The sequence below is a fragment of the Candidatus Hydrogenedentota bacterium genome (assembly GCA_016791475.1).
In the GTDB taxonomy this organism is placed as follows: domain Bacteria; phylum Hydrogenedentota; class Hydrogenedentia; order Hydrogenedentales; family JAEUWI01; genus JAEUWI01.
In genome coordinates, this window is the sequence record JAEUWI010000007.1 from 115,344 (window position 1) to 173,014 (window position 57,671).

At 61.4% G+C, this 57,671-nt stretch carries 47 protein-coding genes (2 of these 47 cut by a window edge); 23 read left to right on the top strand and 24 right to left on the bottom strand.

What is annotated here, in order from left to right; translation table 11 throughout:
* The 4 genes from JNK74_05585 to JNK74_05600 form a co-directional block, all read right to left on the bottom strand.
* On the bottom strand, nucleotides 1-667 hold the 5' portion of the coding sequence (locus tag JNK74_05585; protein MBL7645647.1) for an acyl-CoA dehydrogenase family protein. 482 nt of this gene lie to the left of the window's left edge; the window shows 667 of its 1,149 coding nt (coding positions 1-667); the start codon lies at nucleotides 665-667; its stop codon lies beyond the left edge, outside the window.
* Between the two features lie 265 nt (nucleotides 668-932).
* Nucleotides 933-2,480: an amino acid adenylation domain-containing protein gene (locus tag JNK74_05590; GenBank protein MBL7645648.1), complete on the bottom strand. Its 1,548-nt coding sequence runs from the start codon at nucleotides 2,478-2,480 to the stop codon at nucleotides 933-935.
* Nucleotides 2,480-2,746: an acyl carrier protein gene (locus JNK74_05595; protein ID MBL7645649.1), complete on the bottom strand. Its 267-nt coding sequence runs from the start codon at nucleotides 2,744-2,746 to the stop codon at nucleotides 2,480-2,482. Before JNK74_05595 ends, JNK74_05590 begins: the two co-directional genes overlap by 1 nt.
* Nucleotides 2,747-2,773: 27 nt before the next feature.
* Nucleotides 2,774-5,353 carry a hypothetical protein gene (locus JNK74_05600; protein ID MBL7645650.1) on the bottom strand — a complete coding sequence of 860 codons (2,580 nt, stop codon included), beginning with the start codon at nucleotides 5,351-5,353 and terminating at the stop codon, nucleotides 2,774-2,776.
* 492 nt (nucleotides 5,354-5,845) lie between these two features.
* Here JNK74_05600 and JNK74_05605 point away from each other — a divergent pair, with 492 nt between their 5' ends.
* Together JNK74_05605 and JNK74_05610 are read left to right on the top strand one after the other, a co-directional pair.
* Complete coding sequence (locus tag JNK74_05605; protein MBL7645651.1) at nucleotides 5,846-7,567, top strand: DUF4091 domain-containing protein; 1,722 nt, start codon at nucleotides 5,846-5,848, stop codon at nucleotides 7,565-7,567.
* 201 nt (nucleotides 7,568-7,768) lie between these two features.
* The gene (locus tag JNK74_05610; GenBank protein ID MBL7645652.1) at nucleotides 7,769-9,088 is read left to right on the top strand and encodes a Gfo/Idh/MocA family oxidoreductase; all 1,320 of its coding nucleotides are present in this window, start codon (nucleotides 7,769-7,771) and stop codon (nucleotides 9,086-9,088) included.
* Nucleotides 9,089-9,174: 86 nt separating this feature from the next.
* Here the strand turns inward: JNK74_05610 and JNK74_05615 are convergent, their stop codons facing one another.
* Entirely contained in the window at nucleotides 9,175-10,125 is a 951-nt protein-coding gene (locus JNK74_05615; GenBank protein MBL7645653.1) for a hypothetical protein, read from the bottom strand.
* A gap of 96 nt (nucleotides 10,126-10,221) precedes the next feature.
* A complete protein-coding gene (locus JNK74_05620; protein ID MBL7645654.1) occupies nucleotides 10,222-10,395 on the bottom strand; it encodes a hypothetical protein in 174 nt (57 codons plus the stop codon).
* Nucleotides 10,396-10,682: 287 nt separating this feature from the next.
* Between JNK74_05620 and JNK74_05625 the strand changes: the two genes are divergently transcribed.
* The gene (locus JNK74_05625) at nucleotides 10,683-11,192 is read left to right on the top strand and encodes a hypothetical protein (protein ID MBL7645655.1); all 510 of its coding nucleotides are present in this window, start codon (nucleotides 10,683-10,685) and stop codon (nucleotides 11,190-11,192) included.
* 82 nt (nucleotides 11,193-11,274) lie between these two features.
* On the opposite strand, the gene JNK74_05630 is transcribed toward JNK74_05625, so the two are convergent.
* Nucleotides 11,275-12,735, bottom strand: a complete 1,461-nt coding sequence (locus JNK74_05630; GenBank protein ID MBL7645656.1) for a Gfo/Idh/MocA family oxidoreductase — start codon at nucleotides 12,733-12,735, stop codon at nucleotides 11,275-11,277.
* 264 nt (nucleotides 12,736-12,999) lie between these two features.
* On the opposite strand from JNK74_05630, the gene JNK74_05635 reads away from it, so the two are divergent.
* The 5 genes from JNK74_05635 to JNK74_05655 all read left to right on the top strand — a co-directional run bounded on the left by JNK74_05635 (nucleotide 13,000) and on the right by JNK74_05655 (nucleotide 16,752).
* Nucleotides 13,000-13,245, top strand: a complete 246-nt coding sequence (locus JNK74_05635; GenBank protein MBL7645657.1) for a type II toxin-antitoxin system prevent-host-death family antitoxin — start codon at nucleotides 13,000-13,002, stop codon at nucleotides 13,243-13,245.
* Nucleotides 13,235-13,612, top strand: a complete 378-nt coding sequence (locus tag JNK74_05640; GenBank protein ID MBL7645658.1) for a type II toxin-antitoxin system VapC family toxin — start codon at nucleotides 13,235-13,237, stop codon at nucleotides 13,610-13,612. Before JNK74_05635 ends, JNK74_05640 begins: the two co-directional genes overlap by 11 nt.
* Before the next feature lie 166 nt (nucleotides 13,613-13,778).
* Nucleotides 13,779-15,137 carry a hypothetical protein gene (locus JNK74_05645; GenBank protein ID MBL7645659.1) on the top strand — a complete coding sequence of 453 codons (1,359 nt, stop codon included), beginning with the start codon at nucleotides 13,779-13,781 and terminating at the stop codon, nucleotides 15,135-15,137.
* Between the two features lie 89 nt (nucleotides 15,138-15,226).
* Nucleotides 15,227-15,847 (top strand): type IV toxin-antitoxin system AbiEi family antitoxin domain-containing protein, encoded by a 621-nt coding sequence (locus tag JNK74_05650; protein ID MBL7645660.1) that lies wholly within the window; start codon nucleotides 15,227-15,229, stop codon nucleotides 15,845-15,847.
* Nucleotides 15,844-16,752 (top strand): nucleotidyl transferase AbiEii/AbiGii toxin family protein, encoded by a 909-nt coding sequence (locus JNK74_05655; GenBank protein ID MBL7645661.1) that lies wholly within the window; start codon nucleotides 15,844-15,846, stop codon nucleotides 16,750-16,752. Before JNK74_05650 ends, JNK74_05655 begins: the two co-directional genes overlap by 4 nt.
* 4 nt (nucleotides 16,753-16,756) lie before the next feature.
* Here JNK74_05655 and JNK74_05660 read toward each other — a convergent pair whose 3' ends face one another.
* From JNK74_05660 to JNK74_05675, 4 genes are all read right to left on the bottom strand, one after another.
* Nucleotides 16,757-17,098 carry a hypothetical protein gene (locus JNK74_05660; GenBank protein MBL7645662.1) on the bottom strand — a complete coding sequence of 114 codons (342 nt, stop codon included), beginning with the start codon at nucleotides 17,096-17,098 and terminating at the stop codon, nucleotides 16,757-16,759.
* Between the two features lie 37 nt (nucleotides 17,099-17,135).
* Complete coding sequence (locus JNK74_05665) at nucleotides 17,136-18,209, bottom strand: DUF1080 domain-containing protein (protein MBL7645663.1); 1,074 nt, start codon at nucleotides 18,207-18,209, stop codon at nucleotides 17,136-17,138.
* Between the two features lie 100 nt (nucleotides 18,210-18,309).
* Nucleotides 18,310-19,752: a hypothetical protein gene (locus JNK74_05670; protein MBL7645664.1), complete on the bottom strand. Its 1,443-nt coding sequence runs from the start codon at nucleotides 19,750-19,752 to the stop codon at nucleotides 18,310-18,312.
* A 375-nt stretch (nucleotides 19,753-20,127) separates the two neighbouring features.
* Nucleotides 20,128-23,202, bottom strand: a complete 3,075-nt coding sequence (locus JNK74_05675; protein ID MBL7645665.1) for a c-type cytochrome — start codon at nucleotides 23,200-23,202, stop codon at nucleotides 20,128-20,130.
* A gap of 179 nt (nucleotides 23,203-23,381) precedes the next feature.
* Between JNK74_05675 and JNK74_05680 the strand changes: the two genes are divergently transcribed.
* Both JNK74_05680 and JNK74_05685 read left to right on the top strand, forming a co-directional pair.
* Entirely contained in the window at nucleotides 23,382-24,923 is a 1,542-nt protein-coding gene (locus JNK74_05680; GenBank protein MBL7645666.1) for a hypothetical protein, read from the top strand.
* Between the two features lie 137 nt (nucleotides 24,924-25,060).
* Nucleotides 25,061-27,532, top strand: coding sequence for a hypothetical protein (locus JNK74_05685; GenBank protein MBL7645667.1), 2,472 nt, complete (start codon nucleotides 25,061-25,063; stop codon nucleotides 27,530-27,532).
* A 111-nt stretch (nucleotides 27,533-27,643) separates the two neighbouring features.
* Here the strand turns inward: JNK74_05685 and JNK74_05690 are convergent, their stop codons facing one another.
* The 4 genes from JNK74_05690 to JNK74_05705 form a co-directional block, all read right to left on the bottom strand.
* Nucleotides 27,644-28,477, bottom strand: a complete 834-nt coding sequence (locus JNK74_05690; protein ID MBL7645668.1) for a metal ABC transporter permease — start codon at nucleotides 28,475-28,477, stop codon at nucleotides 27,644-27,646.
* Nucleotides 28,478-28,483: 6 nt separating this feature from the next.
* Entirely contained in the window at nucleotides 28,484-29,386 is a 903-nt protein-coding gene (locus JNK74_05695) for a zinc ABC transporter substrate-binding protein (GenBank protein MBL7645669.1), read from the bottom strand.
* A gap of 17 nt (nucleotides 29,387-29,403) precedes the next feature.
* Nucleotides 29,404-30,693, bottom strand: a complete 1,290-nt coding sequence (locus tag JNK74_05700) for a hypothetical protein (protein MBL7645670.1) — start codon at nucleotides 30,691-30,693, stop codon at nucleotides 29,404-29,406.
* Between the two features lie 91 nt (nucleotides 30,694-30,784).
* Nucleotides 30,785-31,078, bottom strand: coding sequence for a hypothetical protein (locus tag JNK74_05705; protein ID MBL7645671.1), 294 nt, complete (start codon nucleotides 31,076-31,078; stop codon nucleotides 30,785-30,787).
* Nucleotides 31,079-31,285: 207 nt separating this feature from the next.
* Between JNK74_05705 and JNK74_05710 the strand changes: the two genes are divergently transcribed.
* Nucleotides 31,286-32,200 (top strand): alpha/beta hydrolase, encoded by a 915-nt coding sequence (locus tag JNK74_05710; GenBank protein MBL7645672.1) that lies wholly within the window; start codon nucleotides 31,286-31,288, stop codon nucleotides 32,198-32,200.
* On the opposite strand, the gene JNK74_05715 is transcribed toward JNK74_05710, so the two are convergent.
* Together JNK74_05715 and JNK74_05720 are read right to left on the bottom strand one after the other, a co-directional pair.
* A complete protein-coding gene (locus JNK74_05715) occupies nucleotides 32,169-33,911 on the bottom strand; it encodes an alpha/beta hydrolase (GenBank protein ID MBL7645673.1) in 1,743 nt (580 codons plus the stop codon). The genes JNK74_05710 and JNK74_05715 overlap by 32 nt on opposite strands.
* A gap of 70 nt (nucleotides 33,912-33,981) precedes the next feature.
* Nucleotides 33,982-34,866 (bottom strand): alpha/beta hydrolase, encoded by an 885-nt coding sequence (locus tag JNK74_05720; protein ID MBL7645674.1) that lies wholly within the window; start codon nucleotides 34,864-34,866, stop codon nucleotides 33,982-33,984.
* A gap of 162 nt (nucleotides 34,867-35,028) precedes the next feature.
* Between JNK74_05720 and JNK74_05725 the strand changes: the two genes are divergently transcribed.
* Complete coding sequence (locus JNK74_05725; GenBank protein ID MBL7645675.1) at nucleotides 35,029-37,548, top strand: heparinase II/III family protein; 2,520 nt, start codon at nucleotides 35,029-35,031, stop codon at nucleotides 37,546-37,548.
* Nucleotides 37,549-37,650: 102 nt separating this feature from the next.
* On the opposite strand, the gene JNK74_05730 is transcribed toward JNK74_05725, so the two are convergent.
* From JNK74_05730 to JNK74_05740, 3 genes are all read right to left on the bottom strand, one after another.
* Complete coding sequence (locus tag JNK74_05730; protein MBL7645676.1) at nucleotides 37,651-37,890, bottom strand: DUF2007 domain-containing protein; 240 nt, start codon at nucleotides 37,888-37,890, stop codon at nucleotides 37,651-37,653.
* A 40-nt stretch (nucleotides 37,891-37,930) separates the two neighbouring features.
* Nucleotides 37,931-38,167: a hypothetical protein gene (locus JNK74_05735; protein ID MBL7645677.1), complete on the bottom strand. Its 237-nt coding sequence runs from the start codon at nucleotides 38,165-38,167 to the stop codon at nucleotides 37,931-37,933.
* A 110-nt stretch (nucleotides 38,168-38,277) separates the two neighbouring features.
* Entirely contained in the window at nucleotides 38,278-41,811 is a 3,534-nt protein-coding gene (locus JNK74_05740; GenBank protein MBL7645678.1) for a protein kinase, read from the bottom strand.
* A 325-nt stretch (nucleotides 41,812-42,136) separates the two neighbouring features.
* On the opposite strand from JNK74_05740, the gene JNK74_05745 reads away from it, so the two are divergent.
* From JNK74_05745 to JNK74_05775, 7 genes are all read left to right on the top strand, one after another.
* Nucleotides 42,137-43,150, top strand: a complete 1,014-nt coding sequence (locus JNK74_05745; protein MBL7645679.1) for an N-acetyl-gamma-glutamyl-phosphate reductase — start codon at nucleotides 42,137-42,139, stop codon at nucleotides 43,148-43,150.
* Nucleotides 43,147-44,355, top strand: a complete 1,209-nt coding sequence (gene argJ, locus JNK74_05750; GenBank protein MBL7645680.1) for a bifunctional glutamate N-acetyltransferase/amino-acid acetyltransferase ArgJ — start codon at nucleotides 43,147-43,149, stop codon at nucleotides 44,353-44,355. The genes JNK74_05745 and argJ overlap by 4 nt, the downstream gene beginning before the upstream one ends.
* A gap of 75 nt (nucleotides 44,356-44,430) precedes the next feature.
* Complete coding sequence (gene argB, locus JNK74_05755; protein ID MBL7645681.1) at nucleotides 44,431-45,297, top strand: acetylglutamate kinase; 867 nt, start codon at nucleotides 44,431-44,433, stop codon at nucleotides 45,295-45,297.
* Nucleotides 45,298-45,435: 138 nt separating this feature from the next.
* Complete coding sequence (locus JNK74_05760) at nucleotides 45,436-46,080, top strand: MotA/TolQ/ExbB proton channel family protein (protein MBL7645682.1); 645 nt, start codon at nucleotides 45,436-45,438, stop codon at nucleotides 46,078-46,080.
* A 3-nt stretch (nucleotides 46,081-46,083) separates the two neighbouring features.
* A complete protein-coding gene (locus JNK74_05765; GenBank protein ID MBL7645683.1) occupies nucleotides 46,084-46,539 on the top strand; it encodes a biopolymer transporter ExbD in 456 nt (151 codons plus the stop codon).
* A 5-nt stretch (nucleotides 46,540-46,544) separates the two neighbouring features.
* Nucleotides 46,545-47,399 (top strand): hypothetical protein, encoded by an 855-nt coding sequence (locus JNK74_05770; GenBank protein MBL7645684.1) that lies wholly within the window; start codon nucleotides 46,545-46,547, stop codon nucleotides 47,397-47,399.
* Nucleotides 47,396-47,764: a hypothetical protein gene (locus JNK74_05775; protein MBL7645685.1), complete on the top strand. Its 369-nt coding sequence runs from the start codon at nucleotides 47,396-47,398 to the stop codon at nucleotides 47,762-47,764. The genes JNK74_05770 and JNK74_05775 overlap by 4 nt, the downstream gene beginning before the upstream one ends.
* Before the next feature lie 260 nt (nucleotides 47,765-48,024).
* On the opposite strand, the gene JNK74_05780 is transcribed toward JNK74_05775, so the two are convergent.
* The 3 genes from JNK74_05780 to JNK74_05790 form a co-directional block, all read right to left on the bottom strand.
* Nucleotides 48,025-48,933 carry a Stp1/IreP family PP2C-type Ser/Thr phosphatase gene (locus JNK74_05780; GenBank protein MBL7645686.1) on the bottom strand — a complete coding sequence of 303 codons (909 nt, stop codon included), beginning with the start codon at nucleotides 48,931-48,933 and terminating at the stop codon, nucleotides 48,025-48,027.
* Nucleotides 48,934-49,235: 302 nt separating this feature from the next.
* A complete protein-coding gene (ilvC, locus tag JNK74_05785; GenBank protein MBL7645687.1) occupies nucleotides 49,236-50,333 on the bottom strand; it encodes a ketol-acid reductoisomerase in 1,098 nt (365 codons plus the stop codon).
* Nucleotides 50,334-50,638: 305 nt separating this feature from the next.
* The gene (locus JNK74_05790; GenBank protein MBL7645688.1) at nucleotides 50,639-51,526 is read right to left on the bottom strand and encodes an SMP-30/gluconolactonase/LRE family protein; all 888 of its coding nucleotides are present in this window, start codon (nucleotides 51,524-51,526) and stop codon (nucleotides 50,639-50,641) included.
* A gap of 217 nt (nucleotides 51,527-51,743) precedes the next feature.
* Between JNK74_05790 and JNK74_05795 the strand changes: the two genes are divergently transcribed.
* A complete protein-coding gene (locus JNK74_05795; GenBank protein ID MBL7645689.1) occupies nucleotides 51,744-54,464 on the top strand; it encodes a nitrate- and nitrite sensing domain-containing protein in 2,721 nt (906 codons plus the stop codon).
* Here JNK74_05795 and JNK74_05800 read toward each other — a convergent pair.
* On the bottom strand, nucleotides 54,461-54,904 hold the full coding sequence (locus tag JNK74_05800; protein ID MBL7645690.1) for an OsmC family protein: 444 nt from the start codon (nucleotides 54,902-54,904) through the stop codon (nucleotides 54,461-54,463). The genes JNK74_05795 and JNK74_05800 overlap by 4 nt on opposite strands.
* Nucleotides 54,905-55,167: 263 nt before the next feature.
* Here JNK74_05800 and JNK74_05805 point away from each other — a divergent pair, with 263 nt between their 5' ends.
* The 3 genes from JNK74_05805 to JNK74_05815 all read left to right on the top strand — a co-directional run.
* The gene (locus tag JNK74_05805; GenBank protein MBL7645691.1) at nucleotides 55,168-56,061 is read left to right on the top strand and encodes a histidinol-phosphatase; all 894 of its coding nucleotides are present in this window, start codon (nucleotides 55,168-55,170) and stop codon (nucleotides 56,059-56,061) included.
* Between the two features lie 163 nt (nucleotides 56,062-56,224).
* Entirely contained in the window at nucleotides 56,225-56,986 is a 762-nt protein-coding gene (locus JNK74_05810; protein MBL7645692.1) for an HAD family hydrolase, read from the top strand.
* 231 nt (nucleotides 56,987-57,217) lie between these two features.
* Nucleotides 57,218-57,671, top strand: partial view of a gamma-glutamyl-gamma-aminobutyrate hydrolase family protein gene (locus JNK74_05815; GenBank protein MBL7645693.1) — the 5' portion only. The gene runs 389 nt beyond the window's last position; 454 of the gene's 843 nt are visible here — the first part of the coding sequence; it begins with the start codon at nucleotides 57,218-57,220; the stop codon falls past the right edge of the window.

The following is a 57,671-nucleotide window of genomic DNA, read 5'->3' on the forward strand; positions in this document are numbered from 1 at the left end:
CCACGTAGACGTTGTCGAAGACGAGTTCGCCGAGCATGGCGGTGCGCAGGCCCATTTTCTCGAACTTCTGGCTGGGGGTGAAGCCGGGTGTGCCCTTCTCGACGACGAAACCTGTAATGCCGCCGTGGGCGCCCTTGGTCTCGTCGGTCACGGCATAGACCACGGCCACATCGGCCACGGGGCCGTTGGAGCTGAAGATCTTCACGCCGGTGATTCGATAGCCATCACCGTCCTTCACGGCGCGCGTGGCCATGTTGAAGGCGTCTGAGCCGGAGGTCACTTCGGTCATGCCGTTTACGGCGATAAGGCTGCCGTCGCACAGGCCGGGCAGGATCTTTTCCTTCATCTCCGGGGTGGCGTGGCGCGAGATGGGGATGACGCAGGCGAGAAGATGGGCGCAGACGGAGAAGACGAGACCGCCGTCGCGGCAGCCATAGCCGAAGGCTTCCAGCGCCACGGCCACGCTTAGAGGATCCAGTTCGCTGCCGCCGTAATCGCCCGACACCGGCAAGCCCTGGAGGCCCATCTCGCCGCACTTCAGCCAGAGATCGTGGGGGAAGATCTGCTCCCGATCGCGCTCGGTGATGTTCTCGTTCAATTCATTCTGGGCGAAGCGGATGATCTGCTCGCGGAGCAGTTTCTGGTCTTCGTTCAGGGAGAAATCCATTGTGGGTCCTTTTAGAGTTTTGTGAGCGTCCGTCGGGTGCAAACTCGATTGACCGGTGCGGAACACAGCTAAAGCGCAAACTCGTTACCACGGTCCTCCGTGGTAATGCCTACCGTGCCGCTCCAGCGGCACAACCGCTTGCAAAGTGGCGGTGACACTACGGGGTTACTCTCGCAACACTGTTCACGCTGGAGCGTAAACCTATGCATTACCACGGAGGACCGTGGTAACGAGCGCATACGAAAACCCTCGTCTGCACCGCTATCTATTCCATCGTCAACAGTTTCTGATAGTCCACCTTGGCCGTGGAAGTCTTGGGAAGGCCGTCCACCGCAATGAACTTGTCGGGGATCATGTAAAGCGGTACTTTCTTTGAGCAGAACTGCTTCATGGCGATGAGTGAGGGTGGCTTGTCGCCGGTCCAGTTGAGGTAGGCGCGGATGAGCACGCCATTCTCCGGATCGGGCGTGGCCACCACGGCCGCCTCGGTCACGTTCTCGTGGCTGTAGAGGGCCGCTTCGATTTCTCCCAGCTCCACGCGATAGCCGCGGCGCTTCACCATGCGATCACGACGTCCGATATACTCGTAGTCGCCGTTCTCGTCGATTTTCACCACGTCTCCGGTCTTGTACCACTTGCCGCCATCGGCGTCGACATAGAAAGCTTCGGCGTTGCGCTGGGGCAGGTTCCAGTAACCCACCATGACGGAGCCGCCCTTGACATAGAGTTCGCCCTCTTCGCCACGGGGTACTTCCTTATCCAGAGCATCCACCACCATGCCCACGTCGCCGGAGCAGTCGATCCCAATGGGGAAGGGTTCGGTCCGCTCCTCGGGGATTTGGCCCACGACTTCGTAATAGGTGCATACGTTGGTTTCGGTGGGGCCATAGAGATTGAAATAGCGCGGCTGGGGCCACATGGTCATCACCGCCCGCAGATGCTTCACGGGGAAGACCTCGCCCGCAAAGAAGATAATGCGGAGGGCGGAGTGGTCGTGGGGCGCGTCTTGCCCGAATTCCACGAGCAGGCGCAGAATTGAAGGGGTGGAATACCAGATGGTGATCTTTTCCGAAGCGATGACCGCCGCCAGTTTGCTCGCCTGCTTGCCCAGCGTCTCGCCGAGCAGCACCAGCTTTCCGCCATGCTTGAGGCAGACGTAGATGTCCAGGATCGACAGGTCGAAGTGGAAAGGCGCATGGGAGGAGAAAACATCCTCGCAGGTGGGCTCGAAGGCCTCGCTGCACCAGTCGATGAAAGCCAGGCCGGTAGCATGGGTGTGCATCACGCCCTTGGGCTTTCCGGTCGAGCCGGAGGTATAGAGGATGTAGGCCAGATTGGTGGTGTCCACATTCTCGAAGGTCTGGGCCGGGTCCGGCGCGGCGGCCAGGAGCACCATGGGCACGCCGAAAGGATCGAGGAAATCGAGGGCGCCTCCATGGGTGATGCGCTCGGGACCGAATTCCGCGATGAGACCCTCGGCCAGCTTTTCCGCCACAACGATGGCGCGCACCGCGCAGTCGGAAAAGATGTAGGCATTGCGCTCGGCGGGCGCGGTGGAATCCACGGGCACATACGCCGCGCCCGCGCGAAGGGCGCCGAAGACGCCGGTGAGACTACCGATGGACTTGGGCATGCAGATGCCCACGCGATCACCCGAGGCGACGCCTGCGGCGCGCAGGCGCTGCTCCATGGTCTCGGCCAACTTCTGGAACTGCTCGTAGTTGACGGAGACCTCGCGTTCGGGATCCACGACGGCGCACCGACCGGGGTGTGCCCCGGCGGAACGCTCGAGAAGCTGGTGGAGCTGGTTCATTACTTTCCGGCGCTCTTCGTGTTGACCGTGTTGGCGATCAGGGTGAGGGTCTCGAGATTGTCCGAGCCGATTTCATGGGCCTGAAACTCGATACCGTATTTTTCTTCCAGAAAGGTCACCAGCTTTACCGTGGAGATCGAATCCAGGATGCCGCCGGAGATCAGGGGGGTTTCCAAGTCGAGGGAATCGGGATCCTCGCCGGGGAGAAAGGTATCGAGAATGTAGGCCTTTACGTCGGCCTGGATGGATTCAATGCTGTTGCTCATGGGGGCTTTCCTCTTTCCTGTAACTGCTTACCGGGTTGCGGTTGCCGCGTCGGGCTGGCCCTGCGCCACTGCGCCGCCGGCAAGTTCCGCGTCATGCTTCTTGATGGTCTCATACAGGTGCTCCGCCAGGAGGCGGTGCGCCAGGGCATTCGGATGATCGTCGAAATCCGACACCTGGATTTCCTTGTCCGGGTAGCCCTTGTAGGCCCCGGAATAATCCTCGATGATGTCGAAGCCCGCCTTCCTCGCAAAGTCGAAGAGCTCCTTGATGTCGTTGTCGGAGAAAGACACGCGACCTTTCTCGGGCATGTAGATGAAGGCCGTCTTCACGCCTTTGGCGCGGCAGGATTCGGCGAATTTGGTCAGCGACCATTCGAGGAGCTCCGATCCATAGGCGCTCAGCCGGATCTTCAGCACGGCGTTGTCCATGTCGGGCGTCACACCGGCTTTCTTCACGATCTCCTCCACGAAGGGGTCGGGCAGCGCCTTGCCGCCCTTCACGCGCTGCACCAGGTGATCGATGATCCATGTCTTCTCAATGCGGTGGCAGAAGATGTACACCGCGTCGAGATCGAAGTTCAGCATGGTCGAATCGAGAACGATCGCCTTCTGGATCGGGTCGTAGCCGTTTACCGAGAAGTTGAGCAGCTCGTAAGGCATGCCCTCGGCGTTGAGGCGGTCTTCCGCCAGCACATCGCACACTTCCGCATCGCCGATGCCCCAGCCCATCGTGTGGGAGGAGCCGATCAGGCCGATCCGCTTCACGCCGGCGGGCTTTTCCTTCGTGTAGGGCTTGTCGCGCATGCCCCATTCGTTCGTCGTGTAGACCTTTCCCTCGTAGGTCATGTTGGTCGAGGGCGTCATGGCCACGCCGAGATAGTCGTCGCGCTTCGTGTTCATGGTCTTGCGCCACTCGTCGAAGTAATTCTTCGGCTGCTTGTTGAACATGGCCTGAAGCTCGGGGTTGAAGCGGTCCACCTGGATCAGATCTTCGTAGTAGCCCCGCTGCATTTCCGCCGCGTCCGCGGCGTTGAGCGAGGGATTCTCGATCGCGTCCAGAACGGCCACCAGCGTGGGGTTCATGTGGCTCTGCACTTCGGAGAGGGCCATGATCATGACGAAGAGACCCGTAAGGCTATTGAGCACGGCGTTGCGCCAGAAGTTGTAGGGCTTCAGGTTGGCCGCGCGCTGTTTCGCGGCGCCACCCACCTGCCATTGGTCACGGCCCACGATGATGGCCGTGGCCGCGAGCAGCAGCAGCACGCCCCCGATCTTGAGCACCGCCTCCAGATCCCAGTTGCGCAATTGCAGTAGCGTCGCGCGCCATTCGCCGATGGAGTCCGAAGTCCAGAGCGACCACAGGAAGGTGATCGTCAGGAAGGTCAGCAGCGTCTTGCCCGCCAGGATGGCCGCGAGTTTCGCGCTGTCCGCCGGAGTCTTGGGCACGAGCTTCTTGTGGGGCCGGGCCTCGTTCCATACGCTGAAGGTCACCAGTATCCCCAGCAGGATCCAAAAGAGAATATCCTGCGGAGTGAAGAGGGCCGCGCCGCGCAGCCAGAACCACTGGTAGGCATGGAGCGCCCAGGTGGCGAAAAAGGCAATCAGGGTGGCGTAGATCATGCCCTGGGTCGTACCCAGTTTCCGCAGCCGGAAAAACAGCGGATAGAAGAAGACCTTCATCATGAAGTCCTTCCAATAGATATTGATCCGGCGCCAGAAATCGGTGAAGCTCGACGCGAGCACGTAGTGGTGGTTGCCTTCGGGCAGGTTGAAGCCGAAGAGGTGGAGCAGCCCCACAATCGTGTGGAACATGCCCGATACCTGGAGATAAAGGAGGTAGGTGCAGACCATGTGCTGGAAGAAGCCCGAGGCGCCTTCGATTTCAGCGGGGCCGACAATCATGAACTTGTACAGGAAGCGGTAGAGGATAAGCTGGATGCCGCCCCGGATCATCCACTTCACGCCCGTCTGATAGATCTTATACGGATCTTCGTTGTAATAGGTCCGGCAGAAGGTCTGGTAGTCCACTACCGGAAAAAGGGGGAAGAGGATGTTGGGGATCATGAAGAAATAAGCCAGCGAGCGCCAGAGGCTGAAGGGCGCCGACTTGTGGACCAGATCGTACACGTAGATGATCAGGCGGAACATGAACATGGCGCCGAGGATCGGCCAGATCGTGCTCGGCCAGGGCGAGGCCACCCAGCCCGCGCGAAACACCGCGAGGATGAGTGCGGCACCGAAAACCAGGCCCAGGCGCACATTCATGGACGCCGGCACATGGCACAGACCGATGAGCACCCCGCCAATTCCGATGAGCCAGGCCGCGCTCGCCGGGCTCTGGCCACCGATGAGGTAAACCAGGCAGCCGAGACTGAGCGCCACAAAAAAGGGAAGTCGGAACCGCAGCGGCAGTACGTGATTGATGGGAAAGGCGACCGCCACGATCAGCAGCAACTGGCGAAAGGCCTCACTCTCAAGGCGAACCGCCTTGAACATGAGCGCCACAAGGACAACCTGAAATACGACGACCGAGAATCGCACAAGGTTCCCCAGGGCAAAGAAGCCCGCGGGTTCATCTTTGCCCGTTGACACACTGGTGGCGCTCACAACCATGATCTTCCTTCTCTCTCCCGATTCCTGCAGTTGCCCCGAGTGGGGTATCGTGAAATTCTCACTATACACGGCTCGCTGGCCGAGCAACTCCTGCTGAAAGCACGTATCGTGCCAATGTCACACTTTCGACATAATTCGTTATAGACAGACCACTTACTGCAAGGTGGCACCGTCACTCCCCGGCGATGGCCCTACAATAAATTATCAGAATTGACAACTACTACGTCGAGCAAGACGATTACTGTCCCACTTTTTCGCCTTGCATTTGCAGACCCGATACACTCAAGTTAGACAACTTGAAAATTGCTCACTTCCGCCTAAGTTTTTATTTTAGTACTTATTAGTATTTTTGTCAATCAATTCATGAGCGCCGTTGACTCGCCCCTGGGCCAATCGTATACTGCTCCAGGTATGGCGGGCCCTTTCGGCACCCCAGCCCACCGATACAAGCCCGCATCCGATACCCAAAGCGAGGAGAATCGTATCATGCGCCGCAGCGCCCTTTCCCTTACACTCGTCGCCGCGAGCGTGGTGAACACGCTGAGCGCCTTCGCCCAGATCGGCCTGGAGGTCCTGCCCCTGGGCCCCACCGAGCGCCATCGGCCCACCGGCGATCTCGCCATCCTTCCGCCTCCCGCATTTCGCGCGGCCCGCAATGAAACCGAATCGCTTCAATTCGCCATTCGAGCGCTGGGTGGCAACGCGACCAAGGTGGATGTCGTCCTCTCGCCTTTTTCCCTGGCCGACGGGACCCAGCTTCCGGCAGCGGCGGCGGTGCTTTACCGTGAAGTGACGGTCAACGTCCGCCGCTCGTCGCCCCGGGCCACTGAGGCACCGGGGTTGATTCCCGATGCGCTGGTTCCCGTGCTCCATCCCCAGACCGGTGAGAAACTCAAGCCCCACTACTGGAATGGCGAAAAGTTGGAAGGCGTGGCCTACGGCGGGACGCCCTTTGATATCTGGCGGGAAAACAACGAAGTCCTCTGGCTCGATGTCCATGTGCCGACGGATGCCGTGCCGGGCGACTACACGGCCACGCTCCGGGTGACCGCAGAGAATGCGGAAGCGGTCGAATTGCCCGTGGCCCTCACGGTTTGGGACTTCACCCTGCCCGACGGTCCTACCCACGAGAATCACTTTGGCGGCTTCGGTTCGCTGGCGGCCTACCACAAGCTCGATAGCACCAGCCCCGAGTTCATCGAGTTGGAGGAGCGCTACAGCGCCGAGCTGGCGGCCCATCGCATCAGCCCGGAAATTCCCCACCACCTCCTGCCCGCCGCGGGGGAGGACGGGGCCGCCGCGTTTACGCCCGAGGTAGATGCGGCCATCACGGCCTTCGTGGAGCGTCACCATGTGACCAACTTCCACATTCCGTCCGCGCCCTTTGGCGATTCCGCGGGGGCGGATCGCGAGAAAGCCCTGCGCTTTTACCGCTCTTGGCATAGCTATCTGGAGCAGAAAGGCTGGGCGGATCGCGCCTATCTCTACATGCTGGATGAGCCCAATGAAATCGAGGCCTATGAGCGGGTGCGCGAACTGGGCGCGTTGGTGCGCGAGGCCCACCCGAACATACGGCGACTCGTCGTGGAGCAGACCTACACCCAGGATCCCGCCTGGCCCTCGCTGGAGGAGTCCATCGACATCTGGTGCCCGCTTTTCGGGTTCGTCGATGAAGCCAGCACAAAGCGCCTGCAGGCTCAGGGCGAGCACGTCTGGAGCTACACGGCCCTGACCCAGACCGCGCCGCCCTACCACCCGGAATTTGAGACGGTGAAGGACGATATTCCGCCCTTCTGGGAGATCGACTTCCCCGTTACCTCCTACCGCATTGCGCCCTGGCTCAACCGCCGCTACGGCATCACGGGCCTACTCTACTGGTCCGTGGTTTACTTCGGATCGCCCGATCGCGACCCATGGCAGGATCCCGGCTTCCGGGTGCGCTGGAACGGCGAAGGCGCCCTTTTCTATCCCGGCAACGCCGTGGGCATCGACGGCCCCATCGCATCGATCCGCCTGAAGAACCTTCGCGACGGGATGGAAGACTATGAATATTTCGCGCTATTGGAATCCCTCGGCGGCGCCGAGGCCGTCGACGCCATCGTGCGTGAAGCCGTACCCACCTGGGGCAGTTGGAAGAGCGGTCCGGAAATCCTGCCCGCACTGCGCGAGCGACTGGCGGAAGAAATCTTGAAACGGAAGGGCCATTAAGGCGGGTCGAACAGATCAGTCCGATCAGACGGATCGGACTGATCGGAATCGATCCGCACCTGAAGCCGCAAGGATTCATGCGGACACGTCCCACGGTTCCCACCGGAAAATCATCCATTGACGAAGTTCTCACCGCTCCGCTACCATGGAGGGGTGCGAAAAATTGATTTACTCACCTTGCATACCAGAAGGATATTTCCAATGAAAGAGATTACCCGCAGGAATTTCGTGAAAGGCGCGGCGGCCGCGTCTTTGTTGATAGGCACCTCCAAGACCTCCTGGGCTGGCGCGAACGACCGCGTGCGCGTAGCCATCATGGGGATCAACGGGCGTGGCAAGGAACACTTGACCATGTACCCGCAGATCCAGGGTGCTGAAGTCTCCACGCTGTGCGAAGTGGATTCCCGCCTTTTCGCGCCCCGCGCGAAGGAGTTCCTGACGGACAAGGGTTTGAAGGAGCCGAAGTTCGAGCAAGATATCCGCCGCGTGCTCGACGACAAGGACATTGACGTCATATCCATGGCGACGCCCAATCACTGGCACTCGCTGGGCGCCATCTGGGCCTGCCAGGCGGGTAAAGACGTCTACGTCGAAAAGCCCATGACCCACAATATCTACGAAGGCCGCAAGGTGGTGGAAGCGGCGGCGAAATACAAGAAGATCGTCCAGCACGGCGTGCAGCTCCGCAGTAACCCCGGCTTCCAGGAAGGCATCCAGATGCTGCACGACGGGGCCATCGGCGAGGTCTACATGGCCCGCTGCGTGTGCTTCAAGAATCGCCCCGACATCGGCAAGGCCAAACCCGGCACGCCCCCCGCGGAGCTGGACTGGAACCTGTGGCAGGGCCCCGCGCAGGAAGAGCCCTTCATGGTCAACGACAAGGGCCAGGGCATCTTCGTTCCCTATTTCTGGCACTGGAAATGGGCCTATGGCAATGGCGACATCGGCAATCAGGGTGTGCACCAGCTCGACGCCGCCCGCTGGGGCCTCCAGGTCGACGTGCCCTATCGCGTCGCGTCCATGGGCGGCCTCTTCCTCTGGGAAGACGCCAAGGAAGTCTTCAACGTCTCTTCATCGTCCTTCATGTTCAAGGGCAAAGACGGCAAAGACAAAATGATGACCCTCGAAGTGCGCTTCTGGGAGTCCAACGAAGAAGTGGGCGGCAAGGCCTTCGGCGTGCTTTTCTACGGCGAAAAGGGCTACATGTCCTTCCCGAGCTACGAAGGCTACCAGCTTTATCAGGGTGGCAAACTCGTAAAGGAAAATTCCGAGGGGGACACCGTCAACCACTTCCAGAACTTCATCGACTGCGTCCGCAGCCGCAGTGCCGAAAAGCTCACGGCGCCTCCCATCGAAGGTCACTACTCCTCCGCCCTGTCCCACTATGCCCTCACCGGCGCACGCCTGAACCGCGTGCTCGAGATCGATACGGAGAAGGAACAGGTGAAGAACGACGACGAGGCGAACTCGTACCTGACCCGCGTGTACCGCGAAGGCTTCGTGGTGCCGGAAACGGTCTGAGCCCGGCGCGCTTTCGCGCAAATCACCTGGAACATAATTTGTTGCCCGGCGCCCCCAGGGGCGCCGGGCAATTTCCATGTTGGGGGCTATTCGCCGCTCACATACGACGCGCGTTTCTTCACCCAGTTGCTCTCCTCCAGCAGTCCGGCTTCGCGATAGACCACCTCCAGCGCGCGGTAGCGTTCCACCACGTTAAACCCGATAGTCTCCCGCAGCTTGCGCAGGCACACGGGACAAAGGTGCACCGGGCTCGCGTCGGTCTCGTCGAGGTGATTGCTGCCGTTCATGATGCAGCGCAGGTACACGCAATGCTCCATGCCGAACATGTGGGCGGTTTCGTGGGCCAGCACCTTGAAGCTCCGCAGCAGCGCCAGCGCATCATCGCCCGTCTTCGGCGCTTCTCCGTAAAAGCGGGGCGAATACCGCGCGAAGCTGTACACGCCTGTACGCTCTTTCAGCGACGCCTGGCCGAAGACGAAATTCCACGATGGCTCGGGATAGAGATCGATTGTGGTCAAGCCGAGGCGGCAATAGGCATCCTCCGGGAGATCCCTGCGAAGAAAAACCAGTAGATCCGTGCTCAGCAACTGGCGCTGCCCCGTGATCGGATTCTCCCGATCCGTGATGCCCTGTCGCGACACCTCCACGGGCGCTTGCATCTTCACGGGTATGGGGAAGAAAGCACTCGCAAAGCGCTCCAGCTTCGCCAGAATCTCCGGGTCGCCGCCGGCGAAGGCATCCAGCGGTTGGAGGTAGATCACGTTGCGCGGCGCAACGGGTTTATTCGGATTAGAGCGCGTGAACTGATTAAAGGTCTGGCCCCGCTCGGGGTTGATCGCCAGCCAGTCATTTGGACCCGGCTGAGGCAGTGGCGGGAAATCCCCGTTGGGCGTGAACGCGCGGCGCGATTCCGGAGACAACGACGCCACCGGCCCGATGGCCAGCTTGACCACCTCGGGCGAGGAATAGGGCTCTTCCGCCGCGCACACGGACGAGAGCGCGCCAGCCAGGCAGCATAGAATCGCGGCGGATTTCATCCGGCGATTCTTGCACACCGGCCCGCCGCGATCCAAGGAGGCGCGTTCCGATTCGCGGGATGGTGGGAGGAACGAAGCGGGTTCTCGCAGGCGATCCTACTTGTGACCGCCCATGTTGCAACTCGCGACGTTGATCCAGTTTTTATGATCTTTTGAAACCGTGGTTTCAACAGCAACCAGCGCGGGAAGGAGCCCGCCGACGATCTGTACTTGCTCAGGTTCCGTTACTTCCACGTTCTTGTCCAGGTCGTTGATTTGAATCGATTTCATGATAAATACCTCCAGTGTTGGTTTCCGTCAAATTCCAAACATGTCTGAGAAGAGCGAAGTTTGTGCCAAACCGTTGGGCGATGTGTAAGTGCATTATCTGTAGCGGTTTGCGGGAGTACAGGGTCTTCCCGACGCAGGTGGCGGGGCCCACGGTCAATCACAGGCGGTACTCAAACTGCGGCCATGGTCCCAATATCGGTCCACCCTTGCAGCGCGAAATACCTGATATACTTTTATGTGGCGGTCGTGCAGGATCGATTGGCACCAGCAGGAGGGCTTTCGGACGAATGTGGCATGTGTATTACCGAAGTTGGCTTCGTTGGAAGAAGCGTGCGGATGAGTGGCTGGACGTGGAGACGGCGTACCGCCGACATGAGCGGCGATGGGCCTATTCGGTACTGTTCGCAGACAATATTTGTCCCGCCGCCGTTCTCTATCTGCAGGGGGATACGGTCCGTGTTTCATTCATTGACTATTGTCTAAGGGAGTGGATGATCGGACACTATGCCGTGATTGATCGGGATCGGCTTTTCCTTACGGGCGCGACGTATCAGACCTTTCGCGGCACGAGCGACGCGTTCGCGCTGGTAGAGACCCATCGTTTTGATGAGGATGGCACGGTAACGATAAGGGAGCGTCACTTCCAAACCGGCTTCGCCGCGCCGCAGACAGCGATGATGGATGTGTCGCGCAACTGGGAGCCCTATCCCCAGTTTGGGGACTATGAGTCCCTGATTGCGATGCACTGGGCAGGAAGACTGAACGCGGTGAATCGGGGAACTGCAATTAGGGGCTGATCCCCATAGTGAACCAAATACAAAATCGCCCTCCCCGCGTTGCGCGAGGAGGGCGACAGCTTCTTGTTTATGATTTGCTGAGCTACACCTTATCGACGGTCGGAATCTCAAAGCCCTTGCGGTTGGAGTCCTTCACCAGAGCATTCGCCGCGTCGGCGTGTTCGCCGATGCAGCGCTCGGTTTCGGGATCAAAGGTAAGCCAGGGGCCGACGGTGTACTCGGTGCCGTCTTCCGGCACGCCCATACCCTTGGTCACGATCTCGTGCAACTTGGCGAAGTGCTCGTAGGCGTCTTTGTTGTCCCCGAACTTGCCGGCCTTCAAATTGAGGGGCACCTTCTCGCCGATGCGGTAGGAGTTGTTCATGAGGTGGCCGAGGACGCTGCCCTTGTGCGCGTCCATGGCATTGCCATTGGCCATCTTCGGGTCACCGGCGCGGCACGCGGCCACGAAAGCGCCCCAGTTGCCGCCGGGGGTGACGCCACCGGGTTCCAGATCGAGCGGCACACCTTCCGTGGCGCCCGCGGGGATATAGGTCTTGTCGTCGAGAATCTTGCCGCCGTCTTCGAAGTAATACTCGTTCTTCACCTGGTGCAGGTAGCCTTCATAATTCACGTTGCGAACGTTGAAAAAGACCTGCTGGCCGTTGGGGTATTCCGCCATGCCAAACATCGTGTTTGGCGTCTCGCCCTGGTCATTCCACTTAAAGCGGCCGCCCATCGCCATCGCCTTCACCGGGTGCGTCTGATCCGGGTCAATGGCCCAGAAGGCGCGGTCAAGCTGGTGGGTGCCCTGGTTGTTCATGTCGCCATTGCCCGACTTCCAGAACCAGTGCCAGTTGTAGTGCACCAGATTTGCGTGGTACTCGTCGAACTCGGCCGGGCCGCGCCACAAGTTCCAATCGAGGTTCGCCGGGGCCTCCGCGACCGGCTTGAAGCCTATGGTGTCGCGTGGTTTGCAGCAATAGCCATAGGAAATCTTCAGTCGGCCGAACTTGCCCTCGTGAATCGCCTTCGTCAGCGCCGCCACATCCGCATTGCTCCGCTGTTGCGTGCCGTGCTGCACCACCACGCCATACTTTTTCCACGCTTCGACCGCGATGCGCCCCTCGGCAATGTCATGGCTCATGGGTTTCTCGACATACACATGCTTGCCCGCCTGCGCGCCCCAGATCGTCAGCAGGCTGTGCCAGTGATTCGGCGTGGCAATCGAAATCGCGTCCACATTCTTGTCTGCCAGTGCCTCGCGAATATCCGTGATGCCCTTGGTCGTGCAGGTTGGCCCCACCTTCGCCTGAATCTCGGCCAGGCGCGCCGCAACGACGTCCCGATCCGGATCGGCAATGTAGGCCAGTTCCACATTCGGCTGTTCGAGCCAGCCGCTGATGTGGCTCTTGCCCCGACCGTTGAGCCCGGCCACGGCGATGCGCAGGCGATCATTCGCGCCCAGCACCTTGCCCGAAGCGGCCGTGCCGCACAGCAGCAGCGACGCGCCCGCGAAGGCGGAGGAAGATTTGATGAACTGACGACGACTTAAACGTGACATGGTGTTTTCTCCTGATGGATAGGGTTGCCCTTCATTCTGCGATCTTCGGCCGGCTCAGTCAAGTGCGAATTTCTCGAAAACATGCTCCGTTTTGGGACGGTGAATTGGACCAGGCCAGCGGAGCGAAGGTTTTCCCGGGTGAGACTGAAGGGACGATGAACAATCAAGGCCCGTACATTCCCCGCCCGAGGTCGAATTTACCATTGACAGGATTTTTGTCGGTAGTGCATACTTGAAGTGCACACTCATGGAGAGGAGCCGACTATGAAAGTCACTGTTTTGGATATGAGGCGCAATCCCAAGAAAATACTGGACGCAATCGCGCGCAATGAAACTGTCACCCTCACGAACAGGGGGGTGTCGGTGGCGCGTATTGAGTCCGCCCGCCATAGCGAGCGACCCAGCGTGAAGGACTTGGAGATCTTCGGATTGTGGGCAGACCGGGAAGAAATGTCCGACCCTGTCGTCTATGTGCGGAACCTCCGTCGAGGGCGCTTCGGTGATCTTTGACACGGACGTTATCATCTGGGTGATGCGCGGTAGCAAGCGCGCGGCGGCAGCCATCGATCAAGCCGAGAGTCTTGAACTTTCCGTGGTGAGCTACATGGAACTGGTCCAAGGTGCCCGCAACAAGAGCGAATTGCGGGCCACCAAGGCGGCTCTCAGTGCGTTAAATTTCCAGATTCTCCCCCTTACCGAAAATATCGGCCACCGCGCGTCAATCTACCTGGAGGAGTATACACTCAAGTCAAATATCGGCGTCCCTGATGCTTTAATCGCGGCCACGGGGGTCGAGAACGGCATTCCGCTCTGCACGGCCAACGCGAAAGACTATCGCAGCATCGCCGAGCTCGAACTCAGTGTATTTCGCCCGTAGCCATTTTTGTCGACGATATTCCGCTGTGGTTACAACAGGGCAAGGCTAAACCCTCCACCTCAATTGGAGATCCCTCCGGCCGACGCGCTACTCTTTCCCAGGCGCGTGCCGGTGTGCTTTCCCGTACCTCCGGTGATGTTGCGCCGGTTTTTCTGAAAGGCCCGCCATGAAGTACCTGCTTACCCTCGCCGCGTTCCTGCTTGCTTTTTCTTCCGCCGTACCTGCCGCCGATGCCCCCGCGTTCTCGGGGATGAGCTACCTCGACAACGGCGTCGTTAAGATCGGTATCAACCTGGACATTGGCGGGGCGATAACGTACCTCTCGAAGTCGGGCACGGAAGAGAACATCATCAACAGCCACGACTGGGGCCGGCAGATCCAGATGTCGTTTTACTCCGGGCCGGTGCCCTATGTGCCTGAGAATGGCAAGCAGCCGTCGAAGACGTGGACCTTTATCGGGTGGAACCCGATCCAGTCGGGCGACGCCTACAACAATCCCTCGAAGGTGCTGGAGCACACGAACGACGGCACGAAGCTCTATGTAAAGTGCGTTCCCATGCACTGGCCCTTGAACAACGAGCCGGGCGAGTGCACCTTTGAGTCGTGGTTGACGCTGGAAGGCAACACGGTGCGCGTGCGTTCCCAGATCAACAACGCGCGGAAGGATGCGACCCAGTTTCCCGCGCGCGGCCAGGAGCTTCCGGCGGTGTATTCCAATGGTACCTTCTACCGCCTCTTCACCTATGACGGCGACCAGCCCTTCACCGGCGGTCCATTGCGGCTGGTGGACAAGGTGTGGGACACGCGCATTCCCCCGGCGGAAGCGCCCGGCGGGCCGTGGGACAGTTGGTATGCCACGGAAAACTGGGCGGCGCTGGTGAACGAGGCCGATTTCGGCGTGGGCATCTGGACGCCGAACACCTTTGCGTATACGGGCGGCTTCGCGGGCGTGCCGGGAAAGGGCGGGCCCAAGGACGGCCCCACGGGCTATATCTCGCCCACGCGCAATGAGATTCTGGATCACGACATTGTCTACGCCTACGACTACACCCTCATCGTGGGGGCGTTGACAGAAATCCGCGACTACGTCTATCAGCACGCCCAGCGCGGTACGCTGCCGGAATACACCTTTACGAAGGATCGCCAGAGTTGGACCCTGGCCGATGCGCGCGATGGCGGCTGGAAGCTGGATGGAGCCTGGGCCGTTACCTTCACCGGGCTCACGCCGCAACTCGTGGGGCCGAATGCCTTCTGGGCCACGTCGGAATTGCCCGTCGTGCAGCTTGACGCCGCCTTCGATACGGGCAGCACCACGGCGACCCTCCGCTGGGAAGGTTTCAAGGGCCAGGGTGGCGGCGCGATCGATTTCGAGGTCATCCCCGATGGGACATTGCGCACCTACACCATCGATCTCTCGAAAGCTCCCGGCTATACCGGCATCGCCACGCGCTTCGCCCTCGCGCCGAAGACCGATGGCGCGGAAGGGCGCAAGGTTAGCGTGGCCCGGCTGGGCACGGTGAAATAGGGGGGATCGCGATCGGACGTGGGTTGCAATGTCGAATCGAACAGGATAGAATTACCTATATAAAAGATTTTCAATAGGTAAATTTATCCATGAGAATTCACTCCCCATCGAGCCCCATCGAAGCCAGTGCTATCCGCAAGATCGCTGCGGATGGCGGAATCGTGCGCACGTCGGTGGCGATTCAGGCTGGTATCCATCCGCGCACCCTCTATGCGCTACGCGACGGTGGTGTTCTGGAGCAGGTGTCGCGGGGCGTGTATCGGCTCCGGGGCCACGAGGGGGGCGGGGATCCAGATCTGATAACCGTCGTTCAGCGTTGCCCGGATGCGGTTATCTGCCTGATCTCCGCGCTCTCACTGCACGAGATTACCACGCAGGTTCCCCACGCGATTCACCTCGCGCTGAGGCGCGGTGCCGAGGTGCCTCGGATCACGCGGCCCCCGCTGGAGGTATATCACTACTCCCCCGAGTGCCATGCCGCAGGAATACAAGACTTGATCACGAACGGCGTGAGCCTTCGCGTGTACTGCCCAGAAAAAACTCTCGCGGACTGCTTCAAGTTTCGCAACCGAATCGGGATGGACGTTGTCCTCGAAGCCTTGAAGCTCTACCGCACGCGCATGCCATTTAAAGCGCGGGAACTACTGCACTACGCCCGAATCTGCCGTGTCGAGCGGGTCATGACGCCCTACCTGGAGTTACTGGCATGACGCGAAAACCCGTGTCCAACATCGCCGCATCAATCCGACAGCGGCTTTTGAACCACGCCCATGGCTCTGGACGTCCGTTCAACGAGGTGCTCCAATATTACGCACTGGAACGCTTTCTCTACAGGCTGGCGGAGTCCAGCGAAGGGGAGCTATTCGTTCTCAAGGGAGCGATGATGTTGCGCGCGCGCAACGCGCCGGACGCTCGGCCTACGATGGACATCGACCTTCTTGGAATGACACCCAACGACACAGCAAGTTTGTTGGCGCGATTTGAAGCGGTATTGCGACTCGCCGTCCTGGACGATGGATTGCACTTTGACCCCAGTACGCTGCGTTCGGAGGGTATCACGAAGGAGATGGGCTACGACGGCGTCCGACTTCGTTTTCGAGGGGTCCTGGACACCGCCCGTGTTTCTCTACAAGTCGATATCGGTTTCGGCGACATCGTATACCCGCCCCCTGAGCGCCATACGATGCCCACGGTCCTCGATCAACCCGCTCCCGACCTTCTCTGTTACAGCCTGGAAAGTGCAATTGCCGAAAAACTCGAAGCGGCGGTCAAACTTGGGCAACTGAACAGCCGCATTAAAGATTTCTACGATATCTGGCTACTCTCTTCCAACTTTGATTTTCGCGGCGATGAACTTGCGGAAGCAATTCGGAGAACTTTCCAGAATCGAAAGACCGCGCTGGAGCGCGATCTCGAAGCTTTCGGTTCGGAATTCTGCATGGCAAAATCCCAACAGTGGACGGCATTCAAGAGGCGTCTGCACGATCCCAATGTGCCTGAGCGACTGGAAGACGCCATGAGGCTGAACGAGCGCTTTCTCGGTCCGGTGTTGGACGGCCTACTTGGTGACATGCCGATGCCCTTAGTCTGGCGGGCATCTGGTCCATGGATTTAGTGCCTTACATGACCTGACTCAGCAGGCTGAAGTGCTCGTAGAGGATAGCGCAGAGTTTGTAGGCGGTGTAGAAAGTAAAGGCGCTGTAGACCACGATGATTGCGGCCAGGATGGCCTTGGTCGTAGCGTTCATGCGCCGTGAGCGCCACACCAGGGCCAGGGCAAAGGGGCCCAGGACGGTGAGTGCGAGCACGAGAATCCAGACGGGGTGGTAGTAGAAGGCCTCGGTCGTCTGCTGGCGCGCGCCGCAGAAGCGGCAAAAGGCGTCGGCCGGGCTGATGACTTCGCGGCACTTGGCGCAGCGCACGGCGATGGGCGGCGGCGCGACCGGGTTGGGCGTATTCATAGGGGCTTTCTGCGGCGTTGTTTCACGCCGCGCTTTGTTACAGCTTCTTCTCGAAATCCGGTTCGATCCCGACGCGGAAATTCACGCCCGTGACCGCGCCTTTGTCATCCCGCACGAAGGCGAGGGTGCCGTCGAAGGTCGGGAAGACGAACTCGGTTTCAGACTGGGGAATGAGGGGCCATTCCTGCTTGTCGCGGATGGCGGCGAGGAGGTGATCGCCTTCGCGGCGAATCACGATGAAGGGTACTTCCTTCTTTTCGTCATCGGGTTCGATCGTTTCGTAGGCGCCGACAAAGCGGTCGAGCTGCTCCGGGCTGAGCTGGACCTTCGCCTCGGGTGTCTTCATTTTGATTTTCTTCAAGTGCTCACGCTGGGGCAGGGGGCGGATCCATATGTTGCGAAAGCGTACGGGGCTGTCGTGATCCTGGAGCTTGAGGGACATGGCGTCGGCGTGAACTTCGTAGGGCTTTTGCTGGAGCCAGCCGGTGGGGCCGGTGAGAGTGACGTTGTCCTGCACGAGAACGCCGTTGAGGAAGGCGGTGATGCGCGCCGGACGTCTCACGGTGCCGTCCTTCTTGAAGCGGGGCGCGTGAAAGACGATGTCGTAGGTCTGCCATTCGCCGGGTTTGCGCGTGGCGTTGACCTGGGGCGGATACTGGGCATAGATCGAGCCGGCGTAGCCGTCGGAATAGGTGCGGCTCTCGTAAGAATCGAGGACCTGGATCTCGTATTTCTCCATGAAGAATATGCCGCTGTTGCCTCTGTCCTGATCAATCTTGCCGGCGGGATCGGCGGGCGAGGCCCACTCGATGTGGAGCTGGCAGTCGCCGAAGGTCTGCTTTGTGAAGATGTCGTCCGCACCCGCCACAGTCTCCAGGTAGCCATCGGAAACCTTCCACGCCGCAGGCCCGCCCTCTTTGGTGCGCCACGCATCGAGGTTCGTCCCGTCGAAGAGGACGATAGCGTCGGCGGGAGGAGAACCGTTTTGTCCCGGCGTGACGACGGGCGCTACGGCGCGCTCCATGTCGTGAATCCGATAGCCGGAATTCGTCTGGGCCTGGGCGCAAAGCGTCGCTACGGTTATCATCATGAGGAGGACTGTGCTGCGCATGGGGTTTCTCCGATTTTCAGGGGACTTCGTATTAAACGGGCGGCGCTACTATAACACGGTCAAAACAAAAACGACGAAGCAGCGCCCCAGGGGGACAAGTTCATTGCTTCACGGTATAGCGAATGTCGTCCAGATACACCACCTGGCCATTGCCATCGATCCATGGCGTGACGAAGCCGAAGCGGTTGAAGGTTGCGGCGGCGATGTCATCCGGTAGCACCGGCAGTGTTGCGGACTTGTCGTCGAAGGTCAAGGTCAACGTCCCTTCGCCGCCCTTTTCCGACGACGGCGCGTATTCAAGCGCCCAGTGGTGGACCTCACCATCGGGGTAGATGCGGGGAAGGCCCTGCGCGCGATCGGCGAATTGGCTGTCTTCGAGTGCGCGGTAGCACGGGTAGGCGTAGAAACCTTCGCTGGAGGGGCCTTCGATGCTGAAGCCGAGAAAGTGCTGGGGCAATCCCTGGTTCTGGGCTTCGTTCACGCGGAGGCTTTTCTCGCCGTGGTAAAAACCGAAGAGGGTCGAACTGTCGGTGACGCCGCGCCGCAGCGTGATGGTGCCTGAGGCGTGGAGGGGCTTGTCCAGTGTGAGCGACTCTGTGCGCGCGCCATAGGCCGCGAGGCGCTGGGCTTCGCGGCAATCGCCCCGAAAAAAGAGCCCACCGAATTCGCCGGCGGATGTGCCGCCCGCGAAGCGGGTGGCGCTGTGGCCGAAGTCGAAACGCGGGCGAATGTCGATCGACCGATAGGAGACTCTGTTGTCGCGCCCTTCCCATTGCGGGTCTTTCGCAAGGTTTACCTTCACACCGTTGACCTTGAGGTCGTTCATGTAAATCTCACCATGGCCGTCCACGTGCTTGATTACGTTGAGCAGGCCGAAGCGATCAAAGGTTCCGCCATCGGCGCGGTGCTCTGGTGTGACCGCGCATATGGCCTCGATACCACTGAACGTAATCGTAATCTCGCCGCCTCCGTCGCTCGCCGGTTCGTAGCGAATCGACCACGGGTACGTGCCGTTTGTAGGAATCTCCACAGGGTGATTCCGATCGGTCTCCTTGTCATAGCGCCCGATAATGCCCGCGCCCGCGCGCCATTTCGACGTGAGGTACTCCGAATGCACGTGCATCGTTTCGCCGCGACCGTTGATGCGGAAGGCCACGGTGTTGGGCGTGCGCCACTCGTTCAACGTGGTCGAATTGAAAAAGCCGAGGAGCAGGTTGCCGCCGCCTTCCTTCACGGTGAGCATGCCCGAGGCTGAGAAGGTATCATCAAAGGTGAGGGTCCCGATGGGCATGGCGTAGTAGGCGGGGCGCGCGTCGGGCGTGATGCGGCCGCCGATGACCCCCTTCACGCCCGCGAGCTCGATGTCGGGCGCATAGCCGAAGTCCTGGGTGATTTCCCGGGGCTCGAAGTGGGTGGAGCGGTTGTTGATGCTCTCCCAGCCGGGGTCGCTGTCGAAGGTTTCGAGGTGTTCTTCAGAATTCACCGTGGCGCTGAATGAGACGAGTAGCGCGACCACAGCGACGAATCGGTATACGGGTTTCATGACGTTGCAGACCTCCAATTGATTGACCACGGGATTTCGAGGAACAGCCGTTGGGCGCAACCAAATTATTTGGACCACAGAGACACGGAGGCGCGGAGAGAAAAGAGTACAGAGGCACATGTGCCGAGTCACGGTCCGCTTACATCCGAGAAGGTCTCTCCATTTTTTCTCTCTTGTGTGACTTCTCCGCGTCTCTGTGTACTCCGTGGTCGATTCTTATTTGCTGACCACGGACAGCACGGAATTTCACTGAAATCGATACGCACCCTGACAATTGATTCCGTTCCGAGCCTGGAAGTTCCAATTCCCAAGAACGAAAAAGCCCCGCGCCGGTGTTTCGGCGCGGGGCCTGGTGCGGTGGTTATTGGGTGTCGCCTACTTGAACACGTTCGCGTCGGGGTTCCCGCGGGACATCAAATAGGCCAGCAGGTCCAGGAGTTCGTCCTCGTTCATGAAATTGGCCAGATCCTGGGGCATCTGGGAGAGTCGTGAACGCTCAATGCTGGCCACGTCTTTCGTCTTCACCAGGATGGGTTCCACCTTGATGTCGGAAGTCCAAATCTGGATTTCGCCCTCTTCTTTGGCGCCGGAGTGGTCGATGACGATACCCTGATACTCCGTGCCGTCTTCCAGGGTCACGATCGAGGAACCGTACTGGTCGGAGATGACCTTGTTCGGATCGATGATCGCTTCCAGGAGGTCCGTGGTGGAGAACTTGTTCGCCACGGTGGAGAGATCGGGGCCCACTGCGCCGCCGGCCCCGTCGAAGCGGTGGCAGACGGAACAACCGACCGCGTAGAAGTTGTTGCGGCCTTTCTCGAAGTTGCGCTTGCTCAGGCCACGCTTTTTCACGGCGGCCACGGCGCTCTCCAGCGTCCAGGGTGTCGCGGCCGGCTCGGGAACGCGGATCTCGAAGTCGGGCAGGGGCTGGAGGCTCTTGCCGGTGATCGCGGCGAGGGCGGTGCGCTCTTCGTCGGTGCACGTGGTGAGGGCATCGTCGCGGATGTTCGAGAGGAAGCCCGGGAAGCTCGCGCCGCCGGGGAACTGGGATGCGTCGTTGATAAAAGTGAAATAGGCCTCGCGCTGAGGCAGGGTCCAGCCGTGGCGCGCGTTGCGCAGAATGAAAGCGTAGCCAATGCTGCGGGTCGGTGGGTGGTTGTCCAGCATCTTCTGGATCGTGCCGCCGTAGCCCTGGTTGCGCTTGAGCAGTTCGGCCCAGTCGGGGATGGGGTCGGGCCGCTTATCGGCGACGAGCGCCATGCCCTTCTCCACGATGCCGGGGGCGTCGAGGTAGACCAGCATCTGAAGCAATTCGGAATTCATGTGGTCGGTGCCGGCGGGCAGCAGCGGGTTAAGCTGGGCCACGGCCGTGTCGATGAAGGACTGATCCGGGCGGCCCATGCGGATGAAGCAGAGGGCGTAGGCGCGGAGCAGGCCCAGCGCGGGCGTCTCGTCCATCTTCGCCAGGTCAAAGCGCGCCAGGGCTTCGAGTAACTGGGGCTGCACATCGGGGGCACCCTGGCGGGCCAGCGCGATCAAGGCGACGGCGGCGGCCTGCGGATCTTTTTCGTTCAGCGCGCGTTCCTGCCATTCAGCAACCGGCTGATTTTCCACGGCGATTCGGGCGGCGTAGCGAAGGAAGCGATCCTTGCTTCCCAGGAAGGGCCAGGCGGTCTCGACCGCAGCCGCATCCTGCTTGCCGTGGAACGCTTCGAGGGCATGGCGTTGTGCGCGCGCCTCAATGGTGTCCTTCGACTCCTGACGTTTCGCCGACTGGGTCGACTCGGTGCCGTCATAGTACACGCGGTAGAGGGCCGACTGGGTGCCGCGCCCGCCCACGGTGAAATAGAAGGCGCCATCGTTGCCGATAACGACATCGGTTACCGCGAGGGGCGATCCGGAGATGAACTCTTCCTTCTGCCCGACATAGCTGGCGCCTTCAGGCGTCATGTGGATGGCGTAAATCGTGCCGAAGGTCCAGTCGAGGATGTAAAAAGCCTGCTGATATCTGGCGGGGAACTTTGTGCCCGTGCCGAAGGTAACGCCGGTGGGGCAGCCGGGGCCGATATCGACCACGGGGGGGAGGCTGTCTTCATAGTAGGCCGGCCACTTGCCCGTGCCGCTGCGCCAGCCGTATTCGCTGCCGCTGACCGCGTGGTTCACGCGGGTGGGGCGGTACCAGGGGCTGCCGAAGTCCCATTCCATGTCCGCGTCGTAGGTAAACATTTCGCCTTCCGTATTGAGGGCGATGTCGTATTCATTGCGGTAGCCGCTGCTGACCACTTCCCAGCTCTTGCCATCGGGCGTCACCTTGCAGATCCAGCCACCCGGCGCCATGCGCCCCACGGCGTGACCGTTGGCGTCCCACTGGCGGGGGAGAAGGTGGTCTTCGCCCCAGTTCCGGGGCAGGCGGCTGCCGGAGATTTCGGGCAAGTCCGTGTGGTTGCCCGCCGCGATGTAGAGGTTCTTGCCGTCTTCCGTGAGGATGGTGGCGTGGGGGCCGTGTTCACCGCCGCCGGGCACGGGAGAAAGCTGCTCGGAAACATCGAGCTGGCCGTCGCCATTGCTGTCGGTAACGCGATAAAGACCACTCTTACTGCCACTGTTTACGTGGACATAGAGGCTGTCAAAGGCCCAGAGCATGCCCTGCGCCGAGGATATGGGCGCGGGTACGGAGGTGACCACGGTCTCGCTCTCCGGATCGCCGAGTGTCGCCGGTTTCACATGGAAGAGGCCGGCGTCGTCCTGATCGGAGACGAAAAAGCCGCCGTCGGGCGCGTTGGTCATGGAGACCCACGAACCCTGCTGCGCCTTGGGCACGGTGTAGAGCAGTTCCGCCTTAAAGCCGGGCAGCAGGTTGAGATCGCTCACCGCCTGGGCCTTCGGGGCCGCACCCGTGTCCATTGATTCGGCCTGGGCCAGGGTTTCCAGGTTGACCTTGCCGCTCCAGGGGATACCGGGCGCTCCCACGGCGCCGATCACCTTCGGGGCGCCCCAGGTTGAGGCGTCGAAGCCGGGCTTGTTCCAGCCATCGGTCATCTGGGCGGAGGCTTTCCAGCTACCGTCGGTCGTTACAATGACTTCCTTACCGTCCTCCATGGTCATGGTAAGGCGGGCGAAGACCCCGGCGCTGCCCTCGGAATTCACACCAAGTGCGGAAAGGACGTTCTTGCCGGGCTGGAGGCTGCCTTTGACCGGGGCCATGGTAACCGTGCCCCAATCGTTGTTTTGCACGACCTTAACGCCATTGACAAAAACTCGGACTTCATTGTCGCCCGCGCCGGACACCACGGCGGACTTCACCGTGCCCTCCAAATCGAACTCCGTGCGGAAATAGGCCTGCTGCCCGTCCGCTTCGATGTCCAGCCAAATCCATTGGGGCGTGGTGTCCGCCCACGCGGCATGGGGGAGGGCCGCCAGCGCCATAAATGCCAGTAAAACCAATCGCATAAAATTGAAAACTCCAGTAAGTAAGGTAAGACACGCCGGACCACAGCCATGTTTCCGGGGGATGCTCACCAGCCAGTGCCAAAAGGGCAAGCCGTAATACTGCCATAAGGGGCCGCGTTGATAAAAGTCGAGTCCTGCAGGCTTCCTGTGCCAGTATTCAGACCAGGCTGGAGGCCACTATGTGTCGAAAAGATTTATTTCTGGGGTTGATCGTGCTCTTCGCATGCGTCGCTCCCGCGGTCCCCGCGGAGACCTTGCTCTTCGTCGACGACTACCACGTTCTCTATCGAGCGGGCACGGTACGGGTGCCCCATTACCCTGTGCGCTGCGCAGATAATCCCGTTATTCCCGACGCCAAGCCGTGGGAGGCGGCGATAGCATGGACTTCCGTACACCGGGATCCTGAGACGGGCAAATATCAGATCTGGTATCAAGCCTATGGCGGCACGGACACGCCGCAACCACAATGCGTTACCTGTTACGCGGAATCCGAGGACGGAATTCACTTTGAGCGGCCCGACCTCGGGCTTTTTAATTACGGAGATATCCAGCAAACGAACATTGTCATGGTCGGCAATGGCGGTCATTCGTTGCGCTATGGAAATGCCGTAATCGTCGACCCGCGAGACCCGGATCCCACACGGCGATACAAAATGGCCTATTTCGACTTTGCGAAAGATGGCGTGGTGGAAATGCCTGGACTGCATGTGGCCTTCTCGGGCGATGGCATTCACTGGCGCAAACCGGACGTTCCGATGCCCGTACTTCCCGTGGCTTACGGCAAATTGGAGCAGAAGTTGCCCTTTCCCGGTGAGCCGGGCCGCGCCTGGAGCATTCCCTTGTCCATGTCGGATGCGCTCGACGTGTTCTACGACCAGCCCCGGAACTGTTTTGCCATCTACGGGAAAATGTGGATCGACGGCCCGACCGGCAAGACGGCCTGGAAGCATGCCATGGGTCGGACAACGAGCGTTGACTTTGTTCAGTGGTCTACACCCGAGCTGGTGCTCGCGCCGGATGACGAGGACGCGGCCCACGTGGAGTTTCATACGAGCCCGGTCTTCTATCATGCCGGGTGCTACTTCTCACTGGCGCAGATACTCAACCGGGCCGAAAACGGCGGTGTAATCGATATCGAGTTGTTGTTGAGCCGCGACGGGCTGGACTGGAAGCGCCCATTTCGCGAGCACTTCTTTCTTCCGCGTTCCGATGGCAAGGGGTTTGACTCGGGATCAATCTTTACGAATTCGACTCCGGTCATTCTGGAGGATGAAATACGCTTCTATTATGGCGCCTACTCCATGGGTGCAACGAGCGCATCCGATGGCGAGCAGTTGAGTGGTGTAGGCATGGCGTCAATTTCCAGGGATCGTTTTGCTGGAATCAGACCCGTTTCAGTGAGCGATCAAGCCACGCTCAAAGAGCCCATCTTGAATACGGGCCAGATCACCCTGAAGCCCCTGGATTTCTCAAGGTATGGCGAACTTAGTTTGAATGCGGACGCGCGCGATGGCGAAGTCCGTGTGGAACTGCTCACCGACCGAGGTTATCGGGTCGCGGGCTTCACCGAGGAAGAAGCGATTCCCATGAAAAGTGACAGTCTTCGGCATGCAGTCGCCTGGCGGGACTTCACACTGGCCGATCTGGAAAAAGGAAAATACCTTGTGCGCATTCATCTGAAGAATGCCGAGGTATTCGCGCTCGATCTTCTTCCCCGCTGAGTTGCCATACAGAACACTTCCGGGATGTCGCCAAACTACCCGGCCCAGCCAACGAGTGAACCGGGCTCTCGCACAATGCGCTGTAACTCGCGGTAATGACGGAGAATCTGATGAGATTTAGGCGTTTTCTGGTTTTTATGACCATAATATTAGAACTCCATCCCACGTGGGCGGATTCGCCTCCTTCCCAGGGATTGCTGCTCTGGCTCGACACGGCCGACGATAACGCGGTCGCGATGGAGGAGGGCTATGTTACCGCCTGGATGAACAAGGCGCCCGCTGGCGGCGCGCTGGTTGCCGAGGGCAGGCAGCGTCCCAAGTGGGTGGCGCGTAGCGGGGCGAGACCGGGCGTGCTCTTTGACGGAATCAACGATGCTCTGTCGGCCCCGGCCTTCAATCAGCGGGCGACCCGATGGACCCTGCTGCTGCTGGCCACGCCTTACGGCCCTACCCCGGAGGGTGGAGCCTTCTGCTCCGCGCGCCCGCGGGATGGGCACGACTACGACCCCGGGTTCACGGTAGATACGTACCAATCGTCGCCAGAACACTTTGACCAGATCAGTGTTGAGGGCGCGGGGCGCATCGGCGGACAGCAGGACCAGATGGCGGATGCCTTTGCCTGGCACACGCCTCGATTGATCCTGGTGGAGCGCGACGATGAGGAGATTCGCATCTTTGTCGATGGCGAGCCCGAGGGCAAGCGCCCCGTTTCGCCCGCCACGACCATCATGGACGAGATCCGTGTTGGCGCGCGCCACTACGGCGGGCACGAGCGCGCGTATTTCAGCGGTGAGATCCACACGGTGCTCCTCTATGATCACATCCTGTCCCCCGACGAACGGGGTGTGCTTGAGCGCCAGTACTTCATCACCAGCGCGGAGCGGGAAGTCGTCGCCCGCGAAATTGAAGTCCCCGCAATACCCAGAGGTCCGCGCATGGCTGCGCCCGTCGTGGTAAAGACGTGGCCCGACCTCGACGACTTCTGGGCCGACCGCCCCGAAGGGCCGCTGCGCAATTATGGCGGACCGGAGAAGTTGCCCATCCGCACGGATCTGAAGGAGGCCATCGCCCTGTCGATGCACCACCTCGTGAGTCTCTTCGACGCCGACAAGGATATGGAACCTTACTTCTTTTCCATCCACCGGGTCGATGGCACGGGGGAGCTGTTCCACTCCGTCAACATCGGCATTCCCCATGTGACCGGGCGCTGTCTCCTTGGAATCGTCCATGCCAATGAGGTCACGGGCCTGCCACTCGATCCCGGAGGCCTGGAAGTTCTCCGCCGCTATGCGAAAGTCTCTTTCGACAATCCCTATGAAATGAATGCCTATGTGGACCCGGAGAAGAACAACGAAAAGTTTGTGGAGTTCCACAATGTGCGCGAGGGCCTGTTCAGTCTATGGGCCCTTATCGCCCACAACGGCGACCCCTGGGCCCGGGAGATGTCGGATCGCGTGATCGCCATGCTGCAGCGCGTCACGGATGAGCGCGGTGTGTGGAGCAATGCGCTGCTCGATAAGACGCCCATGGTGGGGCACTATGGCGGGGCGAGCATTCCCAACTCGGCGAGAACGGTAGAGCCGCTGCTCGCGCTACACCGCGCCACAGGCAATGCGACGGCGCTCGAACTTGCAGGCAAGTACGCCCGCGCGGGGATCGAGGAACTCTATGATACCGAAGGTCGGTTCACCGAGTGGACCCGTTCCTCCGGCCACGTCCACTCCATAACGTCCGCACTGGCGGGCATCACAGAGTATGCGCTTCTCGTCCAGGACGAAGCGATGATCGCCCAGTGTCGGCGCGTCATGGACGTGGGGGTACCGGAGTATCACAGTTCGTGGGGCTGGGGCGATGAAGTGTTTCCCGAGCACCCGGCGAACGTGATTGGACGCGGGGAAATAAACCAGACGGGAGACGTGGTGCGTACAGCGTTGCTACTGGGCGCGGCGGGGTATCCCCAGTATTTTGCCCAGGCGGAGCGTTATCTCCGCGGCATGCTTCTTCCCACGCAGCATCGCGAGCCGGAGCTCCGCGCCTTCATGCGGGACCATGAACATCCGAAGAACGATGCCGAGTTTGATGTGATCCGCCGCACCGTGGGGGGCTATGCCATGCAGCTCCCCAATGATCGGATGCGCGAAGGCGACTGGCCCCTGTCCACGCTGGACATAACCTCCGGGGCAATACACGCCATGGCCGAGTGCTACCGCCATCGCGTCACCCGGAATGGTGACATGAGCAGTGTGAACCTCTACTTCGACTACGACGGTGAAGACGTGACGATCGAGAGTTACCTTCCGCTGGAAGGGCGGATTGCGTTCACCATGAAGCAGGAGGGAAGCCTGCGTATTCGCGTGCCCGAGTGGTGCGATAGCACGGCGATGAGAGCCCAAGTGGCCGGTTCCGGTGCGGCGGCGAAAGTGGAAGTGGACAAAGGCTATTTTGTGATCGCCGGACTTGCGGCGGGGGCACATGGCGGGGTGACATTTCCGGTGGCGTGCAAAATAGAGCAGGAGACGGTGGACGGCACGGAATACACCACCACTTGGGTCAGCAATCAGATTGTGGACATCCAGCCCCGGGGCGTGGTGAGTCCCTTGCCATTCTGAACCCTGGATAAGACGTCGGCAGCAGGGACGGCAGAGACAAGAGCGACGGCAGGTACCAAAGTCCTGCTGACCCTCAAGTCCCCGCCGTCCCTGATTTTTGCAGCTATTCGCTCAGTGCGCCGCGCCGGTGCGTCCCATGAGCCTGCCGGCGGTGCCGCATACCACGAGGCTGACACCGAAAGCGCATACCACGGTGGCGCCCGTCGGCAGGTCCCACTGGAAGGAGGCGTAAATGCCGACAAAACTGGTGACTACGCCCACGGCCCAGCCCACGGCCAGGCGGCGCGGAACGGAGTCGGCCAGAAACATTCCGCAGAGGGATGGCACGATCAACAGGGCGAAGACGAGGAGCACCCCAGCGATGTGAACCGAGTTGGTGACCACGAGTCCGAAGGTGCCATAGAACACGAAGTCCCAGAAGCGTACGTGCATCCCCTTGTCGAAGGCTGCGGCTGGATTCTCCGAAATGAGCAGGAGCTGTTTTCGCGCAAACCAATGCACCGCGCCGACACCGATATAGACCAGCAGGATAAAACCGATGTCGCTCCACTCAACGAAGAGCAGGTTGCCCACGAGAATGGCTTTCAGCTCTTCACCGCCTTCCGGCGCGCGGCTGAGCACGAGGATGGCGGCGGCGGCGCTGATGGCGTAGACGCAGCCGATGAGGGCCTCCTGCGGCACGATGGGGTTGCGTGAGCGCGTGAAGCTGAACACGGCCGCGCCGAGGAGGGTGAAGCCCAGGCCAAACCAGAAGCCCTGGAGGGAGTGGAGGTCATAGTTGAAAAGGAAGGCCACGGTCGCGCCGAGGGCAGAGACCTGGGCCAGGGCCAGATCGACAAAGATGACTTCACGTTTTACCACGTGCATGCCCAGATAGGCGTGCATGCCCGCGAGGACCAGGCAGGCCACCAGGGGCTGGAGCATAAGTTCAAGCATGGTCGTCATCGGGTGTCACTTCCCTGCCGCGGCAACAAGGCTCGCGATGTCGTGGTCGATCAGGGCTATGTAGTCGGTGGCCTCCTTGACCTCGCCAACGCCCTGAGCGAGTTCGATGGCAGGAACGCCCGTCTTCTTTGAAAGGGACTCCGCCGGTTTCGCGGGGGTGATGGAAGTGTAGATGATTCCTTTAACCCCGTTTTTCACAGCATATTCTTCCAGTTCGGCCAGATGCTTGGGGCCGGGGGGAATGCCAGGCTTCGGCTCCAGAAACTGCTCGATCTTGATCCCCGCAAAGGCCGCGAGGTAGGGCCATTCATCGTGAAAGGCGATCATCTCCGAATTCGCCAGGGGCGCGAGCGCGGCTTTCCATTCCGTTATCTTCGCTTTCATTTTTTCTTCGAAAGCAGCCCGGTTGGCTTCATAGTCTGCCGCGTTGGGCGGATCAATTTCGGAGAGGCGTCGGGCGATGGTGGCCGCCATGATGAGACCGTTCTCCGGCCCCAGCCAGTAGTGGGGATTGCCCATGGCGTGAACGTCGCCCTGGGCCCGGGTAACGCCCGGAGCGGGAACATTCAGAATCTGAACCCCATCGGAGAGCGCGATTTCCCCCTCACCGCCCTTGTCGGCCTTTGCGTTGCCGGCTGCGTTGAGGAGGGGCTCGCGCCAGGCCTCGAGATCGAGACCACCATTGACGAAGACATCCGCTTTCTTCAGCTTCAGCACATCGCTGGGGCGGGGCTCCACGAAGTGGGGGTTAAACTGGGGCGGTGCGATGGAGTACACCTCGACGTGCTTTCCCCCCACCTGCTGAACCAGATCGCCAAAGGTGCTGAGGGTTGCCACAACATTTAACTGAGCATGGGCCGTGCCAGCGAGGGACACGGCGACAAGCAATAACGCGCGGTAAAGGTTCACGGGAAATCTCCTTTGAATTATTTAATAGCGTGCTGGTGCCAGCCTACGGAAAAGGTCGCTTGCAGTCGAAGTTGGTCATCGTCCAGCCCGTTCGCATAGTCCAGATGGTCATACTGGAGGCGCCACTGGGCGAATTCGCTCTGGTGGAAGGTTATCCAGGCGCTGACCGACGTTTCGTCATCATTCGGGTTCGGTCGAAATACGTTGTAGGGGTAGTCTTCGGGATCCGTGCCCGTCAGTGCGAAGGGATCGTAATCGGCGACCTCGGCATAGTCGTAGCGCGTTCCGAAACTCCACCGCTGCGTGGCTCGGAAGTTGGCCAGCAGGTAGTATCCCAAGAGTTGGGTTTCCGCGTAGGGTGTGATCCCATGGTCCCGGTCCTGGAGCAACGACTCCGCCTGCAGGGTCAGAGCGCGGTACTGGCCAAACTTGTGCTGGTATTCCGCGTCGAAGCCCCAGCCCAGCACATCGGCCTCGTTGTGGAACGCGTCTCCGCTGCCCGCGAGAAACGTGCTGCCCAGGGAGAGGGAATCGTTCTGTGACAGGGCCAGTTCATTGCGCAGCCGCGCGAAATAGGTGGGGTGCTGGCGCGACTCTCCAAAGATGGTGCCGCCCTCGCCCGATCCCCCTTCACTCAGGCCCCAGCGCACCTGCTGGGTGAGTTTGTCGTTGAACTGCGGCAGGAAACGGCTGAATTCCACGCCCGTCCGGAACAAACCCTCGGCACCGAGGTAACGACGGATCATCAGGGGTTCGTCCACGGTGAACAACTGGTCCCGGTGTTTGGGGTTGGACAGGCCGATGGGCAGGCGGAAGCGACCCACGCGGCCCCAGAGATCGAGGGGGAGCTCCGAGTAGGAAGCGTAGGCCTCCTCAATGTCCACATCCTCGAAGTCCGAGAACGTGATCGTGGCATCGAGGCGGGCGTAGGGGTCGATATCGTGGCCGATATTCAGCTCGATCTCGCGCACGCTGAAACGGTCGAAGCCTTCATCCTCCTGGGTATCGTCCGGCGAGTCCTCCGTCAGATTGCCGACCACGTCAAACACCACACCAATGTCCGGATTCAGGCTGGGTGCAGGCGGAGCGGGCGGCGGCGGTATGGCGGCCACATCCTGCTGGATGGTTTCCTGACCCTCCTTGAGGGTCTTGTTCTCCGCCTCCAGTGTCTCGATCCGGCTGTTGAGCTGCTCCATGGTTTTGGTTAGGGCTTCAACTTTTTGTACCAGGGCCTCTACCGTCTTATCGGTTTGGGCCCGGGCGCCCGCGCAGGCAATAAGCAGGGCCAATGCAAGCGTAATTCGCATGATTTCCTCCCGTGTGCGGCCGCACTCCGGGTTATCGCAAGGGATACCCGCAGACGGACGAGGGGGTCTGTTTCAGGTAGTTTTCCAGAGACTACGAGGGAAACCAGGCAGCGGGAGGTGCGCGCAGGCCGCACGCAAGTTGATGATACTGGCTGCCCGAATGGGAAACGTCGGGCATGTCGGGCGTCAGAAACGCATGGGCAATGTCGAGGGCGTGAAGATCCGACACCGCCCCATCGCAGCCGCCCAGAAGGAGTTCCAGGCTGCACGCGCAACAGGGATTCTCGTCAGGGCCTTTCACGTGGCAACGATGATTGTGGTCAAAGCCGGCGACGATGGAGGCACAAAGCAGCAGTCCCGCGAGCACGGGTACGACACGTTGCACGATCTTTCGATGCAGGCATTCCATGGCGGAAGCATAGCAAGCGCTTCGGATCCTGTCAATGAAATTGGCTGATGGCCTGACGGTGGTTCGGAGCCCCCCTTGGGGTCGGGCGCTCGCGACCAGTTGCGTTCCCCGAGTCCCGTGGGGTTAAATCCTACGAAACTAAGGCTTCGTTCTCTCAGGCCCCAACGCCGACCGGGATCTACCATGCGCTTGATTCGAATACTCACCACAATCATCGTCGCTTACCTTTCCGCCACGCTTCAGGCCCAGACACCCGGCGAGAAGGCCCTGGCGGATCTCGCCGCGGTTAACGAGGCCATGGCGAAAGCCTTTACCCACAACCATCTCACGCTGGACGATGGCACGCGCCTGGCCTGGCACACGCGCGAAGGAGGCGGTCCCACGCTGGTGCTGATTCCAGGGAGTTGGGGGGACTACCTGGTCTACAACCGGCTCGCCGCCCATCTTGAACCGAGCTTTCGTCTTGTCATCGTCGAGTTGCGGGGCCATGGCGACAGCTCGCCCGCAACGCTGAACGGTTCCATGGAACTTTTTGCAGATGACGTGCTGAAAGTTGTGGAGCATCTGAAGCTGGAGCGCTATTACATCAGTGGCCACAGCATTGGCGGCATGCTTGCGGTCGAGATCGCGGGGCGCGAGCCGAAGGGCCTTGCGGGATCCATTCCCATCGAGGGTTGGACGCACCACACGGTGCAGAAAAACGCCTTCGGCCACCTGCCGGAATTTCCGCTCAGCCCCGAGCACGAAGCTGAGCGCACGGCGAATCGCGAGCGCGGCCTGGCGCGGCTGACCGAGGCGGAGCGGCAGAATTTCGGATCCGTATGGCGCAACTGGGACGGTAATGGCGCGCTGAAAAAGACGAAGGTTCCCATGTTGCAAATCTGGGGTGATCGCAACATGAACCCCGTGCCCGATCGCGCCGCCATGCAGATTCCTGAGCGCGAGAGCATCGAGATGGCCTGGATAGCCAATGCCTCTCACGCATTGCTCGTGGAGCAGCCCGAGGCGGTTGCCGAGGCCATTAACGCTTTCATACACAGGGTCGAGGCTGGGCTCACTCCGCCGGCTACAGGATCGTCCGCTTCAGGAACGCCATGATGAGTGCGTCCCGCTCTTCTCCTTTGCCCTCATAGCCGCAAGCGACCTCGCAAGGCACGCCCACCGCGTCCAGCTTTTCCTTGAGGGCGAATCCGAAGCGCGGATGGTGAATGCCGATGCGCAGCGAGGTCACGGCTTCGTCCGCCGCGCTGTTGTACGTCATGAGCACCGGCGGGTCATCGCTACTCACGTGGTTAATGGCGGCGACTTCCTCCATAAGGCGTGATTTCTCTTCGGAAAGCTGGTTTATCTCCGACGGCCTTACGCCGAAGAGGTAGCCCAGCGCGGGGTGCTCCCAAGTGGCCATTTCGGGAACAAGCGCTCGGATGAAGCGGGGGTCGTAGGAGCATTGCCCGTTCTCCACCGCCATGCACGCGAGCCGCGTCGATTCGCGCAATACGGGATCCGTATTGTCCGGGTCGGCGAGATCGTCGTGCAGCCCCAGCCACAGGGAGATGCCCGCGCCCGCCGAATCGCCGTTGGCCGCCAGGCGCGCCGAATCGATATTCCATTCTTCCGCGTGGAGCCGAATGAACTGTATCGCACGCGCCGCATCGAGGAAGGGTGCGGGGGCCATGGCCTCATCCGTCAGGCGATAGGTTATCGCGGCTACGGAAATGCCCGACTCCAGGCAGGCGCTCAGCAGGCGATTGCTGACCTTCTTGTTGCCGCCGCGAAATCCGCCGCCGTGAATGGAAATCAGCATGGGCGTAGGTTTATCGCTCTTCGCCAGCCACACATCCATCACGTTGCGCTTGTAGGGGCCATAAGAGACGTCCGCGTGCGTGGGCGCGACTACCGGGACAAAGGGCATTTCCGGCTGGGGTTTCAAAAGGGTCTCGCGGAAGAAGGCAATAGTCGCGGCCCAGGCCTCTTTTTTCACGTTCTCCGAACCGCGAATGTTGTGGCCTCCTTCGTTGAAAAGTAGAAGGCGACTTTCCGGGCGCACGACCTTTATGACTTCGTGCATCCGTTGCGACTGGGTCCAGGCCACCGTGTTGTCATCCTTGCAATGAACCAGGAGCATGGGCGCGTCGCCGTCGGATACATGGAAGTACGGCGAAGCCTGCTTCCAGCGGGCGCTGTCGGGGGAGAAGGGCTCACCGACCCAGGCACCGTTGGACTGGCGCTTCTCCGGATTGTTTTCAGCGACGTTAGTCTCGCGAAAGCGCTCGATAAGATCGAAGACCCCCGCGAAGGTTACCGCTGCCTGCACTCGGCTGGACACACCCGCGTTTCCCCCGTCGCCCTCCAGGGCCGGTTCATCGGATACGGCCAGCATTCCTGCGAGATGCCCTCCCGCCGATTGTCCAAAGGCGCCGATACGCGCCGCGTCAATCTTGTACAGGCCCGCTTTGGCGCGCAGAAATCGCACCGCCGCTTTCGTGTCGTGAACCGCCGCGGGAAAGGGATCGTCCGGCCAGCCGCGATATCCGATACTCGCCGCAGCAAAGCCCGCTTCGGCAAACTGGCGCGCGGCCTCGCCAAACTTTTCCTTCACCTGCGGTCGGAATCCTCCTCCGGGAATGACCACGATGCACGGCACGGGATCAGTAATGTTCCGTGGCACGTAGAGGTCAAGCTGGAGCTTTTCATCGCCATAGGCGGCAAACTCCAGATTTCGATAGAGCGCCACCGTATCACTCAGCGATTCCGGGGTTGGCGTATCCACGGCCAGCAGTGCCCACAAGGGCAGGAGAAGCAGATTCATGGCGGAGACTCCCTGTGCGTTGCCTTTCCGTCATTGTAGAGGCGACACGGCGAGCCGTCAATGGCGTGGGTTAAAGGTGCTCCTTGAAATAGGCGATTGCCGCGGCCCAGGCTTCGTCCTTGACCTTGCGATTGTCACGAATGTTGTGCCCGCCTTCGTCCAGCAGCATCAATTTGCTCTCGGGTCGCACCTTCTTGAGCGCTTGATACATTTGTTCAGACTGCGACCAGGGCACCATGGAATCCTTGCGAGAATGCACAAACAGAATGGGGGCGTCCTCGGGTGTGATGTAACTAATCGGGGAGGCCTTCGCCCAGAGCTCGGGGTTTTCCTCCAGCGGGCCACCGATCCAGAGTCGGTTAAAGGTGCGCTTGGCGATGGATCCACCCTCTTTCTCGCCGCCTTCACCGCGAATGAAGTCGAAGAGGCCGGAAAAGCAAACGGCAGCTTTGATGCCGCTGGGTACGCCGGGATTTCCCCCAGTTCCTTCCAGCTCCGCCTCACCGGCGCTGACGGCCAGCATGCCGACCAGATAGGCGCCGGCGGACTGTCCAAACGCACCGATGCGATCGGGATCGATATTCAACGTGACCGCGTTGGCCCGAAGATAGCGGACCGCCGCTTTGGCATCCTCCACTGCAGCCGGGAACGAGTCGCCGGGCCAGCCGCGATAGGCGATGCTGGCGGCGGCGAAACCGGCCTCTGCGAGAATTCGGGCCTCGTCCTTGAATTTCTTTTCGTCCTGAGCGAGAAAGGCGCCTCCGGCTATCACGACAATGGCGGGCAGGGGGGCCGTGCCGGCCCTGGGCACGTAGAAATCAAGCTGAATCGACTCATCCGCGTTCACGGCGAAATCGAGGTCGCGATACACACCCACCGTTTTGTTGACGACTTCCCGGGCCGGCAACTCGACCGCGGCGGTCAGCGCCAGCATGGATAAGAGGAACGAAGTCATGGCAAAAGAATCCTTTCAATGTGCGCGTCATTCTGACATAGCGCGGGCGCCGGGGCAATGCGCCGGGGTGATGCGCTGCAATGGCCCGAGTGAACTTGCCAATCCCGGTGATCTACACTGCACCGCGTCAGCCACGCATCCATTCTCGGAGTAATTCTTTCCATGCAGTTCACCCTCGCGCTTCTCTCCTTCACGCTTTCCGCCGCCTGGCAGCATCCCGCCGGCATGATCACCGATGGCACCATCGCGGAGATACGCGAAAAGATCGCGACCGAGTCCTGGGCGCGGGATGTCTACGCCACCCACCAGCGCGCGGTGCAGCCCTGGGTCGATTTGCCTTCGGATGAGCTCCGCCGTATCTTCCCGACCGAAGGCGGCAACGTCTACCACAATTTTTCGTGTCCGAAGGATCGCGTAAGCCTCAATTTTGATCCCTTCAATCCCGATGCTTTCCAGTGCGGCACCTGCAAGCAGACGTTCGCGCCGGAAGTGGACTCGGGTGTCTACACGCCTTCGGATCGCTACCACGGCGACCTCTACGATGGCTGGGTGTGTCTTTTTCACATCACGCTGACCCAGCGCATGGTGGAGATGGCGTTGATCGGGCGCATGGAGGCGGACAGCCGCCTGCTCGACAGGGCCACCGAGCTGTTGTTGCTCTATGCGGAGCGCATGCGTTCCATGCCCTGGCGTCCAGGCAAGGATCTATCGCCGGATATGCCCACCTTTCGCCAGTATGGCAGCATCTTCACCTATCACCGCGAGGGGGACAACAAGATCCTCTTCGATCTCGCTCAGACCTACGAGCTGTTGCGCGATCGCATGACGCCCGATGAGCGCGCCATGGTGGAGGTCAACGCCATCCAGCGTATGCTGGACGACGTGATGTTTGAGCCGGTTTACATTTACGATCACAACAACGTGTATCAATGGCACCGCACCATCCTGCAGGCGGCCCTGGCCCTGGAGCGGGAGGATTTGATCGATTGGTCCTTTGGCTATGGCGCTTTCAGCCGCGAGGCCCTTCCGGAACACCGCAGCATGAACCGGATTCTGGCCACCCATTTCAATCCGGACGGCGCTTTCTGGGAGCTGGCCTCGGGCTATCACCTCTATCCGGTTAACCACCTCTGTGAATATGCCGTCCTTTCCCGTCATGTGTCACAAATGGATCCGGTGCGATTCCCGGCCGACCAATATGACCTCACCGTGCGCGAAAGCACGGGCGGCAAGGTAATCCAGAATGCCCTGACCTGGTTCCTTTCGATGGCTATGCCGGATCGCACCATGACCATCATCGGCGATTCCACCAAAGCCCGATCGGGCATGGAAAACTATGTGTCCACGGCCGAGGTGGGCTATCGCTATTTCGATATCAAGGCCGTCGGCGACTATCCGCGATATCGGGAGGGCGCCCGCTCATGGGATGGCCTGCTCTATGGCGCGCCCGCGATTGTACAGCACGATCAGCCCTTCACCAGCGCCAACCTCTCCAGTGGCTGGGTGTCGCTGCGTAATGAATGGAAGGGGAACCGCGTCTGGGCTGGCCTCAACGCGCTGATCAAAGGCGGGGGCCACCAGCATGCCGATCATCTCGGCCTGACCCACTTCGCCCATGGCGAGTTGCTCGCGCTGGAAAAGAGCGTGCCCTACAACGAGCAAAGCCTGCGCGAACTGGGCACCCGGACCTTCGCGCACAATACGGTCACCGTGGATTCACAATCCGGCCCCCAGGGCGAGGATCTCACGCCCGAGCAGACACCCGTCATCGCCTATTTTCACGCGGGCCCCATCGTTCAGTTCGCCGAGGCGCACGGGGACAAGCTCTATCCCCAGGTGCCCGTGTATCGACGTTCGGTCGCGGTGGTGGAGGATATCATCTTCGATTGCTTTCGCGTGGAGGGCGGGGAGATCCACGACTGGATCGTGAACCACGCCGGCCCGACGCCCACGATTTCGCTGCCCGTCGAGTCCGGGGCTTTCACGCCGGAAACCTGGATCGCGGGCGGCTCGGGCAATGTGCTCGCGGCGACATCAAATGAGGTCTGGACTGCCCAGTGGCCGGTGAACGGCGTGACTTCGCGCCTGACCATGCTCGGCGCACCATCCACCCGGGTCTTTGCGCTGGAGACCTATCCATTGGATAACGCCGTGATCACGCCCGCCTTTCCCCCGACCCAGACCCTGTGTGTGCGCCGTCAGGACCATGCGCCCTTTCTGGCCGTGTGGGACAGTTGGAAGGAGACGCCCAATCTCCAATCGGTGGAGGCCGCCTTGAATCGTTCCGACGCCCTGCGGCTGACCACGGTGGAGCATACGTATCACATGGCCTTCGGGCCGGGGCTGGCGGAATTTGGCGATGGTGTTCGCATTGAGAGCGATGCCGCGTTTACGCTGGTCCGTGATCGCGACGCGCTGACGCTGGTGCATGGTACGGCGCTGACTATCCGCGGGGCCGAAGGAACAACCACGCTGCGCCTCGGCGCGCCCACAACAATTTCCATCGTGCGCCAGGCCGGGGAGCCCGAAGTTCGGATTGAGGGCGACATCAGCTACGACACCATCGGCGGGGAAGATTGTCCGCGACCGGTACCGGATGTGACGTATACCATCGAAGGGAACTGGCTCGGTGGGAACGATCCAGCCGCCCACGCGGCCCTGGCCGTGCCGACGGCGGGGTGACCATGTGCGAGGGTGGCGAAAGCCGAAGAAGGTCGCGGAGGAGATAGCCCGGACGTTCCGACTTCATGCTTGTCGTCGCGGGCGACCCGGCAAGAAAACGCGCTACTCGAACTGCGTCTCCGTCTCCTCGATGGCATCGAGAATTCGGCGCGCCTCGGCAAAATTGGATTCGTGCACCAGCAGTCGAACGCCCAGGCCCGCCTGCAGGTAGGGTTCCATCCCACCGCAATCATCCCGCGATACGACGGACGGGATCCCATGGGTGTCGAGGGTCAAGCGCGCGATTTCAGCCACCATTTCATTGGGAAAATGCTGGAGCGTGGACACGGGCTCGTCATTCATGGCCTGTTCCTTCCGGGGGCCGCGCTGGGCGGGTTCCCGATTAATGGGAGACAAATCCGCGGGTGTGGCCGCTGCTTTCCACCAGGGTGATGACACCGCTGTCCAGGCCGCGCGTGCGCGCGAAATAGCGGGCCGTCTCCTCGGCAACGGTGTAGCGGCCCCAGAAGTTGACCTCCTGCTCCGCAATATGAAAAGTCCAGAGGGCCAGTTGGTGGGAATCCGGCTCGCCCGGGTGGGTCTTGCGAAAACGCGACGTATCGATCTGGATGTTGCCCATGATGGTGTCCTCTCGCCTGATGTTTGCCCGAAACCGGGCCCCAAGATCCGCCCACAGCCTGAAGCGGATTTTCTGCGCTCCTCTGCATTGTAGCAGATTCCCGGTCAGGTTCAAGGACGTTGTCCGGGTGCGGCTTTACCCCTGGTGGAGAGTCTCGATTCCCAGAATTCGCGTTTCGTGGCCTCCGCGCGCACACTCAGCGGCAGGTCCGGCGCGCCGGGGTACGCTTCCGACTTCCACGGAAAGGCGGGAAAGACAAAGGCGTCGCCCGTTGTGGTCGCGGTCACGATGTCGGCGTTCCCGGGGCGCATCGCACCGATGCGGCCGGGGATCTGGAGCACCTCCCGAAGGGTGGCAAGGTCCCAGAGGATCGAAATGCCGTCCGTGCCCGTGGAGAGGAGGCGCCGCCCGTCGTCGCTGAAGCTGACGGAGTATACGCCCTGGGTGTGGCCCTGCAGTTCGTGAACCTGCTCCCAGGTGCCCGTAGCCCACAATTTCACCCGCCAGTCGTGACCGCCCGTGGCTAGCCACTGGCCGTCGGGAGAGAATACCGCGGAGGGGATGTTCGCCTCGGCATGTTCGAGGATCTTTACCCGTTCCCGCGTCTCGGCCCGCATCACATGCGCGGTATCGTCCGCGCTGGCGGAAACGAACCACTCGCCTTTCGGGTGGTAGGAAAGGCCCAGCACTTCGCCCTCGTGCTCCTTCCATCGCGCGATGATCTCGCCGCTGGTCCAGTTCGCCAGCACCAGTTCCCCGTTGTAAAGGCCGATCAGGATCTCCGATGGCGTGTGGGGATTGAATTCCGAGACATTAACCCGCACGTCAAAGGGACCCAGGACCCGCAACAGTTCCCGCGTGGCCGTATCCCAGATACGCACCGTTCCGTCATGGCTGCTCGTGGCCAGCACCTTCCCATCGGGGTGAAACTCCGTATGGCGCACCGAGGCCGTGTGACCCGCCAGCACCCCAATCGGGCTGCCGGTTTCAGAGTCCCACAGGCGCGCGGTGGTGTCATCGTTGGTCTGCCAGTCACCCGCGGCCGTGGCCAGCAGGGCGCCGTCGGGGCTGTAGGAGGCGTGATTGATCATCCCCGTATGACCCCTCAGCGTCCAATGCTCGTCCACCGTATTCGGATTGCGGATATCCCATTGCTTCACGATGCCCTCGTCGTCGCCGGACAGCAGCGCGCCGCCATCCGGACTGAAACTCAGGCAGTAAATCTGCCGCAGGTGGCCCTGATAGGTGCGGTTCAGGGTCCAGTCCGCCGTGTTCCAGAGGTCCAGATCGCGATCGGAGTTGCCACTCGCCAGGAAGCGGCCATCGGGCGAGTAGGCGACACACCAAATCGTCGATTTGGGGGACAGTATTTGCCGCGCCGCGGCGCCCGTATCCAGGTCCCAGATGAATATATTGCGGTCTCGCCCGCCGCTCGCGAGGTACTTGCCGTCCGGGCTGAAATCCATTGAGGTTACCCGGCTCGCGTGGCCGGTCAGCGATTTCCACGGCGTTCCATCGGCGGCCTTCCAAAGCGAGATCGATTTGCTCCTGTCGGATGTGGCCAGCAGGGTGCCGTCGGGACTGAAGTCCAGCGTTTCGATGCCCCCCTCGACCGGCGCGATGGACCAGCGCTCCGCACGGGTCTCAAAGTCCCACATGCGGATGTGGCCCTGTTCGTCGCTCGAAGCAAAGGTCCGACCGTCGGGGCTGAACTGAACGCAATTCACATCACCTTTTTCCGTGACGCGCCAACTCGAAAGGACCTTCTTCTCTTCCATCGCGTACAGGGTCAGGGTTCCCCCTTCCTCCGCGAAAACCGCCACGGGAAGGGTCGGGTGGCAGGAAACTTCAATGATTGCGCCGTTCGGACTCTCATAAGTGAACAAGGCCTTCCCCGAGGCCATCTCCCAACCTTTCGCGGTCTTGTCAAACCCTCCCGTCACCGCGTAGCGCCCGTCTCTTGTGATGTCGACGGACCATGCCGTCTCGGGGCTGTGCGCGCGAAAGGTCCGCTGGTCGCGGTTGCAGAGATAGACCAGATGACCCCATTCCCAGTGGCGAAAGCGCTCGCTGCAATCTTCCAACTGGGTCATGGCGCGGAGAAACTGGCCATCCGAAATGAAGCGGCGTCCGCTGGAGATGGCCGCCAGATAAAACTCCTGCTCCCCATTCTGCCGTGCGGTCTCCGCAAGCCGTTCGGCTTCCTGGGCGCGGATCGATTCCTGAACGGCCTTGTTCCGCTCCGACTGGACCTGCAGATAGGCCACGGTACCGGTGGCCAGCAGCCCGAGCAGGCCCACGCCACCCACCAGCAGGGGCGCCTTGAAGCGGCGCACGAAGTAGGAAAACAATTCCATCGGCTTGTAGCGATAGACCCCCACCAGGCGTCCCGCCAGGAAATGCTCAATGTCAATGGCCAGTTCGCGCGCCGACTGATAGCGGTCATTCGGGGTTCGGGCCATGGCGTGCCCGCAGATCGCCACCAGCTCCTCCGGCGCTTCCGGCACCAATTCCGAAATCGGGGTTGGCGGGGCCGCCAGGAGTTTATTCAGCGCCGATGCGGAAGTCGGGTCCGGGTAGGGCGCGCTGCCCGTCAGCAGTTCATAGAGCACCGCGCCAAGGGAGTACACGTCGGATCGCTCGTCGATGGCGTTGACATCGCCCCGGGCCTGCTCCGGCGGCATGTAGGCCGGTGTGCCCACCGCCACCACATCCGCCTCCGCCTCCTTCATCAGGTCGATGTCCGGGCGCACCACCCCGCCGCCTTCCAGATCGGCGCTGGACTCGCGCATTCTGGCCAGACCCCAGTCAATGACCACGGTTTCGCCGTATTCGCCCACCATCACGTTCCCCGGTTTGATATCCCGATGGATCACGCCACGGCTGTGGGCAAACGCGATGGCCTGGCACAGGCTGGTGAAATGGGAAAGGAGTCGGAGACGCCCCTCCAGAGACCCCGCGGCGCGGATCGCCTGGCGAAGGCTTTTTCCTTTGACCAGCCGCATCGTGTAGTACAGGCTGCCATCGGCCCGGCGACCCAGCTCATAGATGGGCACGATGCTCGGATGCTCCAACTGTCCCGTGATGCGCGCCTCATAAAGAAAGCGCGCCTGCCGCTGCTGGGCCAGCGGTCCGGGGCCCGGTCCCCGCACTTCAAGCGTGGAGGCGTTACTGGAGACGGGGGTCGGCGGCAGCAGTTCCTTCAGCGCGATGCGGCGGGCCAGGAAGCTGTCAAAGACGATCAGGATTTTTCCCATACCGCCCTGGGCATGTTCCACGGAGAACTGGTAGCGCCCCGGCACTTCCTCCGCAACTTCGTCGCCCGCGCCCGGCGCGTCCAGAAAGCCGTCCGGCGGCTGAAGCGTGATGGCCTCGTGGGGACTGAGACCCAGCGACTTCATCACTTCCCGCAACTCCGCCGAAGCTCCGGGAAGATCCCGCTCCGCGACTTGAGCGAGTCGCGAGGCATGAATCCGGAGCTGCTCCACCGCATCCTCCCGGCTGGATTGAGCAAGAACCTGCCCGAAGGTGGCTTCGCCGTCACCGGAATCCCACGCCCGAACGATCGCGGCAAAGTCGTCCGCGCGGATCAGGCCGGCCTGAAGTCCGGCAATACCCAGCAGAAAGTCGCCTGCATGTTTCACAACGGTGCACCTTCACGGAGGTGTTGGGAAAGTCGGCCACGAGACACGGCACCGGCCCGCCTGGCGCCTGAAGGGGCGGGGGATGTGGGCGAGCGGGTGTAACGGGGTGATCGCAAGTAAGTCTCAGCGGGTTGCTTGGGGTGACACTAGCCCAACAATCATACGGAATTGCGGAAAAGAATGCAATAGAGTTGGCATCGATCCTGCCGAAAATCCCGCAAGGTGCGCATGGCGCAGGGCACCGGAAAGAGCCGCGCATCCCCCGGTGTTTGCACCCCTTCCGGGCCCGCGACTATAATACTGGGCTCTAGAAAAGGCAGGTTTTATGATTCGTGCAGGTATAGTAGGCGTAACAGGATACGGCGGTCGGGAATTGCTCCGACTGCTGCTGCCCCATCCCCATGTGAAGGTGGTGGCCGCCGTCTCCTCCAGTGCCGTCGGGCAGCGGGTGGATGCCGTGCTGCCCCAGTTCCGTTCGTTGACCGATCTTGCTTTCGTGGCCTTCGAGCCCGAAAAGCTGGCCGCCCAGTGCGATGTGGTCTTCGTGGGCGTGCCTGGCGCGGAATCCACAACGATTGTAAAGGGCCTGCGCGCCGCCGGTGTCCGGGTGATCGATATTGGACCCGATTTCCGCCTGAAAGATACGAAACTTTTTGCCGAGTACTACAAGACCGAGCATCACGCCCCGGAATTGCTCGACGAAGCGGTCTATGGCTATGTTCCCGGCTGGCGCGAGCCCCTGCGGAGTGCAAATCTTGTCGCGGTGCCGGGGTGTTACCCCATCAGCATCATCACGCCCCTGCGGCCCCTGCTGAGCGCGCCGATTGCCCCGGAATCCATCGTGATCAATTCCGTTTCCGGCATTTCCGGCGCGGGTCGGACCCCCAGCGAGGCCCTGCACTTCCCGGAGATGAATGAGAACTTCAAGGCCTACAAAGTGGCCGTGCACCAGCACATCCCCGAGATCGAGCAGGCCCTGAACAACACCTGGAAGGTGCAGTACACACCCCATGTGGCCCCTATGAACCGGGGGATTCACACCACCATCGTGCTGCGGCCCACGGCGAACTTCAATCCCGCCGACTACTATGGTGATTACGCCAGCGAGCCCTTCATCCGCGTGCTGGGCGAGGGCGCGGCCCCCGAAGTGAAGCACGTGCGCGGAACCAACTTCATCGACTTCGGCTGGTTCCATGATCGCCGCACGGGCAATCTGCTGCTGCTCTGCGTCATCGACAATCTGGTGGGCGGTACCTCCGGCATGGCCGTGCAGTGCATGAACCTCATGTTTGACCTCGAAGAAACGACCGGCTTGCTCTATGGAGGCCTTGCGCCATGAGAATTATCGACGGCGGCGTCTGCGCGCCCCAGGGCTTTCAGGCCTCCGGCTTCAACGGCAACATCAAGGGGAAAGGTCTGGATCGGAAGGACTGCGCCCTGGTGACCAGCCAGGTCAAGGCCTCCATCGCGGGCACCTTTACCACCAACGTGCTCAAGGCCCCGCCCATCCAGTGGACCGAGGGCGTGTGCATCCGCGGCGAAGGCCGGGCCATTTTTGTTAACAGCGGCAATGCCAACGCCTGCACCGGGTCCATTGGCGTGGCCGATGCCCAGAAGACCGCCGAGCGTATCGCGCTGGCCCTGGAAGTGCCCGTGACGGAAGTTGCCGTACTGAGCACGGGTGTTATTGGCGTGCCACTGCCCATGGATCGCATCCTGAACGGCGTGGACGGCTGTGTGAACGCCCTTTCTCCCGCGGGGAACCTCGATGCGGCCCAGGCCATCATGACGACCGACACCGTCGCCAAGGAAATGGCTATCGAGATCCCCCTCAGCACCGGGCCCATTCGTTTGGGGGCCATGGCCAAGGGCTCCGGCATGATCGCGCCCAACATGGCCACCATGATCGCCGTGCTGACCACGGACGCCCGGATTGCGCCGGAGAACCTGCGCGCCGCCCTCAAGCACTCGGTGGACCGTTCCTTCAACTGCATGTGCGTCGACAACGACATGAGCACCTCCGACGCCGTGGTCTGCCTGGCCAACGGCATGGCCATGGGAGCGGCCCTGGAGCCCGGCACACCCGACTTCGAGGCCTTCGGTGAGGCCCTGGACCAGATTTGCGTCGCCATGGCCCAGGCCGTGGTGCGCGACGGCGAAGGGGCCACCAAATTCATCGAGATCCGGGTCAACGGCGCCGAGAACGACAACGACGCCAAGACCGCCGCGCGGAGCATCGCCCATTCTCAGTTGTGCAAGACCGCCTTCTTCGGCGAAGATGCCAACTGGGGCCGGATCGCCTGTGCGGCGGGTTATTCCGGTGTGACCTTTTCCCCCGAAGACCTGAGCATCCTGCTGGGCGATCTGCCCGTGGTGCACGAGGGCCTTCCAACCCTTTTCGACGAGACGGCGGCCAAGACCATTATGAGCCAGCGCGATATCGTGGTCTCGGTCAGTCTGGGCGACGGCCCCGGTTCGGCCGTGTTCTGGACCTCGGACCTCAGCCACGCCTACGTCTCCATCAATGCCGACTACCGAACCTGATCCATGCCCGGAACGCGGGCCAAACGTTTCACCCCAGATTTGAGTGGCGGCAGCGCCGTCCGCAGAGCAGGTAACATGCAAGAGTCCATACAGAAAGCCGCCGTTCTCATCGAGGCCCTGCCCTACATCCGCGATTTCGAAGGCAAGACCGTCGTCATCAAATACGGCGGCGCCGCCATGACCGATCCCGGGTTGCGCCGAAGCACCGCAGAAGACATCGTGCTCATGAAGTACGTGGGCATGAACCCCGTCATCGTCCACGGCGGCGGTCCGGCCATCAACGATACCCTCAAACGGCTCAATATTCAGTCGTCCTTCAACGCCCACGGCCTGCGTGTCACGGACGACGCCACGATTGAAGTCGTGGAGATGGTGCTGGCCGGCAAGCTCAACAAAGATATCGTCAGCCTGCTCAACCGCGCGGGCGGCAACGCCGTCGGCCTCTCCGGCAAAGACGGCAACCTCCTCTTCGCCCAGAAGAAGCTCATGCCGGATGGATCCGACATCGGCCACGTGGGCGAAATCGTCCAGGTGAACACCCGTATCGTGGACACCCTGACCGCCGCCGGGCTCGTTCCCGTCATTGCTCCCGTCGCCACGGATGCCCAGGGCGGCACGTGGAACGTGAACGCCGACACGGCCGCCGGTGAAGTTGCCGGCGCCCTCCGTGCCGAGAAGCTCGTCTTTCTCACCGACACCCCGGGGCTCCTGCGCGACGTGAAGGACCCGGATTCTCTGATCCACCAGTTGCGTGTGGATGAAGTGGGGCGGCTTCGCGGTGAAGGGATTATCGCCGGCGGCATGATTCCCAAGGTGGAAGCCTGCATCACCGCATTGACGGCGGGCGTGCGCAAGACGCATATTATCGACGGGCGCGTATCCCACAGCCTGCTGCTCGAAATCTTCACCCGCGAAGGGCTGGGCACGCTGGTGAGTCACTGAGACGTGCGGGCGGGAATGGGTCTTATGGGTTGGAATGAGATCGACCCCTTGTCCCATACGACCCATACGACCCATACGACCCATTTATTACGGACTGCCCCCGACATCACCACCGCCAACAGAACAGGAGTTTGTGGTTTGGCCGAACCATCGTTCATACCCTATGAGTTGATTTCCGAGGGCGGCATTGTCATGTGGCCCATCTTCTTCTGTTCCTTCGTGGCCCTGGCGATCGTCATCGACCGCCTGCTCTTTCTGCGCCGCGCCTCCATCAACACCCGCGAGTTCATGGAGACCATGCGCCAGGTCCTGCGGCAAAACCGCATCCAGGAAGCCATCCAGATTTGCGACGAGACCGACGCGCCCATCGCGCGCCTCATGAAGGCCGGCGTGCTCAAGCACAACCGGAGCAAGGACGAGATGCGCGAGGCCATTCAAGACGCCGGCAATCTGGAAATGCCCCACCTGGAGCGCCGTCTCTCCGCCCTGGCCACCTGCGCCAACGTCGCGCCCCTCCTCGGGCTGCTCGGCACGGTGACCGGCATGATCAAGGCCTTCGACCAGATTCAGAACAAACGCGGCCTGGTGAATCCCTCCGATCTGGCCGAGGGCATCGGCAACGCGCTCATCACCACGGCCGCCGGGCTGGTTGTCGCCATTCCGGCCCTGGTGGTCTACAATTACCTCGTCACACGGGTGGACAACCTCGTCGTGGAAATGGAAATCAGTTCGGCCGAGGTGGTCGATCTGCTGGCCCGCCACCGGGATGAAGACGGGGACTGATCCATGCATTTCAAGCGGCAACACAAACGGCGCATCGTGGCGTCACTCGACATGACACCCCTCATCGATGTCGTGCTGCTGCTCCTGTTTTTCTTCATGCTGTCGTCCACCTTCGTGGCCCAGACCTCCGTGCCGATACGAATACCCGAAGCCGAAGGCACACCCGAGCTGGAGACGAAAGACGCCATGCTCGTCCTCCAGTCCGGCGAAGGCGGTCCCGACAACGAGGGGATCATTCAGGTCAGCGGTGGAGCCCATGCGGAGCCCCTCGAAGTCGGCGACTGGGCCGCCCTGACCGAGGCCCTTTCCGCTATCGGCGAGACCACCCCCGATGCGTTTCTGATGATCTACGCCGATGAGCGCGTCACCTCCGGCCGCATGGTAAAAGTGCTCGGGATCGCCAACAGCGTGGGCATCGAACACTTCAGTGTCGCCGCCCAGACCCCCGACGACGGGTGAACGCCATGACCACCGAGGCGCCCCGCGAGGACTGGTACCAGTACTTTCGCAAGCCCGAAGCCGGCCGGGGATTCGCCGTGGCCCTTCTGGTTTCGGCCATCTTTCACCTGTCCATGGTGACCGTATTTCGGATCGTGACCTACATCCCGCGGGAGGATATCCGCTTCACCGAGTTCACCATCGTTTCGGTAACCCCCGAGGCGGAGCCGTGGCCCGTTGTGGACGTGCTGGCGCCGGTTGGCGGCGCCGGCCCGCAACTGGCGTTGCGGGGACTCGCCGGCGCGGATTCAGGCGTCCAGTTGCCCACCATCGAATTCGCGGAACTGGACCGACTTCGTGTACGGGAGGAGAGCGATCCAGAACCTATCCGGCCCGAACCCCTCTTTCGCGAACCCTCCGACGATAGCTGGGCCCGCTTCAGCCGGGGACTGTCCAACATGTCCCGCAGCATCACCCAACTCCGCCTTTCCGGTGCGCCCGGCGTTGTAGAGCCCAGCCCGCTGCCAATGGAAGAAACACCGGCGCCACGCCCCGCCAGCAGGCCCGCCGAAGGCTTTGAAGCCTATGTGGTCTGGGCGGGCGCCCCCACGGATCGCAAGCTCCTCTTCGCCCCGCCCATTGAAGCCCTGTGGGACATCGATCCGGCGGAATTTACCCAGCCCATTGAAATGGTGTTGCAGGTTAACCCACTCGGGCGGGTGGTCAATGTCTTCAGCCCGAACCTCGACGCCCGCGAGCTCGTGGACGCGGTTCAGTTGTCGGCGCTCCAGTACCGCTTCGAGCCGCTGGAGGTGGGTGACGGCGCAAACCAGACCGCGACCCTCCGGGTTCAGCGTGAGGCAAGGGGCCAGTCGCGATGATCGAAATCTCTTTGCCCGCCGCCCTGATCCTCTATTCCTCCATTATCGTCGCCGGCGCTTTCTTTATCTGGCTTCAGACGGAAGTCGTCACGCGCAAGGCCCATCTCGTGCTGGAGAAGCAATACCTCTGGCGCTGCACCTTCTGCTCCTATATCTATCTGGACACCGACGCCCTCCGCCACTCCACCTGCCCTCAGTGCCATTGTATCAACGTGCAGGAGGACAAGCAGGCCCGGTACATTCCCATATCCAAATCGCTACAGGCCGTGGAGGAGGTGGGCGAGGGGCAGGTCAGCCGCCGCAATCCATCGCGGGGCAAGCGGCCCGGCGCGAAACGCCGCGGGCCCCGGAAGCGCAGCCGGTAGCACCGCGTCCGCAGGGGTGACTCTTTGGCGATCAAAGGCAATGAAGGGGTGCCACCCGTACACGCGGGAGCCTGCGGCGACCAAGTTTACGGGTGTGTGATTGCGGCGGAAGAAGGTAGGCGTGTTGTTTTGAAGGGAACGCGGCAGGGGGCGGGTGAAACTTGTAAAACTCAGTGCCTTGACCCGTAAGCTCCCCCGCTGCGCTCCTCAGCGTACGGGCGGCACCCGAGGAGATTGGGGCGACCCTCTATCGCAATCCCTTAACGAAACCAACTCAAGATGCGCTGCCAGAGGCTGGTGCTGGGCAGGACGATTTCCCGCGCACCCGGTTGGATCGGGGTTCTCGGAGGCACATCCACCACCCGGATCGTTACCGCCGTCACGTTGTCCGTACCACCGTTTTCCAGAGCGAGTTCCACGACCTTGCGGGTGCCCGCCTTCAAGTCGCCGTCCGAAAGGCATTCGGCGATATCGGCGTTCGGCACCATGTTGGAGAGGCCGTCCGAGCAGATGAGCAGGGTGTCGCCCTGTTCGAGGCGCACCGCAAAAAGATCGACGTCCACATCGGCCTTGATGCCGACGGCGCGCGTGATGAGATTCTTGAAGGAGCTGTTTTCGGCTTCCGCCTCGCTGATAACCCCATTGCGCACCTGCTCCGCCACCAGGGAATGATCTTCCGTGATCTGGTGGATCCCCGAGTGCTCGCGCAGCAGGTAAACCCGGCTGTCGCCCACCTGGGCGATATAGGCCCAGCCCCCGATGATGAGCACCGCCGAAACGGTCGTGCCCATTCCGGAATACTCCGGATTGGTCTCGGCTTCTTCGAATACCTGCTGATTGGCCTGGACCAGAGCGTCCCGGAGGGAGGGGGGAATGGCCGCGCGCGGCCCGTTGAAGTAGGCCTGATGCATGGCCCGCAGCGACATTCGGCTGGCGAATTCGCCCGCGCTCGCCCCGCCCATGCCGTCCGCCACGGAAAACAAAACACCGCGCTCGTCGGCGAGCACGGGATTCTTCGGGGCGCACATCAGGCAGGAGTCTTCATTTTTTTGGCGCTTCAGGCCTATATCGGTGAGGAGATGAGCCTGGAGATAGTCGCCGTACCAGGTGGCTTCAAAATTCTTGCCGTCCAACGGCCCGGCCACGGCGCCTGGAATCAAATCGCTCAACGGGGGGCTACCTCCCCGGACGTCCGGCAGAAGTGGGGGGTCAACGAAGGGTGCTCAGGCTCCGAAACACAATTCGACCAGGGAATCGTGCCCGATGTGCGCATGACTCCCCGGAAAAAACGAACCGAAGCCGTTTCCACCCCGGGCCGGCGCATCTCTACCTGTTTCGCAACGGTGCCCATGTAAGCCTCCGTAGTAAGCGTTCCACCCTCGCCAAGGAGCATGGCATAGTTTTCGGTATTAAAGCAAAAAAAGCGGGACCGGACAACTATTCGTTTGCCCGGTCCCGCTGGTCCATTTTGCTAGTTCTTTCCGCGTCCGGAAACGCCCTTGTCCGACTTGACCCGCTGGGCCTCGGGGACATTCGGGCGGAGGGCGCGGCTGGTCGCGCCGGCGCGCCACATTTCGCTGTTGCGCAGGTCGGAAAGCTCTTTGTCGAGCTTCTCCTTGTAGTCCGCGCCGCCGGTGGACTTGAGGACGCGCTTGCACTCTTCACCGCTCTTAACGCGGGCGTAGAGCTCTTTGAAGACCGGCAGGGTGGCCTTCTTGAACTTGGGCGACCAGTCGAGGGCGCCGCGCTGGGCCGTGGCGGAGCAGTTGGCGAACATCCAGTCCATGCCGTTCTCGTCGACCAGGCGGATGAGGCTCTGGGTGAGCTCCTCAACGGTTTCGTTGAAGGCTTCGGCGGGGCTGTGGCCGTTCTTGCGGAGCACTTCGTACTGGGCTTCCATGACGCCGGCCAGGGCGCCCATGAGGATACCGCGCTCGCCGGTGAGGTCGCTGTATACCTCCTTCTCAAAGGTGGTGTGGAACATGTAGCCCGAGCCGAGGGCGATGCCCAGGGCCAGGCAGCGGTCTTCGGCGCGACCGGTCGCGTCCTGGAAGACGGCGTAGCTGGAGTTGATGCCGACGCCCGCCAGGTAGTTGCGGCGCACCGAGGTGCCGGAACCTTTGGGGGCGACCATGATCACGTCCACATCCGCCGGGGGGACGACTTTGGTGTGTTCTTTATAGGTGATGGAGAAGCCGTGGGAGAAATAGAGGGCCATGCCGGGCTTCAGCATTTTCTTCAGCGTGGGCCAGTAGGCTTTCTGGGCGGCGTCCGACACGAGGAACTGCACCACGGTGGCGCGCTCCACGGCTTCCTCGGTGGTGAAAAGGTTCTTGCCCTTTTCCCAGCCGTCCTTCTGCGCGCGCTTCCAGCTTTCCTTGGAATCCTTGCGCAGGCCCACGATGACGTTGAAGCCGTTGTCGCGCATGTTCAGCGCCTGCGCCGGACCCTGCACGCCGTAGCCGATCACGGCGATCACTTCGTCCTTCAGGACCTTCTTGGCCTTCGCCATGGGAAATTCTTTGCGCGTGACGACGTGTTCTTCAACTCCGCCAAAATCGATTTGCATGTTTTTTCTCCAGAGAGTAAAAATAGGCCCGCCCCGGATTTATGGGGAAAGGCGAGGGGACGATTTGCGTCGGGCCGTGCTCAAGGCTCGGGTGCCGCACCATGCGGGCATCCGTGACGCTTCGGAAACTATGCGCACAACCCGCATATTGTAGTACGCAAGCGGTGGCGATTCAAGAATTTGAGATTTTCGGGCGCATCGGTTGGATTGTCGGACCGATCAGACGGATCAGACCGATCAGACGGATCGGCGAGATCCCGCCGACTACATGGATCCGTCGGATCCGTCCCATCGTCGCCACATCGCTATTTCTTACCCGCGGGAAAAATCCCCGCGACGCTGGTTTTCACCGTGTACACGCTCGTGCGCGCCGTGACATACAGGGTCTTGCCATCCTTGCCGCCAAAACCGCAGTTGGCCGGACCTTCCGGCAGCACCACCGTCTCCAGCAGGTCGCCCGCCGGGCCATACACCCGCACGCCGTCTTCGCAGGTCGCCCAGATGTTGCCCTGCGTGTCCGCCTTAATGCCGTCGGGGTAGGGGAGTTGACAGAAGACCTTGCCGCCTTCGTAGGCCCCGGTTTCCCCGATGCCAAAGACCCAAATGTCGCCCACCTTCTCCGAGGGCTCGTGGTCGCCCTCGGTATCGGCGACATAGAGCATCTTCTCATCGGGCGACAGGCAGAGGCCGTTGGGCTTGTTGAAATGCTTGCCCACCAGCGTCACCGTTTTCGATTCGGGCTCGATTGCGTAGACCCCGCTGAAGCCCAGCTCGGAATTGGCCATACCGCCTTCCAGTCCGTAGGGCGGATCCGTGAAAAAGATAACCCCGTCTCCCCGAACGATCACATCGTTCGGACTGTTGAACTTCTTGCCCTCGAATGTCTCGGCCAGCACGGTGATCGTCCCGTCCTTTTCCGTCCGGGTCACCCGGCGCGTCTTGTGTTCCGCCGCGATCAGTCGCCCTTCCCGATCCAGCGTCAGACCATTGGATTGTCCGCTCGGATCGCGGAAAATCTCACGCTTGCCCGTGTAAATCCGATCCGCGGGAATATCGCTGAACAGCAGGGTGCCGTCCGCCCGCCAGACCGGGCCTTCGGTAAACTGATGGCCCGTGGAGAGGGGTGAAACACTGGCGGGATCGTGCAATGCGGCCAGGGATGTGGCGGCGGCGATCAGGGCGTTTAGCAGCATGGTGGGAACCTCCGTAGCTTCGAAATCTGTTGCTTCGCGTCAAGTGTAATCCACGCTACCACGATTCTCACGCGCCACGCGAGTTCCCGCGCGCGCGCCGAAAATAAACATATACACAAAAGGCATTATTGTATATATTAGCGGTGTAAGAATTGTTGCCGCATGTCGTGGTGGACCGGCCACGCACGCCCGCGGGTGGCCAAAGGGAGAGAGACCCATGCTTAATTCGGTAGGGCAGAAACTGTATCTGAGCGCGGGGCTGCCCCTCGCCCTCGCGGTGGTGGTGCTGTGCTTTCAAATCGCGGGAAACTACCGGGACATTCGGGAAGCCGACCGCGTGGAGCGCATCGCAGGGCTCGTGGTTTCCCTCGGAGACTTTGTCCACGAATCCCAGACCGAGCGGGGCGCGTCGTCGGGCTTTCTCGGCAGCGGCGGGGCCAAGTTCGGCGCGGAGCTCGCCGCCCAGCGCCAGAAGACCGATCCGGCCCGCGAAGCCTTGCTCGCCTTCCTTGAAGGAACCGACCTCGGCTTCCTGGGCGATGAATTCGGCGGGCAGGTGACGGAGATTGTCGGGCGTCTTGACGCCCTGGCCGGGCTCCGCGATCAGGTGGATGCGCAGGCCATCAAGGCCCCGGACGCCGTGGCGGAGTACACCCGGACCCACGCCTTGATCCTTACATCGATTGAGGCGGCCGTCCGGCAGATCGGGAATGGAGTCCTGGCGAAGGAGGGCTACACCTACGCCAGCTTCATTCAGGGCAAAGAGCGGGCGGGCCTTGAGCGCGCCACCCTCAGCAACACCTTCGCCGCGGGACAGTTCCCCCCGGGGCTCTACGAGCGCTTCGTAACGCTGGTGGCCGAGCAGGGCACCTATCTCCGCACATTCGAGTCGCTCGCCCTGCCCGCGCAGGTGGCCTACTTCGAAGAGCGCCTCCAGCGCCCCGAAGCGCGGGAGGTGGAGCGCATGCGGGCGATTGCCCTGGAGAAGGCGGCCGAGGGTAACTTCGGCGTGGATTCCGTGGAATGGTTCAAGGCAAGCACGGCGCGCATCGATCTGCTGAAGGAGGTGGAAGACCACCTGGTCGGGGATCTGCGCGACGGCGTGACCGCCCTCCACGATGGCGCCGTTCGGGCCATGCTCAGCCTGCTTCTATCGGCCACGGTTGCGGTGGCGCTGGTCATTTTCATTGTGGGGCTCTCCGCCCGCTCCCTGCTGCGGCCCCTCGGCGAGGCGGTGGCCTTTGCCCGCAAAATACAGGGCGGCGATCTGACCGCCACGATTACAAGTCACAGCCGCGATGAAGTGGGCCAGCTTACCCAGGCCCTCGCCACCATGTCCGCCAATCTGCGCGACATGATCGGCAGCGTTGCCAGCGGTTCGGGCGATCTCGCGGAGACGGCCCGGGGGCTCTCCAGGATCTCCTCCGCCCTCTCGGACAGCGCGGGCCAGATGGGCGCACAGACCGAGTCGGCCGCCGCCGCAACGGAGGAGGCCTCCAGCACCATCGCCAACATGGCCGCCGGGATAGAAGAAATGAGCGCCAACGCGAGCTCGGTCTCCGAGGCGTCCGGTGAGGTCTCGGAGAACCTGGGTTCCGTCGGGGCCGCCGTAGAGCAGATGTCCGTGAATATGGACGCCGTCTCCCACCGCAGCGAGGAAATGCGCGGTTCGGTCAACAGCGTCGCGGCCGCCATAGAAGAAATGTCCGCTTCCCTCGGCGAAGTGGCGGAGAACGCCTCCAAAGCCGCGCGGGTCGCGGGCCACGCCCTGGAGCGCGCGCGCGACTCCCAGCATCAGGTGGACGAACTGGGCGCCATGGCAAAAGAGATCGGGAAGGTGGTGGCCACCATCAGCTCCATTGCGGCCCAGACCAATCTCCTCGCGCTGAACGCCACCATCGAGGCGGCGTCGGCGGGCGATGCGGGCAAAGGCTTCGCCGTCGTGGCCAGCGAAGTGAAAGAGCTGGCCAAGCAGACCGCTTCCGCCACCGAGAGCATCCGCGCCCAGATCGAGTCCATGCAGGCGACCACGCGCAACACCATCGAGGCCATCGCCTCCATCGTCGGCGTTATCGACGAGATGGATTCCATCTCCGGGGCCATCGCGGCGGCGGTGGAAGAGCAGACCTCCACCACGGGGGAAATCGCCCGAAACGTGGCCAGCACCGCCACCGGCGCCAACGAGGTGGCCCGCAATATCCAGGAGGCCACCACCGGCGCAAACGAGGTCTCCCGCAGCGTCATGGGGGCGGTTCATGGCGTGGAGGAGATCGTGCGAAATATCGGCGAACTCGCCGAGGGCGCCAATGAAGTGGCCCGAAACGCGGGCGATGCCGCCCAGGGGATGGGGGACGTGGCCGCGAATGTGGCCAGCGCCAATACCGCCGCCCAGGACACGGCGGCCCGCGTGGCGGACACGCGAGAGGCCATACAGAAGCTTTCCGGCCTGTCCATCAAATTGCAACTGGTCGTGGGGCGCTTCCGCCTGGAGGCTTCCGGCGAAGGGGCCGACGGCTTCGTGCGCACCAACGTGTCAAGTCAGGTTTCGGCGACCCTGCGCGAAAGCCTCATGCGCGCCGAAGAACACAAGCTGTACGACAAGTTCTATGAGCGCTTCGTCACCAGCGATCCGCGTATCGGGCCCTACTTTCTCAATACCGACTTCAAGAAGCAGAAGAACCTGCTGAAAGACGGCGTGGGTCGCGCCCTCTCCTTCGCTGCGGGCGACCCGGGCTCCGTGAATTTCGTGGAGAATCTAAGCGTCACCCACAATCGCGGACACATGAACATACTGCCCGAACTCTACCCCTTCTGGCTGAACGCTCTGGTTCAAACCCTGGCCGATACCGACCCGAAGTGGAGCACCCGGCTGGAGACGGAGTGGCGCGAGTCGCTGCAAAAAACCATTCAACTCATGTCCCGCGCCTATGATCGCTAGCACACCACAACCGCTGTCTTGACCGAGTTGGCAATGAAACAATTGCGGTGCGCGGATTCGTGCATACGCGCGATTTCATCCTCGTTCGGCACTTTTTCGCCACTGAAACGGATCTTCGGATGGAGCTCCACCCGCGTCACGGCGAGTTGGCCCTCCGGGTTCTTCTCCAGGTGCGCCACGGCCTCGTCCGTGTAACTTTCCACCACCAGCTTCTTCTTCGACGCGATGGCGAGGAAGGTCAGCATGTGGCAACTTGCAATGGAAGCCGCGAAGGCTTCCTCGGGGTCCACACAGTCCTCGCTTCCCTTGTACGCCGGCGCGGCCGAGGCATTCAGCCGCTGGCCGCTGTCAAAGCCCCACTCGTGTTCCCGGTTGTAGGTTTCATAGTCGAAGCCGGCGCCCCGGCGGGTCCAGATGATCGTGGCGGTGTGGGTGGACATGATTGGCACTCCGTGTGAATGGGTCTTATGGGTCTTATGGGTCTTATGGGTCTTATGGGTCTTATGGGTCTTATGGGTCCTTTGGGTCCTTTGGGTCCTTTGGGTCCTTTGGGTCCTTTGGGTCCTTTGGGTCGCGGTTATCATGCTGATCCACAGGACTCAACTCCAGTCTAAAGCCTGAAGCCTGGATCAATTGTCATTGCGCGCGGAACTGCGCTATCCTTGGCGGCCCACGCATCATTGTAGAGGAGTTGCCCCCGCCCATGCCCGAAATTTCTTCCCCGTACCCATGGCTAGTCTCGCTCCATGGCGGACATTCCGGCGAGTTTTGCGATCACGCCCAGGATCGTCTGGAGCAACTGGTGCAAGGCGCTATCGCTCTGGGCATGCCCATCTATGGCCTCACGGAGCACGCGCCCCGGGTCGAGCCGCAGCACGTTTACGACGAAGAAAAGGCCATGGGATGGGACACAGCCTACCTCGCGGATCTTTTTGCGCGCTATGCCGCCGAAGCGAAGCGCCTTCAAGTGGCCTATGCCGATCAGATCCAGATCCTGGCGGGTTTCGAGGCCGAGGTTATCCCCGACGGACGCTACGCAGAGGTCATGCGCGGCCTGCGAGAAGTCCATGCCCTTGACTATCTTGTGGGCTCTGTACACTGGGTTGATGGCATCATCATCGACTACACCCGGGACCGCTTCGATCAGGCCGTGGAAGCTCAGGGGGGACTGGAGCGTCTGGCGCTGCGCTACTACGACATCGCCGCCGAAATGGTGGCCTCGCTTCGTCCCGAAGTGGTCGGTCATCTCGATTTGGTGCGACGACACGGCGGCAACGATCCGGCGCTGGAGACGCCCAAGGTTCGCGAACGCGCCAAAGCCGTGCTCGCCGTCATGAAAGAACACGATGCGATCCTCGATATCAACACGGCGGGCTACCGCAAGGGCCTGGGCACGCCCTATCCCGCGCCTTGGCTGCTGGAGGTGGCTCGGGACATCGGCGTGGCCTGTTGCTTTGGCGACGACGCCCACCGGGTCCTGGAAGTGGGCGCGGGCATTCTCGAAGCGCGGGAATACCTCCTTGATCATGGCATCACTGAGGTGACGGTGCTTACGCGCGAGGCGGGCGGGCTCGGGCGACGAGTGGCAGAGCTGTAGAGTTTGAGACTGATAGGACCGATACGACGGATTGACCAAATCGGTCTTATCGGTCGTATCAGTCCTATCTTTCCCGTTTTTGCCAACATCCGCACCCCTGTGCTAGGATCTTGACCTCGGGGGCACCACCACACACCAGACCAATTCCACGAGGTACCGGATCATGACGAAACGTCCCATCGGCGCAGTAACTTTTGACCTTTGGGACTGTCTCTTCGCGGATGATTCCGACGAGCCCAAGCGCCTGGCGGCCGGGCTTCCCCCCAAGCCGGTGGCGCGCCGCCAACTGGTCCACGAATACCTCAATCGCCATGCGCCCATCGATCGCGCCACGGTGGATCTGGCCTACGACGTGGCCGATGCGGCCTATCGCAAGGTCTGGCATGATCTCCACGTGACCATGAGCGTCTCCGAGCGCCTTGGCGTCATCTTGGATGGATTGAAGCGCACCTTGCCCGAGGCGGAGTTCGCGGAGCTGGTGCGGATTCACGAAGACATGGAACTGGAGTTCCGGCCCGACCCCGCGCCGGGCGCGCTGGAGGCCCTTCAGGCGCTCCACGGCAAGTACAAACTCGCCATCATCTCCGACACCATATTCAGTCCCGGAAAGAACCTGCGCAAGCTCCTCGAAGGGGCGGGCATGCTGCCCTACTTCGATCACTTCGTGTTTTCGGATGAACTGGGTAACTCCAAGCCTCACCCCCGCGTGTTTGAGTCCGTGGGTACGGCTTTTAATATCGATATCAAAGACATCGTCCACATTGGTGATCGTCCACACAATGACATTGGCGGCCCCCACGCCGTGGGTGCCCGGGGCGTTCTACTCACGGTGGTGAAAGATCGTCCTCTGGACGGGCACACGCCAGACGCCGTGTGCGATGACTACAGTAAATTGGCGGAGATCCTCGCCGGGATCGACGGGTAAATAAAGTGAACCTCGACGTGCCACGCGATCCGGCAACGCCGGTTCGTGTGCGGCGGTGTTCAAGAATTGGTGCTCTGCCGACCACCCGCCTGGCCGGTTTGCACCGCTCTATCAGGTTTGCAATCCAATTGATCACGTTGACCTCGTAACGGGCACACGAACCGGCGTTGCCGGATCGCGTGGCACGCATACGAAGCCGCTCACTCTAATAGACACCTTCAGGAAACCCCAATGGCTACAAAACGCTTTCTTATCCCCGACGGTTACAACAAGGAAAGCCGTGCGCGCTTTGCCGAGGTGCGGATGCGCCCGGCGTGGCAGCTCTACCGCGACCTGCTGGTCAAGTACATCCCCGACGCGGAGTACGACGTGTGGCTCAGCAGTGACGAGGAAACTCCCGACAGTTACACCATCGAAGAGCTCAAGCAGTACGACGGCATCCTCTGGCCCGGCTGCAATCTCACGGTCTACCACGATGTGCCCGAGGTCAAGCGCCACATCGACACCTGCCAGAAGGGCTTCGAGGCGGGCATTCCCCAGTTTGGAAGCTGCTGGGCCATCCAGGTGGCCGCCGTGGCCTGTGGCGGCGAATGCGGCGCCTGCGACAAGGGCCGCGAGATGGGCGTGGGCCAGAAAGTCCTCCTCAATGAAGACGGTGTCACCCACCCGATGTACGCCGGAAAGC

Coding starts and splice junctions, on each gene's coding strand:
- JNK74_05590 (MBL7645648.1), bottom strand. CDS start 2,480: ATGAACCAGCTCCACCAGCTTCTCGAGCGTTCCGCCGGGGCACACCCC.
- JNK74_05595 (MBL7645649.1), bottom strand. CDS start 2,746: ATGAGCAACAGCATTGAATCCATCCAGGCCGACGTAAAGGCCTACATT.
- JNK74_05605 (MBL7645651.1), top strand. CDS start 5,846: ATGCGCCGCAGCGCCCTTTCCCTTACACTCGTCGCCGCGAGCGTGGTG.
- JNK74_05610 (MBL7645652.1), top strand. CDS start 7,769: ATGAAAGAGATTACCCGCAGGAATTTCGTGAAAGGCGCGGCGGCCGCG.
- JNK74_05615 (MBL7645653.1), bottom strand. CDS start 10,125: ATGAAATCCGCCGCGATTCTATGCTGCCTGGCTGGCGCGCTCTCGTCC.
- JNK74_05620 (MBL7645654.1), bottom strand. CDS start 10,395: ATGAAATCGATTCAAATCAACGACCTGGACAAGAACGTGGAAGTAACG.
- JNK74_05625 (MBL7645655.1), top strand. CDS start 10,683: ATGTGGCATGTGTATTACCGAAGTTGGCTTCGTTGGAAGAAGCGTGCG.
- JNK74_05630 (MBL7645656.1), bottom strand. CDS start 12,735: ATGTCACGTTTAAGTCGTCGTCAGTTCATCAAATCTTCCTCCGCCTTC.
- JNK74_05635 (MBL7645657.1), top strand. CDS start 13,000: ATGAAAGTCACTGTTTTGGATATGAGGCGCAATCCCAAGAAAATACTG.
- JNK74_05645 (MBL7645659.1), top strand. CDS start 13,779: ATGAAGTACCTGCTTACCCTCGCCGCGTTCCTGCTTGCTTTTTCTTCC.
- JNK74_05650 (MBL7645660.1), top strand. CDS start 15,227: ATGAGAATTCACTCCCCATCGAGCCCCATCGAAGCCAGTGCTATCCGC.
- JNK74_05655 (MBL7645661.1), top strand. CDS start 15,844: ATGACGCGAAAACCCGTGTCCAACATCGCCGCATCAATCCGACAGCGG.
- JNK74_05660 (MBL7645662.1), bottom strand. CDS start 17,098: ATGAATACGCCCAACCCGGTCGCGCCGCCGCCCATCGCCGTGCGCTGC.
- JNK74_05665 (MBL7645663.1), bottom strand. CDS start 18,209: ATGCGCAGCACAGTCCTCCTCATGATGATAACCGTAGCGACGCTTTGC.
- JNK74_05670 (MBL7645664.1), bottom strand. CDS start 19,752: ATGAAACCCGTATACCGATTCGTCGCTGTGGTCGCGCTACTCGTCTCA.
- JNK74_05675 (MBL7645665.1), bottom strand. CDS start 23,202: ATGCGATTGGTTTTACTGGCATTTATGGCGCTGGCGGCCCTCCCCCAT.
- JNK74_05680 (MBL7645666.1), top strand. CDS start 23,382: ATGTGTCGAAAAGATTTATTTCTGGGGTTGATCGTGCTCTTCGCATGC.
- JNK74_05685 (MBL7645667.1), top strand. CDS start 25,061: ATGACCATAATATTAGAACTCCATCCCACGTGGGCGGATTCGCCTCCT.
- JNK74_05690 (MBL7645668.1), bottom strand. CDS start 28,477: ATGACGACCATGCTTGAACTTATGCTCCAGCCCCTGGTGGCCTGCCTG.
- JNK74_05700 (MBL7645670.1), bottom strand. CDS start 30,693: ATGCGAATTACGCTTGCATTGGCCCTGCTTATTGCCTGCGCGGGCGCC.
- JNK74_05710 (MBL7645672.1), top strand. CDS start 31,286: ATGCGCTTGATTCGAATACTCACCACAATCATCGTCGCTTACCTTTCC.
- JNK74_05715 (MBL7645673.1), bottom strand. CDS start 33,911: ATGAATCTGCTTCTCCTGCCCTTGTGGGCACTGCTGGCCGTGGATACG.
- JNK74_05720 (MBL7645674.1), bottom strand. CDS start 34,866: ATGACTTCGTTCCTCTTATCCATGCTGGCGCTGACCGCCGCGGTCGAG.
- JNK74_05725 (MBL7645675.1), top strand. CDS start 35,029: ATGCAGTTCACCCTCGCGCTTCTCTCCTTCACGCTTTCCGCCGCCTGG.
- JNK74_05730 (MBL7645676.1), bottom strand. CDS start 37,890: ATGAATGACGAGCCCGTGTCCACGCTCCAGCATTTTCCCAATGAAATG.
- JNK74_05735 (MBL7645677.1), bottom strand. CDS start 38,167: ATGGGCAACATCCAGATCGATACGTCGCGTTTTCGCAAGACCCACCCG.
- JNK74_05745 (MBL7645679.1), top strand. CDS start 42,137: ATGATTCGTGCAGGTATAGTAGGCGTAACAGGATACGGCGGTCGGGAA.
- argJ (MBL7645680.1), top strand. CDS start 43,147: ATGAGAATTATCGACGGCGGCGTCTGCGCGCCCCAGGGCTTTCAGGCC.
- argB (MBL7645681.1), top strand. CDS start 44,431: ATGCAAGAGTCCATACAGAAAGCCGCCGTTCTCATCGAGGCCCTGCCC.
- JNK74_05765 (MBL7645683.1), top strand. CDS start 46,084: ATGCATTTCAAGCGGCAACACAAACGGCGCATCGTGGCGTCACTCGAC.
- JNK74_05770 (MBL7645684.1), top strand. CDS start 46,545: ATGACCACCGAGGCGCCCCGCGAGGACTGGTACCAGTACTTTCGCAAG.
- JNK74_05775 (MBL7645685.1), top strand. CDS start 47,396: ATGATCGAAATCTCTTTGCCCGCCGCCCTGATCCTCTATTCCTCCATT.
- ilvC (MBL7645687.1), bottom strand. CDS start 50,333: ATGCAAATCGATTTTGGCGGAGTTGAAGAACACGTCGTCACGCGCAAA.
- JNK74_05790 (MBL7645688.1), bottom strand. CDS start 51,526: ATGCTGCTAAACGCCCTGATCGCCGCCGCCACATCCCTGGCCGCATTG.
- JNK74_05795 (MBL7645689.1), top strand. CDS start 51,744: ATGCTTAATTCGGTAGGGCAGAAACTGTATCTGAGCGCGGGGCTGCCC.
- JNK74_05800 (MBL7645690.1), bottom strand. CDS start 54,904: ATGTCCACCCACACCGCCACGATCATCTGGACCCGCCGGGGCGCCGGC.
- JNK74_05805 (MBL7645691.1), top strand. CDS start 55,168: ATGCCCGAAATTTCTTCCCCGTACCCATGGCTAGTCTCGCTCCATGGC.
- JNK74_05810 (MBL7645692.1), top strand. CDS start 56,225: ATGACGAAACGTCCCATCGGCGCAGTAACTTTTGACCTTTGGGACTGT.